Below are 52,371 nucleotides of genomic sequence, written 5' to 3' on the forward strand. Positions count from 1 at the left end.
TAAACCGGACAGATCCTTTGCTACAAACCCGGACAGGTTACGTGTTCCCTACACGCCGCCGAAATCGCCTTGACCACACCGTGCTATTTTCCTATCCTGCAGACCTGTAGCAGGACATCACCATGCTCTCCTGCGCTCGCCCACTCACCCGATCGCACCAATCATTCAGGAATGAAATCATGACCGAAGAGAAGACCACGACGAAGAAGACAGCGGCTGCCAAGAAGTCCGCGACAGCGACGGCAGCGGCTGCGCCGGCGGTACCGGCGGCACCGGCGGCGCCAGCGGAAGTTGCCGCCCCCGCCAAGGCGCCGACGGCGAAGAAGGCAGTAGCCGCCGCAGCCCCCGAAAAGAAGGCCCCAGCCAAGAAAGTCGTCCCGACACCGGCTCTCGAAGCCGATCCGCCGCCGGCACCGACCGAATGCGCGGCGCTACCGGGAGTCTCCGGGAAGCCGAGTCCGGAGGAACGTTACCGCATGGTTCAGTCTGCCGCTTACTTCATCGCCGAGAAAGACGGTTTCCAGGGGCGCGACACGGACTACTGGGTCAGAGCCGAGAGGGAAATCGCGCTACAGCTCGGCGAGGCCGCCGCGTGACCTCGTTGCATCCCGTGCGCCACCTGAATTGCCGCGGGATGAACCCATGCGCAAGCGACTGATTCCGGAAGACCGGCCAGTCAGCGATTCGCCGGACGATGTCTGGCTTCGCCTCGACGAACGGGCGGACGTCGAGATCAGCTCCGAGGACGCCGCCCACCCGATCGAGTCCGCGCTGTCCCCCGGCACCGGCACCGGCACCGGCACCGGCTGGCGAGCTGCCGTTCCGGGGCGGCAAACGATTCGCCTGATCTTCGTCCAGCCGCAGGAACTGCACCGCATCCGCCTGCGGTTCGTCGAAACCGCCGTTCAGCGCACCCAGGAGTATCTGTTGCGCTGGTCCGCGGACGGGCAGACTTTCCACGAAATCGTGCGCCAGCAATGGAATTTCAGCCCGCAAGGATCGACCTCGCAGACCGGGGAGCATCATGTCGATCTCGCCGGCCTCAAGGTGCTCGAGCTGATCATCACTCCCGATATCGGAAATCACGAAGCGCTGGCTTCGCTCGCCGAAATGCGCCTCGCCTGAGGCGCTTCGCGGGTTCGCCGGCCATCCCTGTGGCCGGCGACCGCATCTCACCTTACGCCTTGACAGACGAAAAGCCGGTCGCTCGATCGGTAACAGCTGGCTTGTCCCACTTTCGCCTGGAGTAACCGGGCTGCTGGAGACCATCGACTTCAGCAACCTGCGAACACCTGTGAGCGATGGTCCGGTCAGTGCTTCTTCAGGCATGCCAGTCGATTGGCCCGAAGGAAGGGTCAGCTCGGTTTCCGCATGGCAGCATCCAATGCATGATGCGAAGACTCCCGCTTCACGTGCCGCAAACTGCACAGCTCCGGCCCTGCACTGGTCAGCAGGAGAGACCGGCGCCTGACGATACTTGCCGGCCGTCCGCACTGGGACAACTTGTAATGTAACTGAAATGTACTAGCCTTAATGCAGTGAAGCCATTCCAGGGGATCAGGCAGTTGCGTTTGGCTTCCCTGCGTGGCGGTACGTCTTGCTTGGTTGCTTCGGGGGACGTTTGCCACGCCCACTGGTATCACAAAGTGCTGAGGGGGGGCCGTGAAGCACGCCAGGGGTCGATTCGGACGCGGCATCTTGCCAACTGCGTCCTGTCGGCATGCACCTTCGCCTTCGCGCGAGGGTGACCTTCAGCGACAGATCTCCATTTTCAAGGGCACGAATTGACAGGGCACGGATCCGAGCAATCCGCCGCTGTCAGGCGATGGCTCGGATCCGCCCATCTGAGGAGGATTACGAAAATGAAAGAGGCTTGGGCACACCGGTTTGCATTGGCAGTCGCTATCGCGTCCGGAACATGGTCGCTCGACGTGCAGGCGCTGGTAACCACCAGCGGCTGCGCGCACGTCGATCAATTCTGCACTCTGGACGAGTTGCTTGCTCCGGGGGCGAACATGCGCGTCAACGACAAGCTCTTCAGTAACTGGAGTGCAAGTGACGCATCTACCGTGCAGCTGGATCTATCGCAGATTCAGATCCTGCCGCTGGATGACCAAGAATCGAACCCAGGCCTTCGTTATCTTGCGGCAGGAGGTTTGGCTACGGCTGGATTCGACCAGATTGATCTCGACCTCTCGTTTGCGGTCTCGGAACTTGGTGGTTCTCCGCGGATCAGCGGATCCTCGCTCACGCTCGACGATTTCGCGTTTGGATCGGGCAATATGGGCGGGCTACTCAAGGTTTCAACCGACGTCTGGACGGCGGCGGGTATCACCTTACTCGGTGAAGAGAATGTATTTTCCATCTTGGCGGTGGACGCGATCCTGTCCGACTCGCTGACCTTCGACCCCAAGGCCTCGATTCTCGTCGACACCAACATCCTCGTGACTGGCGAGGATGCCATGGATACGGTTCGACTCGACGCCTTCACGCAGCGCTTCTCACAGGCTCCTGAACCCATGTCGCTTGCGATCTTCGGTCTTGCGCTAACCGCGCTCTGGGGTGTGCGGCGCGGCGCGAGTGAGCAGTTTGCCGATTGAGGCGCTTGGAGATATCTATGGAAGGCAGCCGATCAGGGGTGACCGGGTCTTGAGGAGCACAGCTGCGAACCCTATCCGGATCACCCCTAGCGACGCTACCAGAGCTTGACAACCCGGACATTGCTGCACCCCAGCGGCTCTTTGCGTCATTTTCGAAGGTCGGGGTACCAGACAGCAGGTCACCAGGAAGCAGAGGGACACCATGGCAACGATCAAAGGCAGCAGCGGCAACGACAATATCCTGGGCCAGCAGGGTGACGACATCATCCTTGCCGGGCGCGGCGACGACACCATCGACGGCGGTGACGGCAATGACCGGATTTTCGCCGATTATGGCGATGACTTCGTCAACGGTGGCGCAGGCAACGACAGCCTCTTCGGCGAGGAGGGCAACGACACACTGGATGGGGGCGCGGGAAGCGACCGCGTCTCGGGCGGACGCGGCGACGACGTCGGCATCTACCGCCTGGCGGACAACCAGGGATCTACCGATTACTACGACGGCGGCGAAGGCGGCGATACGCTGCGTCTGATACTCACCCAGGAACAAGCTAACTCGGCCGAAATCAAGGCTGACATCGAAGCCTTCCAGCAATTCCTGGCGCAGAACAACCGGCCCGACCGGGCCGACAACCCCACCTTCCATTTCTCCACCTTCGATCTGACCGCGCGAAACTGGGAGAATGTGGACGTCGTCGTCGAGCCCCGGCCTCCAGTAGTTTCGATCAGCGACGCTGCAACCAGCGAGGGTGGCACGCTCGCCTTCGTCGTGTCGGTGGATAAGGCTGACCCCAACAACCCGATCACCGCCACCTATACCATCAGCTTCGGACCGGCGGGCAGCGGCAACGCCGATGCCAGCGATCTTGCTGCGGGCACCCCATTGACTGGCCAGGTGACCATTGCGGCGGGCGCCACGCAGGCAATAATTCTGGTGCCGACAATCAACGACTTCGTCACCGAGCCCACCGAAACTTTCAACGTCACGCTGAGTAACATCAGCCCCAATGCCTCTGCCGCTGACTCCGTGGCCGTGGGAACCATCCTCGACAAAGGCCTGCCGGAGCTGTCGATTGCTGACGCGACGACCACCGAAGGCGACCCCGAAGGGCCGAAGTCCACGGTCACCTTTACGGTCACTCGCAGCGGCGACAACGGATATGCGTCCTCGGTCGACTACACGGTCAACCCGGGCAGTGCGACGACTCCTGAAGACTACGCTGCCGGGCCCGATCCGCTGAGCGGCACGCTGACCTTCGCTGTCGGCGAAACCAGCAAGACCATCACGCTGGGCGTTACCAACGACCTTGTCCCCGAAGGAACCGAGCAGTTCACAGTCGCCCTCAGCAATGCGACGAACGCCACGATCTTCAATGCGGTGGCCACCGGCACCATCGTCGACAACGATCCAGTCATAGCCGAGCCGACGATCATTTGGAGAAACGGTGGTGAGATTACCATTGGCAGTGCCGAGACGCCAAGTCAGTTCAACATCGGCACTAACGCCGTCCCATCTACCGGGGTTAGCTGGACAGGCGCTGGCACGTCCAGCAACTGGAGTGAATCCGGCAACTGGTCGCCCTCCTCGCCCTTATCAAGCGATGAGGCCATCTTCACGGGAGTCGGCGCCGACCGATCGAATGTCGTCGACCAGGACTTCACCCTCGCTGGTCTGCACTACACCGGAGAAGCCGGGCCAGCCATGGTGGCCGCCCACCACATCACCGACCTGAACAACGGCAGCAATCTTGCCATTACCGGTAACGCCACGGTCGGTGTGGCAAACCCGGATGCACGAATCAGCCTGAGGATTGAGGATCGAACGGCGGTGATCGCACATGTCACCGACTTAAATGTGGGCATCAATACTGCCGGAACCGGTGCGATTGCTGGAAGCCTGAGCATAACCGGCGGCGGTATCCTGGATGCTTCGGACGCAAGTAATCTCTCGATTGGCCGCGAGACCGGCGCGGCGAATTCCGCCAGTACAGCCGCCGACGGTCGTCTGACGCTGGCCAGCAACTCGACGTTGCACCTGGGCACGGCCGATGCACTGGCCACACTCAATATCGGCTGGAGCCAGAATGGCAACTATTACGGCGCCGGCAACGCCACCGGGGTGCTCGATGTCCTCGACAGTGCGGCGGTGCTCGACCTTCACTTGAGTGAATTGAACGTCGGCCGCGGATCCCGTGCGGGCGTGGGGACAGGCACCCTCCAGTGGAATCAGAGCGAAGCCATTGCGGCTACGGATGTCTACTTCGGCCGGGGTTACAGCACCGGCAATCTGGTCGTACCGACGGGCGGCGAATTCTATCTCGGAACCGAAGCGGCACCGACTCGCACCCTGAGCATCGCCTACAACGATGCCAGCAACGGCACCGCGACGGCCGACCTCGACTTCTCCCAGACCAATCCGACGTTCACCGCCTTTATTGCCGATGACCTTTCGATTGGCCGCGAGACCGGCGCGGCGAATTCCGCCAGTACAGCCGCCGACGGTCGTCTGACGCTGGCCAGCAACTCGACGTTGCACCTGGGCACGGCCGATGCACTGGCCACACTCAATATCGGCTGGAGCCAGAATGGCAACTATTACGGCGCCGGCAACGCCACCGGGGTGCTCGATGTCCTCGACAGTGCGGCGGTGCTCGACCTTCACTTGAGTGAATTGAACGTCGGCCGCGGATCCCGTGCGGGCGTGGGGACAGGCACCCTCCAGTGGAATCAGAGCGAAGCCATTGCGGCTACGGATGTCTACTTCGGCCGGGGTTACAGCACCGGCAATCTGGTCGTACCGACGGGCGGCGAATTCTATCTCGGAACCGAAGCGGCACCGACTCGCACCCTGAGCATCGCCTACAACGATGCCAGCAACGGCACCGCGACGGCCGACCTCGACTTCTCCCAGACCAATCCGACGTTCACCGCCTTTATTGCCGATGACCTTTCGATTGGCCGCGAGACCGGCGCGGCGAATTCCGCCAGTACAGCCGCCGACGGTCGTCTGACGCTGGCCAGCAACTCGACGTTGCACCTGGGCACGGCCGATGCACTGGCCACACTCAATATCGGCTGGAGCCAGAATGGCAACTATTACGGCGCCGGCAACGCCACCGGGGTGCTCGATGTCACTGAAGGCACGCTGAGCGCCCAGCTTTCCGAACTGAATGTAGGCGTCACCGCCAACCACGGCATTGCCAGCGGCGAGTTCGTCATCGGCAACGGCGTAATGCTCGATGCCGATACGGCAAACGTCGGCGTCGGATCGGGGGGCACCGGAACCATGCGATTTGTCGATCACTTCGGCGGCTCGTTCGATGCGGGGACGGTGAACCTTGCCGGCGGTCTCTTCACTTTCGGCGCAAATATCCTTGACGTCGGCGATACCGGCTCGATTGTTGCACACACCTTCAACGTAATCGGCGGCCTGCTGGCCGGCGACACCGTGGACCTCGATTCCGACGGTAGCGGAACATTGCAATTCGTGGATCAGTTCACCGGCTCGTTCGATGCGGTGACCGTGAACCTTGCCGGTGGCCTTTTTAACTTCGGCTTGAATACCCTCAACGTTGGTGGTCCCGGCTCGATTGTCGCAGAGACCCTCAATTTGACTGGTGGCCTGTTGGCCGGCGACACGGTAGATCTCGATGCCGGCGGCAACTTCAGCTTCACTGGCGGCAGGCTCGACGTCGACAACTTCAACGGGACGCTCAACGAAAATGGCGGCACGCTTGCGCCAGGTGACACGGCGGTTGGAACGACAGCGGTCAATGGAGACTACAATCTGGCCGCCTCCGGCACCCTGGAAATCAATATTGCGGGTACTGCGCCGGGCACGGGGTACGACCAGCTTGCTGTAAATGGTGGCGTCGATCTCGACAGCGGCGGAACTGGCGGTGGCACGCTGGATCTTGTGCTGGCCTTTGCTCCGCAGCTAAACGACCAGTTCACCGTCATCGAGAATGATCAAAGTGACGCCGTCGCAGGCAGCTTCTTTGGCCTGCCCAACGGTGCTTCGCTGCAGGCGAGCTTTGGTGGATACACCTACACCTTTTCGATCGACTACGCGGGCGGAGACGGGAACGATGTCCAGTTGACGGTGAGCGATGTTACGGCCCAGGCTGCACCATTGTTGGGCGCGCAAACCGCGAGCGACAGCGATTCGGTCAGCACAGCGGTGGCCCCGGTAAAGGGAGATCCCGTAGCATCTACCGTGTTGGCGCCGCCTGAAACGACGGCAGTCGGGTCAGACGCGAGCACCGTCGACGACACTCCACACGGCGACGTCGTTGGAACCAGTACTGGCGATAGCAGCAACGCTCCCGTCATCGTCGACGCGGGTAACGAAAGCCCGTCGGGTGAGGTGGGACCGGAGATCATTCAGTTCGACGATTTGCTGCGCACTGTAGCCAGTGATGACTCGATCAGCGACAACAGCATGCCGAGCGATAGCCTCGAACTGGCGAACCTGATCCTGTCGGCATCGAGCGTGGGCGACCTCTTATCCTCGTCATCCTCTGATGCTGGCATCGACGCTGCTGCGCATGTAGAAGAAGATCAGCCAGGTGATCAGGCTGCCTCCGCAGGATTCGACGATTTCGACGGTAGCGCGGCGGGCAGCGTTGCAACGCCACTGAGCGATCAACTCCTCGTCGGACTGAGCTGGAACAGCGTCGATTTCGCTCTTTCCTGATCGGGATAACTGTCTGCCGGTCTTTTTGCGGAAACCGGCAGACCAGACGCACCGGCAAGAGTGATTGGCGGCAACGGGCCGTCAGGCCCGCACGCGAAGCCCCCGGATGCTTGGGGGCGGAACGCGGGGGCTCAGCAAGACGCAAACGATTGGCTTTGCTACGTGTGCTTGTGCCGAGCATCGCTGGTGTCTCGCCGGCGCCAGGAGTCACCGCATCGACCACCAGATGCACGTGCGTCAGCGTCAAGCCCGTCGCCTTGGTACAATGGCAGATTGACCGTCCCGCACACTTCCCGACCATGAAACGCAACCGCTTCACTTCCCGCAAGCGCATCTCGGCCGACGCCAACGAACTGAGCCGCCTGGCCATCGGTCTTGCCGAGTCCGGCAGCCGGCTCGAGGATCTGTTCTGGCAGAGCCGTCTCGGAGAACTGGTCGACAAGCTGTTCCACGAGGGTGCCGAGGACGATTTCACCGGGTCGCTGGACCGGCTGTTCGATGCCCATGCGATGGCGCATGATGACCTCGCCGATGCCATCGAGTCGCACGCAGAATCGTGCGTGCTGTCGCATCACGGACAGGACTTCGACATCCTGCTTTTTGCCGCACCACTGCTCGCCTGGTCGCGCTTTTCGATCCCCACCGTGACGATCCCCAAGAGCACCCTGCACACGCTGAAGGTGCAGCTCGGCGCGCACGTCTTCGCCGCGGATGCGCACCTGGCACTCGCCGACTATCTGTATAGCCCGGATCAACTGCCGCACAGCTTCGTCGACACCTGGCAACTGATGCGCAAGCTTGGCATGGCGGCGCTCGCCGGTAACGATCTGCTGGTCGACGCGTCGGCCATGCCGGAAACCAACCGTTTCCTGTCCGACACCCGCTATCTCGTCGGTGCGCTGGCCGTTGGGCGCGGCAAACCGCTTTTCCACTGGAACGAGGCCGCCAAGAGCACCCGGGAAACCGCGCTGAAGGAGTGGGTGCGGCAGGGCGGTCCCAGCTTCGAAGCCCTGCTCACCGGCTGCGCCTACGAACCGCTGCTGGCCGACGCGTACCACGCCGCATGCCGGGCGGCCGACAGCGCGTCGCGTCCCTACTCGGTGAACGCTTCGGTGGCATTCCTGCAGGCCGCGCTGGGGCAGCCTGCCGACAGCCTGCGAGCAGTGATCGGCGCCTTCCACGACAAGCGGCTCGAGGAATACCGCATCGGCTTCGGACCGAAGGACAGCGACCTGATCTACCACGGCGTCGTCTGGCCGCTGCTGGGCATCGAGGACGAAACCACCGACATCGCCGGCGAGATCGAGGCCAGCCTGCGCAAGGCCGGGATCAAGGAAGTCGTCGCGCTCGATCAGCAGTTCCCTTATGAGTTCTGTGACGACTGTGGCGCGCCACTCTACCCGAACGTCGAGGGCGATGCAGTGCATGCCGAAATGCCCGAGCAGAACAGCGCATCGTCGCAAACGCTGCACTGAGGGTCGTTGCCGATGATCAGCAACAGCAGCCTGCTGCAACGCAGTCTCGACGCCGTCTGGCACCCCTGCACGCAGATGAAGCAGCACGCGGCGGCGGTCGAGGCCCTGCCGCTGGTTCCCATCGCCAGAGGGGAAGGCGTCTGGCTGTACGACTTCGATGGTCGTCGCTACCTGGACGGCATCAGCTCGTGGTGGGTAAACCTGTTCGGCCATTGCAATCCACGAATCAATGCGGCGCTGCGCGCGCAACTCGACGAACTCGAACACGTCATCCTCGCCGGATTCACGCATCGGCCCGTGGTCGAGCTGTCCGAACGTCTGTCGGCGCTCACCGACGGTGCTCTCGGCCACTGCTTCTATGCTTCCGATGGCGCTTCAGCCACCGAGATCGCGCTCAAGATGTCCTTTCACTCGTGGCAGAACCGCGGTTTTCAGGACAAGCAGGAGTTTCTCTGTCTGGCAGGCAGCTATCACGGCGAAACCGTCGGCGCACTCGCGGTCACCGACGTGGCGCTGTTCAAGGATGCCTATGCGCCCTTGATCCGCCCGGCCGCCACCGTGCCGACTCCTGATGCCCGATTGGCTGCGGCCGGGGAATCGTCGACCGCGGTCGCCCGCCGCGCTGCCGCCGCGCTCGAACGCCACCTCGAGCGGCACCATCGGCGGATTGCCGCACTGATCGTCGAACCACTGATCCAGTGCGCCAGCGGCATGGCGATGTACGACCCGGAGTATCTGCGGCTGGCGCGTGAAGTGTGCGACCGCTTTCAGGTGCATCTGATCTGTGACGAGATCGCGGTCGGCTGCGGTCGCACCGGAACGTTCTTCGCGCACGAGCAGGCGGCGATCCGGCCGGATTTCCTCTGTCTGTCGAAAGGCATCTCGGGGGGCTATCTGCCGCTGTCGATCGTCATGACCACCGCCGCGGTCTATGCCGATTTTTACCACGAGAGCACGAGTCGCGGCTTTCTGCATTCGCACTCGTACACCGGCAACGCGCTCGCCTGCCGAGCCGCGCTGGCGACCCTGGACCTCTTCGCCGACGAGCAGGTGATCGAAAACAATCGCCTCCTCGCCGCACACCTCGGCGACTGCCTGCGGCCGCTGTCGGCGCACCCGCAGGTGCGCCATCTTCGCCAGCGCGGAATGATCGCCGCGTTCGACGTGAGCAGCGACGATCCAGCCTTCCCGCAGCGTTTTTACCGCGCTGCGCTGGCCCGGGAAATCCTGCTGCGGCCAATCGGCAACACGATCTACTTCATGCCGCCCTACGTGATCAGTCGCGAGGAATGCGAATTTCTCGTGGCGCGGGCGGCAGCTGCCCTGGACGCTGCGCTCGGCTGATGATCTGGGAAGAATTGCGAGGCGAGCTGGACGCACTGCAGCTCGCCAGTCTCAAGCGCATTCGCCGTACTCTCGAACTCCCCTGCGGACCGCAGGCGCGGGCGGACGGCCAGTCGCTGATCAGCTTCTGCAGCAACGACTACCTCGGGCTGGCCAATGACCCCGGGCTCGTCGAGGCCGCCTGCGCCGGCGCCAGAGCCTGGGGTGTCGGCAGCGGTGCTTCGCATCTGGTCAGCGGCCATCTGCTGCCGCACGCCCAACTCGAGCAGAAGCTCGCGGAATTCACCGGATTCGCCCGCGCCCTGCTCTTCTCCACCGGCTACATGGCCAATCTCGGCATCGTTCCGGCACTGGTCGGCCGCGGCGATGCAGTATTTGCCGACCGCCTCAATCACGCTTCGCTGATCGACGCCGTGCAACTTTCGCGTTCCGACAGCCAGCGCTATGCGCATGGGGACCTGGCGGCACTCGAACGTCTGCTCGCGGCGAGCACCGCAAGACGCAAGCTCATCCTCACCGACGCCGTCTTCAGCATGGACGGCGACCTCGCGCCGCTCCCCGGCCTGCTGGAGCTGGCCGAGCGTTTCGACGCCTGGCTGGTGGTCGACGACGCCCATGGCTTCGGCGTCCTCGGCCGGCAGGGTCGCGGCAGCCTGGACCATTACCGGCTGCCCTTGGTACCGCGCCTGGTGTACATGGGCACCCTGGGCAAAGCGGCCGGCGCCGCCGGCGCTTTCGGTGCCGGCGACGCGACGGTCATCGAATGGCTGGAGCAGCGGGCGCGCACCTATGTCTTCACCACTGCGGCAAGCCCGGTCATCGCCTGCGCGCTGGCCGCCAGCCTCGATCTGATCGCCGCCGGCGATGCGCGCCGGGATCACCTCCGGCAACTGATCGCGCAATTGCGCGACGGGCTCGCCGGCACACGCTGGCGCCTGCTGCCGTCGTCGACGGCGATCCAGCCGGTGATTGTCGGCGAGAACCACGAAGTCCTGCGCGTCGCCGGGGAACTGTACCGGCGCGGCCTCTGGGTGCCGGCAATCCGGCCGCCAACGGTGCCCAGGGGAAGCGCGCGCCTGCGGGTATCGCTGAGCGCGGCACACAGCGCGGCGCAAGTCGCCGAGCTGGTCGACGCGTTGCGGGAACTGGCGTGACTGCTGGCCAAGCTTCCGACCTCGCGCTGATCCACGGCTGGGGATTCGGCAGCGCCGTCTGGCAGCCGCTGCGCGAAGCGTTGTCGCGCTGCTGCCGCGTGCATCTGGTCGATTTGCCGGGTTACGGCGGAACGGCTGCGGGCGACGCCGATTTCACGCAGACCGCCCGCACCCTGATCGACGACCTGCCAGACCCGGTAACCCTCTGTGGCTGGTCGCTCGGCGCCATGCTCGCCGTACGCGCCGCCTCTCTCGCTACGCAGCGCGTTGCCGGCCTGATCCTGGTCGGCGCCACTGCCAGCTTCACGCAGCGGGCCGACTGGCGCGAAGCGCAACCGTCGGCGCTGCTCGACAGCTTCGCGGCCGGTGTGGAGGAACGCCCGGAACAGACGCTGCAACGGTTTGCCGCGCTGCTCAATCAGCGCGACGAGCGGGCGAGACCGCTTACCCGTACGCTTCTTGCCAGTCTGCGCAGCCAGGCCATCGCACCGACGGCCGTGCTGCGTCGCGGTCTCGACTGGCTGCGCGAGGTCGATCTGCGGCCACTGCTGCCGTCGCTGCCGACTCGCAGTCTGCTGATTCACGGCGAAAAGGACCCGCTCAACCCGCTCGCCGCAGCCCACTGGCTGGCGGCGAGCATCCCGCGGGCGCGCCTGGAAGTTTTCGCCGCTGCCGGGCACGCCCCGTTTCTTTCCGACCCCGATCGTTTCGTTCGCCTCGTGGAAGATTTTTGCCATGCCGACGCCACCCGCTAGGCAGCGCGTTCGCGAGTCGTTCGAGCGCGCCGCCGCGTCTTACGACGACGCGGCCGTACTGCAGCGACAGATCTGCGATTCCCTGCTCGAGCGCCTTGCCACGCGTACCGCTCCCGCCAGCGTCCTCGACGCCGGTTGCGGCACCGGCTATGGCGCCCGCCTGTTGCGCGCTCGCTGGCCTGAGGCGGTGCTGGTCGCCGTGGACTTCGCGCCGGCAATGCTTGCTCTCGCGCGCCTCGATGCGGACCTGTGCCTGGCCGGCGACATCGAGGCGCTGCCCTGCACCGACGCCAGTTTCAACGTCTGGTGGTCGAATCTGACCGTCCAGTGGTGCGACGCGCAACTCGTGTTCCGCGAAGCCTGGCGCGTCCTGCGTCCTGGCGGTCAGATCGCCCTCAGCACACTCGGTCCGGCCACCTTCGCCGAACTGCGCGCCGCCTTCGCCGGCGTCGATCGCCATCGCCATACGCTGAGCTTCAGCGAGCCGGCGGCGGTCGAACAGGCGCTGACCGACGCCGGCTTCTCCCACGTTCGCCTGTACCGCGAGACGATGCGGCTGCACTACCCGGATCTCAAGACCTTGCTGCGAGCGGTCAAGGACATCGGCGCCAATTCGGTCGGCGAAGGTGCGCGCAGCGGCCTGCTCGGGCGTGCTGCCTGGCAGCGGGTGCAGGCGGCTTACGAGGAGTTCCGAACGAATGCGGGCCTGCCGGCAAGTTACGACGTGATTCTTGCCTACGCCAGAAAATGAACGGAAAGCGGATGGAAGGAAACGGCTGGTTCGTCACCGGCACCGATACGGAAATTGGCAAGACCTTCGTCGCCTGCGCCCTGCTGCACGCCCTGCGCCGCGCCGGGCTGCGCGCGCTGGCGATGAAGCCGGTCGCCGCCGGTCTCGATGCACGTGGCCGCAACGATGATGTCGAGCGACTGCTCGCTGCCTCGTCGATCGAGGCGCCGCGGGATTTGGTCAATCCCTACGCATTCCACGCCGCCATCGCACCGCACATCGCGGCCGCGGAGGAAGGTCGGGAAATCGATCTGGCGACGATCGCCACTGCGTTCGCCCAACTGCAGGGCACGGCCGACGCGGTTCTCGTCGAGGGGGTCGGTGGTTTCCTCGTGCCCCTCGGGCCAGCTTGCGACACCAGCGATCTGGCGAGACTGCTCGGGCTGCCGGTGATCCTGGTGGTCGGCATGCGCCTTGGTTGCATCAATCACGCGCTGCTGACGCAGCAGGCGATCGCTGGCTGCGGCCTGCGGCTGGCGGGTTGGGTGGCCAACTGCATCGATCCGGCGATGTCGCGATTTCCCGAAAACCTGGCGGCCTTGCAGGCGCGCCTGGCAGCGCCACTGCTCGGCGTCGTCGCGCACGGCACCACGCCGGAAGACGCCGCGCTCGGCCTGCGCCTGCCGGATTGCCGGGTTCCCTGATCCCTCGGGCGGCGCGCTCGCGGCGCGCGGCAAGCCCGGATGGACGCTGCCGTGGCGCACCGGATCGCTGCCACAAGGCGCAAAAAAACCCGACCGCAGTCGGGTTTTCCCACACTTGCCAAGGGCGTGATCAGGCGCGCTCGAAGACCACGGCGATTCCCTGTCCACCGCCGATGCACATGGTGACCAGAGCGTACCTGCCGGCAATCCGATGCAGCTCGTAGATCGCCTTGGTGGCAATGAAGGCTCCCGAGCAGCCGACCGGGTGACCGAGAGCGATTGCGCCGCCATTCGGGTTGGTCTTGACGGGATCCAGACCAAGCCCCTTGCTAACCGCGATGGCCTGTGCGGCGAAGGCTTCGTTCGATTCGATCACGTCCATCTGGTCGAGCGTCAGCCCGGCCTTCTTGAGCGCTGCCTTGGTCGCCGGGATCGGGCCTTCGCCCATCACGTCGTTCGGCACGCCAGCGACGGCATACGAAACGAGGCGCGCGAGCGGCTTCTGCCCCGCGCTGGCGGCAACATCGGCAGCCGCGAGCACGAGGAAGGCGGCGCCGTCATTGATGCCCGACGCGTTGCCGGCAGTGACGGTGCCGTCCTTGAGGAACGCCGGCTTCATCTTGGCCAGGGTCTCGATCGTCGTTCCCGCCTTGACGTGCTCGTCGGTATCGAAGACCACATCACCTTTGCGGGTCTTCTGGACGATCGGAACGATCTGGGACTTGAAACGACCCTCCGCGATTGCCGCGGCTGCCCGCCGTTGCGATTCGACCGCGAGGGCATCCTGCTCTTCGCGGCTGATCCCCCACTTCTTGGCGAGATTCTCGGCCGTGACTCCCATGTGCCCGACACCGAACGGATCGGTAAGCGTCGAGACCATCATGTCGAGTGCCTTGGTATCGCCCATGCGGGCACCCGAACGCATCGCCGTCAGCATGTAGGAACCACGCGACATCACTTCGACGCCGCCGCCTATCCCGTAGTCGGCGTCGCCCAGCAGGATGTTCTGCGCCGTCGTGACGACACCCTGCAGGCCCGATGCGCACAGGCGGTTGACCGCCATCGCCACCGAATCCATCGACAGGCCGGCCTGGATCGAGGCCACACGGGCGACATAGGCAAACCGTGCATCGGTCGGAATGCAGTTGCCGACCGTGACGTAGGTGATCTGCTGCGGATCGACACCGGAGCGAGCGATCGACTCCTTCATCACGGTGCCGGCGAGTTCGTGCGGCTCGATGTTGGCGAGGGAACCACCGAAGGTGCCAATGGCTGAACGAACCGCGCTTAGTACAACGACTTCTCTGCTCATGAAGAAACTCCTGTAAGTAATCGATCACCGCCTACCAGACTGGCAAGCCCCAACCACAGCATAATCCACGGCGCCAGCGCCCGCCATCCCCGCCGGACGGCTCTCACCGGGAAATCGACCGCACTACCCCGCCGATCTTGACGGTTCGGCAGCCTCTCGCGATGCCGGTACGGATGCGTTCGCCGCGCGTACACCGGCAGTCGGCGGGGCCCCAATTTCGTCAAGGACGGCGCTCCGGGCAGCGGGCCGCAGCCGAAGCCGGCCAATAATAACAAAGGTTCGTTGTGCAGGGCTTCGTAAATCGCGATCTGCACGGTCGCCGCACGGTCGACAGTTTCGCCGGTACGCCCGTCGCGATGTCTTTGCCGGTGCCCGGTACGGACATCGCGTGGAGCGTCTTTCTCAGGATTTTGCCTGCATCTTGGACTTCTCACCGGGACACTGCCCCGGCCGCGCCGGCACCAGCAGCGCGCCTTCCCTGGCGCGACAGGCAATCGGTTCATGGCATGCCTGTGATCCCTCCTATACTTGCCCATGCTGCCCGGCGCGACGCGACGAACTACGCGCCGGACACCTCGATCCAGGGAGGCCGGATGAACCTGACATTGCTGATTCTGTTTGCGCTTCTGGTGCTGGCGTACGGGCTGTTTTCACGGCGGCTGGAGCACACGGTGATCACCGCACCGTTGCTGTTCACTGCCGTGGGTTTCCTGACCTTCGCGGTGATGAAAGCCTGCGATTCGCTGCCGTGGCTGCCCACACGCCACGAAGGCGCGAATTTTTTCCTGCATGTGGCCGAGGTGGGCCTGGTGCTGCTGCTGTTCACGGATGCCAGTCGCACCGATTACCGCCTGCTCAACAGCTTCCGTGTCCTGCCGGCCCGATTGCTGAGCGTGGGTATGTTGCTGACCATGGTTCTCGGCGCCTTGCTGGCGATGGCGGTGTTCGCTCACCTGACCGTCTGGGAGGCGGGCATCCTCGCGGCGATCCTCGCGCCGACCGACGCAGGCCTCGGTCAGGTCATCGTCACGTGCACGCGCGTGCCCTTGCGTATCCGGGAAGCGCTGAACGTCGAGGCCGGCCTGAACGACGGCCTGTCGGTGCCGTTCATGCTGTTCCTGCTGGCGATGGCTGCAAGCGGGATCGAAGGCGGCAAGACGAGCCTGATGCAATATGTCGTGGAACAGCTCGGCTATGGCGCGCTGATCGGTGGCGGGATCGGCCTGCTCGGCGGTTACCTGCTCAACCTGGCACGTCGCCGGGGATGGATGGCGGACTCGCTGCAGCAACTGGCGGTCGTCACGCTGCCGCTGCTTTGCCTGCTCGTTTCGATTCCGACGGGGGCCAGCATGTTCATCGCCGCGTTTGTCGCGGGGCTGGCGGTGCAGATCTGCTTCCGCAGCGCCGGCCAACACAGCGTCGAATTCGCCGACGAGTGGGGCCAGTTGATCAACCTCACGGTGTTTTTCCTCTTTGGCATGTTGTTCGCCCGCAACCTGCCGGATATTGCCGGCAGTCACTGGCTGTACGCGCTGCTGAGCCTGACGGTGGCGCGGATGCTGCCGGTGGCGGTGTCGCTCATCGGTACACGATTGAGCGCGGCCTCGCTGCTGTTCATGGGCTGGTTCGGCCCGCGCGGCCTGGCGTCCATCGTGCTGGGGATGGTCTATCTGGAGATGGAGGCGCGTCTGCCAGGGGAAGAGACCATCCGTCTCACCGTGATGGCGACCGTGTTTCTGAGCATTTTCGCGCATGGCCTGAGCGCGCTGCCGGGAATGAATCTCTATGCGCGCCGTATTGCCGCGCTTCCGGCGAATGCTCCGGAGAACCAGGATGCGGAGAAGCACACGAGTTGACGCCAACGTGCGCCGTGGGGTTCCCGCATCCGCTGCTTTTGGCCTACTCCAACATCGTTCGGGTATCGGTTAGCCTGGCGCCGTTCCAGTGCTTTTCGAGGATTCCCCGGCAACGCCCGACCGGATTGTATTTGCTGTAGTACGGCGGATAGCAGAGGAGGCGGATGGACTTGCCGATGTGATCGGCGAACTCGACCATGCGTTTGAGGAATTGCGTGCGCCGGCCATTGCTCTCGGGACCGTTATCGGCCTTGAGCTGGAGGTGGGTGACGCGAGCACACACCTCGGGTGCTTGACGCTCCCACCACGCGTAGAGACTGTCGACGATGAAATCGCTGGTCTTCGCCGAGCTTCCGAAGGACAGACAGAGGGAGTCAATGGCTTCATGGACGACACCAAACGGGGTATGTTTTTCCTCGCATCCCATGTCGTGGTCGGCCGCGCGGTGGTCTCCCCGCGTCTTGCCCCCGCGTGAGCAGTCGCCGATATTCACCGTCGCCTTGCCGTCCATGCTCAGGCGCAGGACGGTTTCGTCTTGGCCATCGCGGTCACGTTCCCGGATATTGGCGAAAATGGCGTCGGTTTCCGGGACTTTTTTTGGGGTTTGGCCTGGAGCACCGGACGCAACCGGTACCCACTTCGGTTCAATACTTCCGACATGCCGCTTCGGGAGGGCAGCATGTCGTCCGCAACTCCCTGTGCCCGTAGCTGCTTGATGGCTGCCTCGGCCGTCAGGCGGGTGAACGACAAGGCCGTGCGAAACGTCGGATCTTGTTGGGCATGACTTTCCGCCAGTGCCCACAGGGCCTGCGCCACCTCCGGGGGTTTCTTCTCCCACAACTTCGCACCGCAACAGAACGTGTGAAGCCCCAGGCAAACGATGCCGGTACGTTTCTCATGCAGACCGAGTTGCACGGCCTGCCGACTCCAGCCGAAAACGTCCTCGGCACGCCGAGTACTGCCACGACAATACTTCCATGCCCTCTCCGCCAGATACGCCCTGCGCCTCGCCCCAGTCATCTTGCTCGCAGCAAGCCGGACATCTTCCAGGTGGCCGGCTTCCAGAGATACCTTCCTTTCAACTACCGTGGCCACTCCCATCACCAATACCTCCAATCTCAGAATCAACTAAAAGTATTGGACACAACGGTATGAAAAATCGGAGAGATGACCTATGACTGGAACCTGTTGCCGATCGGTCAGTTGCTGTGGCTGAGGGAGCTGGAGACATTCCGGCAATTCCCGCCGCTGCAGGCTCCGGCCAGCTACAACCTCGACCAGATCATGACTGCGATGCGGGAGGCGAAGAACACGAGCCACGCGGGCGAGTAGGCGACCGAAACACCGGATCGGATCGGTTCACCGCGAGGGGCTACCCGTGCCTGCAAGGATCGGGACGCGCGGTGCGACAAGCTGAGGGACAAGTGGCACTTAGACCAGGAGTGCCACGTGTTGCTTGATGCACCAGGCGCGGATCGCCAAGAGGACCTCTGCGAAATCGTGAGATCCATGGCGGGTTCCGCACGGCGACATGGCACATTGCTCTGGTTCTGACGCTCTTCACCCGCATCGCTGCTGCGCTCGGTCAGCAGGTCGGGCCGCTGCCCTACTGAACTAATCGTCGCCGACTGCCAGTGCGCGGTAGAGAGACATGATGATCCCTGCGGTGGCTCCCCAGATGAAGTAGCGGCCGTAAGGCATCGCGTAGTAGTGCCGCAGTTTGCCGCGATAATGGAGCGAGTGTCGCTGGTGGTTGGCCGGATCGAGCAGAAAGGCGAGCGGCACTTCGAAGACCTCGGCGACCTCGAAACTGTCGAGCTGCAGGTCGAAGGGCGGGGTGACCAGGGCGACCACCGGCGTGACGCGAAAGCCCGTCGCGGTACGGTATTCGGGGAGATAACCGACGATATCGACCTGCTCCTCGGACAGACCGATTTCCTCGGCCGCCTCGCGCAGTGCCGTGTGCGCCGGCGAGGGGTCGGCCGACTCGCGCCGGCCGCCCGGAAAACTGATCTGGCCCGGATGATCCTTCAGATGCGTGGTCCGCTGTGTGAGCAGCACGGTTGGCGCTTCGCTCCGCTGGACGATCGGGAAGAGCACGGCGGCCGGCGTCAATTCCTCGTCGCCGACACCATCTTCGAGGACGAAGGCAGCTGGCGAAGGTTCGCGGTGCAGGACCAGCCGGACACGATCGAGGTCCACGCTGTCGCCTGGCAGCCGGGATTCGGCATCAGCCACTGACAAACGGCGCCTCCTCGTCGATCTCCGCCCGCACTGCGGCGAGCGCGTCGCGCAGCGTTTCATCGGGCAGCGCGTTGAGCGTGCTCGAAACCAGATCGGCGGGCCTTACCGCAGTCATCGGCAGCAGGCGACCGTCGAGGGATGCGATCAGGGCTGCCGTCGCACCGACGATCTGCAACAGGGTTTGTCTCTCGCCCATCAACAACTCGAGTTCGCGGCCCAGCAAGGCTATTCTTTCATGGCGGCGACGCATGTGCTCCAATTCTCCTAGTAGCGCTTCCTGAGGGTCATGGTCTGACCGTCACGCTGCATTTCCATACGGTTCAGAAAACTCATCCCGAGCAGTGTCAGCGGCATGTCCTGCTGATGCACGAGGGCGTCGACGTTGTTCAGGACGATTTCGCCCACGCGTACCGTATCCAGCTTGACGCGGATCGCCGACGCCTGGCCATTGGCAGTATTGACGACCGCCGGCTGGCCCTTGCTGGCGTCGAGGCCGATGCGCTGTGCTTCGCCGGCGCCGAGCGAGACCATCGTTGCCCCGGTATCGACGAGAAAGCGAACACTGGTTCCGTTGATGCTTCCCGTGGTGACGAAATGGCCGCTACCGTCGGCGGTCAAGGTCGCCTTGGCAGCGGCGCTACCGGTTTCCTGCGCAGCGACATTCTGCCCTACGCGCAAGACGCGCTTCTTTCCGTCGGCCTCGATGGTTGCGGTGTCGCTATCCACCGCCAGCACGCGGACGCCTTCGCCGGTCCTGACGCCGACGGCAACGGTGCGCGGTGCGCCACCGTCAATGGTCAGCAGAGCCTTTCCGGGAAAAACGCCGGCCAGCCCGACATCCACTGCGTATGCCGACCAGCAGGCCAGGCACAGGCAGACGACAGGCCATTTCCCTGTCGTTCGTCTGCACCGGCCATCCCGATCAAAGCACCGCACGAACATTCTGCGTCCTCCTGAAGGCAGGCGTATTGGGCCACGAGAAATGGAAGGAGAAAAGGCATTTTGCCACATTCCGGCGGCCGTGCCGGAGGCGATCGAAACGACGCCGTTGGCGGCAATGAGCGCCGTCGGCACCTTCCCGTTATCGGGACATACGGCCGCGGCGGCAGGAGGGATCGTACAGGACGGGCTACCGACAGGCGCCGCCGCGGTAGCCGGTGGCCTGCGGATCAGGCGGCGCTGACGCCCGGCGCGATGCGTTGCCCACAGCCCGCGCGAGCGCCGGGCGAAGGACTCAGCGATAAACGAGAACGGGAATCTTCGAGTGGGTCAGCACCTTGTTGGTCTCGCTGCCGAGCAGGAGGGCAGAGAAGCCGCGACGGCCATGCGAAGCCATGAAGATCAGGTCGCAGCCGGCGCGGGTTGCCGCGTCGATGATCGCCTGATAGGGAATGTCGCTGGTCAGCGACAGCGTGCTCACGGCAACGCCCTCCTCCGCGCCAAGATCGGCGACGAAGGCAAGGGTCTGTTGCGCCTGCTGCTCGGCAAGCTCGGCAAATTTCTCGGGCGTCGTCGGGTCGATCAGGGCACCTTCTCCATAGTAGCTGACCGGGTATTCCGGCTTGGCGAAAAACGCGGTGATGCGGGCCCCTGCGTCCTTGGCGAAGGAAACCGCCCGCCGGGCGGTCTCCTTCGACAGCTCCGAGCCATCGGTGGGAACGAGGATGTGCTTGAACATGGCGTTTCCTCCATTGTGGGATGGATCCACTATAGGCAGGATTGGCGCACTGAATCTTGATCGAAATCAAACTATCGATCGGGCATCCGGGCAGTGCGGGCGGATACCGGAGTCGGTGAAATGTCCTCGCGGAAAATATTTGATGCCGATCAACGTTGGCGGCGCCGGCGCGCCCGACAATGGCTCCTCTGATTCCGGGAGGCTCGGCATGGACGCGATTACCGATTTCATGGCGGAAGACCATCGCAGCTGCGACGCATTGTTCGTCGCGGTCGAGCAGGCCGTTGCCAGGGGCGCATGGCAGGCGGCCGGCAACGAGTTTCGCCGCTTCCACGATGCCATGCTGCATCATTTCGCGGCCGAAGAATCGGTTCTCTTCCCGCTCTTTGAACAACGCACCGGGATGTACCGGGGACCGACCCAGGTGATGCGCGGAGAGCACTCACAGATCCGGCAGCTGCTTTCCGCTGCCGAATCCGCACTGGCAGAATCGAACGCTGACGACTATGCCGGCACTGCCGAAACCCTGTTGATCATGCTGCAGCAGCATAACGTCAAGGAAGAAAACGTGCTTTATCCGATGTGCGACCAGTACCTCGCCGATCAGCTCGAAACGCTGTTGCCGGAGTTGCAGAAGCAGATCGCGGGAGAAGAAAGGTTATCGAGGTGACGCCAATGGATGCCGACATCGTCATCGATGCGCGGGGTATGGAACCTCCCGAGCCGATGGTGCGCAGCATGGAAGCACTCGACCAGCTCGGTGCGGACGAAAGACTCCTGGTGCTCCTGCCACGGGAACCCTTTCCGCTCTACCGGGCGCTCGAAATCAACGGTTTTTCCTGGCAGACGCAGCGTCGGCCAGACGGCACGGTGGAAGTTCTGATTCAGCGCAGACAGCAGTAATGCAGGCGTTGCTGTCCTTCGAACAGGCGCCCCCGTTCGCTGCACCGCTCCGCTTCTTTTTGACCGCACCGCTGTTTGCCATGCTTGCCGGGATGCTCCTGTTGTGGACCGGCCCCGGTCTGCTCGCCTCGCGCTGGACGCCCGCCGCGCTGGCACTGACCCATCTGATCACGGTCGGATTCCTGCTGCAGGTGATGCTCGGCGCAATGATCCAGATCCTGCCGGTGGTCGCCGGCGCGAACATGCTACGTCCGGGCCTGTTGGCATCGCTGGTCCATGCCGCGATCGTGCCGGGTGCCCTGCTGCTGACGGCTGGCTTCCTGACTTTCCAGCCGCTCGCCTATTGGCTCGCAGCGATCCTGCTTGGCGGCGGCGCCCTGCTTTTCGTCGGCGTCGCCGGCCATGCACTGTTCGTCGTGCCGTCGACCAATCCGACCATTCGCGGCCTCAAGCTGTCGCTGCCGAGCCTGACCGTGACCGTCGGACTGGGAGGCTCGCTGGCAGCCGGACTTGCCGGATCGCTGCAGCTGCCGCTGCAGCAACTCGCCTCGATCCATCTTACCTGGGGACTCGTCGGCTGGGGAGTGATTCTTCTTGCCACCGTCGCTTTCGTCGTCGTGCCGATGTTTCAGATCACTCCGCCCTATCCGGCGTGGTTCGCACGCTCGTTTGCCTGGTCCTTACTCACCCTGCTCTGCTGCTGGAGTCTGGTCGCCGGTTGGCAATGGCCTGGCGGGGCGCTACTGGCCGGCGCCGTGGTGCTGCACGTGGTCGCCTTTGCCGCGCTGACGCTGCATGTCCAGAGCCGCAGCAAGCGCGCTTCTTTCGACGCCACGCAGCGCCTCTGGCAAGTGGCGATGCTGTGCGCTCTCGCGGCCTGCAGCGTGTGGTATGCCGGAACCACGGTGCCGGAGTTGGACGATCGGCTGGAGTGGCTGTGCGGCGTCCTCGCCCTGCTCGGCGGCTTCATGTCGGTGACCATCGGCATGCTCTACAAGATCGTCCCTTTTCTCGTCTGGTTGCATCTGCAGAACCAGGGTGCTGGAAGAGTGCTCGCTCCGAGCATGCACAAGGTGATAGCGGCACGACAGATCGAGCGGCAGGCGCAGAGCCATTTCCTCTCGCTGGCGCTGCTCCTGGCAGCCGTTGTCTGGCCCGAATGGCTTGCCTATCCGGCAGGCCTGGCGATCGTCCTGGCCAACGGCTGGTTGCTGCGCAACCTGCTCGCGGCGGTTGCCTTCTATCGCCGGCATCGTCTGCGGATTGCCGCTGTCGCGAGCGCCGACGGCACCCGCAGATGAGCTACCTGCTTCTCAAGCACCTGCATGTCGGCTGTGTCGTACTCAGCGGCAGCGGCTTCTTCCTGCGTGGGCTGTGGATGCTGCGCGAGTCGCCGTGGCTGCAGCGAGCGGCGGTCAAGCTTGTGCCGCACATCGTGGATACGGTTCTGCTCGGCAGCGCGATCGCCATGGCGGTGCTCAGCGCCCAGTATCCCTTTTTCGCTTCGTGGCTGACCGCCAAACTGGTCGGCTTGCTGGTCTACATCGGCTGCGGCACGATGGCTCTCAAGCGCGCCCGCAGTCGGCAGCAACGCGCTGCGTATTTCGCGGCCGCGCTGACCGCCTTTGCCTACATCGTCTCGGTCGCCGTAACGCGCAATGCGCTCGGTTTCCTTGTCTGCCTGGCGTGAACGGGTGGCGGCCACACGCTGCGCCTGGCGCTAGCCGTTGCGCTGGTGGCTCATCAGTTTGCGCAGGCCAGCCGTATTGAGAATCCGGACCTTCCTCTGATGCACGGCCAGCAACCCCTCCTCCTGGAAACGCGAGAAGGCGCGACTGACCGTTTCCAGCTTGAGTCCGAGGTAGCTGCCGATTTCGTCACGCGACATGCGCAGATTGAATTCGGCAGGGGAGTAGCCACGTGCCTTGAAGCGCTGCGACAGGTTGAGCAGAAAGGCGGCGAGCCGCTCTTCGGCGCGCATCGTGCCGAGCAGCATCATCACGCCGTGGTCGCGGACGATCTCGCGGCTCATCACCTTGTGGAAGTGGTGCTGCAGGGTATGGATCTGGCGTGACAGTCCTTCGAGATGCGAGAAAGGAATTGCGCACACTTCGCTGTCTTCGAGGGCGATGGCATTGCAACTGTGGATTTCGCCGCTGATCCCGTCGAGACCGAGCAACTCGCCGGCCATCTGAAAACCGGTGACCTGATCGCGGCCGTCCTCGACCAGCACGTCGGTCTTGAAAAAACCGCTGCGAATTGCGTAAATCGATTCGAAAGCTTGCCCTGCGCGATAGAGATGATCGCCGCGCTTCACCCGTCGGCGCGTCGACACCAACTCGTCGAGCTTCTTCAGTTCCGCCGCATCGAGCCCGATCGGCAGGCAAAGTTCGCGCAGGTTGCAGTTCGAGCAGGCGGTCTTCACCACCTCAAACGCCAGCCTCGCAGTCGCCACATTTGCAGACATCCACGGTTCTTTTTCGTCAAACCCTGTCTTTGATCCACGTCAACCCGGCCCAGTCAGCGCAGCCCGATAATGCACGCAATAAACAATGTAACGGGAACATGAATTCGGTTGCCGGCAATCTCGTTTTTGATCCGCAGATCATCCGCCGTTTCGACATCAACGGCCCCCGCTACACGTCGTATCCGACGGCAGATCGTTTCGTCGAAGCCTTCGGTTCAGACGCAGCCAAGCTCTGGCTCGGCAAGCGCAATATTGGCGCCATCAGCCGCCAACTGTCATTGTACTTCCACATTCCCTTCTGCAACACCATCTGCTACTACTGCGCGTGCAACAAGATCATCACCAAGGACCATGGTCGCTCGGCCAAGTATCTGAAATACCTGGCGCGTGAACTGGCCCTGCAGAGCAGTTATCTCGATGGCGCCGATCAGGAAGTGGCGCAGTTGCATTGGGGTGGCGGCACGCCAACCTTTCTTTCGCATGAGGAGATGCGCCAACTGATGGCGGTGACGCGCAAACACTTCCGCCTGGTCGCAGGCGGCGAGTACTCGATCGAGGTCGATCCACGCAAGGTCGATCGCACGACCGTGGAACTGCTGGGCGAGCTGGGTTTCAATCGCATGAGTATCGGCGTACAGGATTTCGATGCGAACGTCCAGCAGGCGGTGAATCGCGTCCAGAGCGAGGAAGAGACTCTTGCCGTGATCGACGCCGCACGTGCCACCGGCTTCAAGTCGATCAGCATCGATCTGATCTACGGCTTGCCCAGACAGACGGTGCTCGGATTTGGCCACACCCTTGAGCGCGTCATCGCTGCCAGTCCGGATCGTGTCTCGATCTACAACTACGCGCATCTGCCCAGCCTGTTCAAACCGCAGCGCCGGATTCTCGAAGCCGACATGCCTTCGGCCGACGCGCGCCTGCAGATTCTCGCGCTGGCGATTCGCCGGATGACCGAAGCCGGTTACCTCTACATCGGCATGGACCACTTCGCCAAACCAGACGACGAACTGGCGATTGCGCAGCGCCAGGGGCGTCTGCACCGCAATTTCCAGGGCTATTCGACGCACTCGGACTGTGACCTGCTGGCCTTCGGCATCTCGGCGATCAGCAAGGTCGGCCCCACCTACAGTCAGAACGTGAAGACACTCGACGAATACTACGATCTGCTCGACAGCAACACGCTGCCGGTGTATCGGGGGATCGAACTCAATGCCGACGACCTGCTGCGGCGTTCGATCATTCAATCGCTGATGTGCCACTTCGAGCTGTCGATCGAATCGATCGAAATCGCGCACCTGATCGACTTCGCCAGCTACTTTGCGACCGAACTCGATGATCTCCGCGAAATGGTCGATGCTGGCCTGGTGCGTGTGGACGACAAGTGGATCAGCGTCCTGCCGCGCGGACGCATGCTCGTGCGCGCCATCTCGATGGTTTTCGACCGCTATCTGCGCGCCGATCGGCAACGGACGCGTTACTCCCGGGTGATCTGACGGCGAACTGCGGACGTTCGGCACGGGGTAGAATCCTTGCCTGTCTGATCGTCGTCCCTTGCCATGCCCGAACCCGCCTATTTCGCCCTGCTGCTGATCGGCCTGCTGGGCGGCCCCCACTGCGTCGCGATGTGCGGCGGGATCGTCGGTGCCCTGGCGATGGGCACGGCGGCGCGCCTCTCGCTGCACCTCGCGTACAACTGCGGCCGCATCGCCAGCTATGCGCTTGCCGGCGCCGTCGCCGGCGGCATCGGCCAGGCCGGCATGGCGCTGGCCGGTCCGTTGCCGCTGCGCACTTTCCTCTATCTGCTCGCCAATCTGATGCTGGTCGCACTCGGCCTTTACCTCATCGGCGTGACGCGTGCCCTCGCCTTCAGCGAGCGCTGCGGTCAGAAATTGTGGCGTCATCTGCAACCGCTGACCCGTCGCTATCTTCCCGCACGTAGAGTGGCACAGGCCTTTCCGCTCGGTCTGCTGTGGGGCTGGCTGCCCTGCGGTCTGGTCTATAGCGCGTTGGCGACCGCCCTGACCAGCGGTTCCGCCTGGCGCGGCGCCGGCATGATGCTGGCCTTCGGCGCCGGCACCCTGCCCAACCTCTTGCTCGCCGGCCTGCTCGCGGCCCGCCTGCAGGCGTATGCACGCATGCCGGCGGTACGCGTGGCAGCCGGCCTGCTCATTCTCGCTTTCGGCGCCTGGGGACTGTTCGTCGGTTCCGGACTGGCGCCTCGGCTCCTGCACGGCGGGCAATGAGTCAGGCGATGTCGGGCGACTCCGCCAGCGAGCTTCGGCGCCTCGATCTGCCGATCGCCGGCATAAGTTGCGCAGCGTGTGCGATACGCATCGAGCGAGTGCTCGGACGGTTGCCGGGCGTCACCGCCAGCGTCAATCTGGCAAGCGAGCGCGCACTGGTCGAGATCTCTTCTCCGCAGACGAGTGCGCAGCAGATCGTCACGGCGATCGAACAGGCGGGTTTCAGTGTCCCCTCGACCACGCTCGAAGTGGCCATCGAAGGCATGAGCTGCGCCGCCTGCTCGACTCGCGTCGAAAAGCTGCTCAACCGGCTGCCGGGAGTTGCAGCGACGGTGAACCTGGCGAACGAACGCGCGAGCATCCGCTACCGTCCCGGTGTCGTCTCGCCTGCCCTGCTGCTCGCCACGATCGAGCGTGCCGGTTTCCGCGGGCGACTGGCCGACGACCCGACGCGTGCCGACGAGCAGGCGAGAAAGGCCGCGAAACGACGGAGCGAGCTGCGTCGTTTCTGGCTCTCGACGGCGCTGACGCTGCCACTCGCCGCGCAGATGCTGGCCATGTTCGAGCCCGGCGGACAGCACCACGACCTGCTGCCGCGCTGGTGGCAACTGCTGCTGGCGACGCCGGTGCAGTTCTGGATCGGCTGGCGTTTTTACGACGGTGCCTGGAAGGCATTGCGTGGTGGCGGTGCAAACATGGACGTGCTGGTGGCACTCGGCACGAGCATGGCCTACGGCTTCAGCCTGGTGGTCACCGTGTTCGGTGCCAACAGCCTGCACGTCTATTTCGAAGCGTCTGCGGCAGTGATCACTCTGGTCCTGCTCGGCAAGCTGCTCGAAGCGAATGCCAAGGCGAAGACCACCGAAGCGATCGCCGCGCTGATCCGGCTGCAACCGAGAACCGCGCGTGTCGAGCGTGACGGGCGACTGATCGAGATCGATGCGGCCCTGCTCGTTCCGGGTGACGTCTTCCTCGTCCGTCCCGGCGATGGCGTGCCGGTCGATGGCGAGGTCATCGACGGTTCGTCGAGCGTCAACGAGGCGATGCTTACCGGCGAGAGCATGCCGGTTGCCAAGCACCGCGGCGACCGTGTGTTTGCTGCCACGGCCAACGGCGAGGGTGTGCTGCGCTGCCGGGCTACCGGCGTCGGCGAGCACACGCTGCTGGCGGGGATCGTGCGCATGGTGGCCGAGGCGCAAGGATCGAAGGCGCCCGTGCAGAAACTCGCCGATCGCATATCCGCAATCTTCGTGCCGATCGTCTGCGCCGTCGCCCTGCTCACCCTGATCGGCTGGTGGGCCTTCGCTGGTGTTTTCAGTACGGCGCTGATCAATGCCGTCGCCGTGCTGGTGATCGCCTGTCCTTGCGCACTCGGACTGGCGACACCTACCGCGATCATGGTCGCCAGCGGCCGCGGCGCCGCCGCCGGCATCCTGGTGAAGAACGCCGAGGCGCTCGAACGTGCGGAGAAGGTCAAGGTACTGGCCGTCGACAAGACGGGCACGCTGACGCGCGGAGAGCCCACGGTGACCGATCTTGTTGCCCTGGGTACGTCGGCGGACGAAGCGCTGGCCCTGGCCGCGGGTCTCGAGCAGGCTTCGGAGCACCCGCTCGCGCGTGCCATCCTGCAGCAGGCGCAGGCGCGTGGGGTGACGCTGCCGGCAGTCGGAGAATTCCGGGCGATTCCGGGACGCGGCGTCGAAGGAGTGGTCGCCGGCCGGCGGCTGCGGCTGGCCGCAGCGGACGGCGCTACCCGCGTTGTCGCAGAGGGCCTGGTCGAAGAGTTGCAGCGTTCGGGCAAGACCGTCGTCGTGTTGACCGAAATGGCTGCCCGGAGCACTGCCGGCGAGGTCGATTCCGGACCCGACGAGATCGCCCTGGCGTTGCTGGGGATTGCCGATCCTCTTCGCGACAGCTCAAGGATCGCCGTTGCGCGCCTGCGGGCGATGGGCATCCGCGTCGTGATGCTGACTGGCGACCACGCCGCCACCGCCGCCGTGATCGCCGACGAGCTTGGCATCGACGATTTCCACGCCGGCGTCCTCCCCGGCGACAAGACCGCGGCGGTCGAAGCGCTGAAAGCCGATGGGGCGCCGGTGGCGATGGTCGGCGACGGCATCAACGACGCTCCGGCGCTGGCGGCGGCCGACGTCAGCTTCGCCATCGGCGCCGGCTCCGACGCTGCGATCCAGGCTGCCGACATTACGCTGGTACGCAGCGATCTGGGCGGCATCGTCGATGCCATCCTGCTTTCCCGTGCGACCCTGCGGAAAATCAGGCAGAATCTGTTCTGCGCTTTCCTCTACAATGTGCTCGGCATCCCGCTGGCGGCCCTGGGCATGCTCAGCCCGGTGATTGCCGGAGCCGCGATGGCAATGAGTTCGGTCTCGGTAGTTTCCAATTCGTTGCTGCTCAGGCGCTGGCGCCCGGGCGGCCGTCCGGGCCCGCAACCGGACGTGGCGGGAAGCCGGGCGTGATGCCGCCGCCGATACAAGAAGAAGAGAGGTTCCGTCTGATGGAAAGAATCGTGGTCTCGGTCGTGGGGATGAATTGCCAGCGCTGCGTGCAGAGTGTGACCAGCGCCCTCGAGGCGTTGCCCGGAGTCGAGGAGGTGATAGTGTCCCTGGCGACCGGAGTCGCCAGCGTCGCCTGCGACTCCACTCAGGTGAGTGCCGCCGACCTGCGCCGAGCAATCGAGGACGCGGGATTCGACGCTCCGGGCGGCACCTAGGCTGCCGCTTGCCGCATCCTGCAACTGTCCTGACGAAGAAAAATGTCGAGAAGAAAGACGAAGTCCGAGCAGCCTGCTGTGCCGGGAGTGGCACCGGGTGAAGTGATCCGGCTGACGCAGTTCTCCCACGGTGGCGGCTGCGGCTGCAAGATCGCTCCGCGCGTACTTGAACAGATCCTCGCCAAGACGACGTCGGCGATCGTCCCACCGCAACTGCTGGTGGGCATCGAAACCAGCGATGACGCGGCGGTCTACCAGGTCAACGCGGAACAGGCGCTGATTGCCACGACCGACTTCTTCATGCCGATCGTCGACGATCCGTTCGACTTTGGCCGCATTGCGGCGACCAACGCCCTGTCGGACGTCTATGCCATGGGTGGCGTACCGCTTCTGGCGCTGGCCGTGGTCGGCATGCCGGTCGAGCGATTGCCGCTGGAAACGATCCAGCGGATTCTCGAGGGCGGCGAGTCGATCTGTACCCAGGCTCGCATCCCGATTGCCGGAGGACACACCATCGACTCGGTCGAGCCGATTTACGGCCTCGTCGCCATCGGTCTGGTCCATCCCGAAAATATCAAGCGAAACGCAGGCGCCCGCCCCGGTGACAAGCTGATTCTCGGCAAGGCGCTGGGAGTCGGCTTCTTCAGCGCTGCACAGAAAAAAGGACTGTTGTCCGCAGCCGGCTACGCGGCCCTGGTCGACTCGACGACGCAGCTCAACACGCCGGGACGCTCGCTCGCCTGCCTCGCCGGTGTACACGCGATGACCGACGTGACCGGGTTCGGTCTGCTCGGACACCTGGTCGAAATCTGCAAGGCGTCCACCGTCGCCGCGGTGATCGACTACTCGGCACTACCGCTGCTGCCCAACGCCCTGGATTACGCGGCCAAGGGTTGCGTCACCGGCGCTTCTGCGCGCAACTGGGCGAGCTATGGCGAGCACGTCTCGCTCCAGAAGAGGCAGTTCGGCGACCTCGAGCAGGCGCTGCTGACCGACCCGCAGACCAGCGGCGGGCTGCTCGTCGCTTGCGCGCCGGAAGTGGTCACCGAAGTCCTCGCGATCTTTCTGCAGGAGGGTTTCGACCACGCGACCGTCATCGGCGAGATCGTCGTCGGCAAGCCACAGGTATCCGTGGTCAGGAGTACGGCCGCCTGAGCCCGTGCTGGCCGCCGCTCCGTAGAACTACGGGTGGCGCTTGCGTGCCACGCCGAAAGCGAACAGCGAAATGGCGAACAGCGCGTAGGTGGCCGGCTCGGGGACCGTCGTCGCCAGGCCGTCGCTCGCACTGAAGGTGGTGAAGCCGGGTGCACCCGGCGCACGGAACTGCGCCTGCTGGTCGCCATCGCAGCAATGTTCGAGACCATAGATCTGGAGCACGTGATTGCCGGCCGCCAGACTCGCCGTGTAGTCGAAATACTGGCTGGGATCGTTATAGGACCCGGCCCACCACATGTCATTGGACTTGAAACCGAGGGCGACACCGTCGAGGAAGACCGCGCCGCCGTTGCCGAAGTCGGTTCCCGCACGGAATTCCCAGATCCCGGCCTGCCCGGCAGTTACGCCGAAGGTGACCGTGAAGTCGAAAGCGATATCCGTGGACGAGCCGCCGGCGAACAGGCCGTGGTTCGTAATATGATCAAAGACCGACGGAGAGGCATGGCCATAGCCCGCCGTTGCGGTAGCAACCGCCGCCTCGACGACGCTCTGGTAACTGGCCGCACTGCCCTGCGCTCCCGCCGTCGACTTGCCGGTCGTAACCTCAATCGTGCTCGCCTGGGCACTACCTGCCGACACTGCCAGCGCAGACACGACGATACCGGTGATCATCTTTCCGTTGATCCGTTGCATCATGGTTTTCACTATTGCTCCTTGGTTCAGTTTCGCGGAATGTTTGCGGAGGTACAGCAAGACGCGTGTGCTGCTGGCTGCAACCCAAAGTTTCGTGAACACGGACGCATTGGAACATCGGAGCGACGCAGGCCTTGTGCGATTCCTCACGTTGCTCATCACATGCTCATGGAAAACCCCACGCTCTTCCCGAAACTCCTTTTCTCCCCCGGGGTAAGCGGGCCTAGCCAATTACCGCAACGGCCTTGATTTGCGCCCATACCGCCTTGCCGGCCACCAGTCCGAGTGCGGCCGCGGAGCGTCTGGTCACGCGTGCGACGATGGTGGTCTCTCCAACCTGCAGGCGGACGAGGGCGAGGGCGGGATGCCACTCCCCGGCCAGTTCCAGAACTCTGGCCGGCAAGCAGTTCATGATGCTCATGCCTTCGCATCGTTCGAGCGCAATGCTGACGTCCCGCGCCAGGATGCGGACCCTGACGCGTTTTCCGGAAAGATGTCCGCAACTCCGGACCCAGAGACTGCCGCCTCCGAATTCGACGCGATCTAGGCTCCAGCACTCATCGATTTCTGCGACCGTGGCCTCGAGTACGACGCCAGCGTCCTCGCCGAGACGGATCGGCAGGTCGACACGCGAAAGCGTTTCCGCCAGAGGCCCGGCCGCGACGATCCGGCCAGCGTCGAGGACGACGAGATGATCGGCGAGACGGGCGACCTCGTCCGGCGCGTGACTGACGTAGATCACCGGGATCTCGAGTTCGTCACGCAGCCGTTCGAGATAGGGAAGGAACTCCTGTTTGCGCGCCACGTCGAGCGCAGCCAGTGGCTCATCGAGCAGGAGCAGGCGGGGGCTGGTGAGAAGTGCACGCGCGATCGCCACGCGTTGCCGTTCGCCGCCGGACAACGTCCCTGGTTCGCGCTGCAGCAACCGCGCGATGCCGAGCAATTCCACCACGCGCTCAACGGACTGCGCGCGTGCCGTTTCCGGGACCCGCGATCGGCCATACTCCAGATTGCGGCGCACGGACAAATGGGGAAAGAGATTCGCGTCCTGGAAGACGTAGCCCAAAGGTCGCCGATGCGTTGGCAGAAAATGATCATCGTCCTGCCACGGCTCGCCGTCGACGAACAGGCGACCACGCGCGGCCCTCGTCAAGCCGGCAATGCAACGCAGAAGCGTCGTCTTTCCGCAACCTGAAGGTCCGAAGAGAGCCGTCACGCCTCGACTGGGCAAGCAGACATCGACGGCCAGAGAAAATCCCGGGTACGACAGCTCGAAATGCGCGTCGATCGTCATTGCGTGCGATTTCCGCCCCGCGCGTACAGCACGAGCAGCACCAGGAACGAGAAGGCGAGCATGCCGCCCGCGAGCCAGTGGGCATTCGCGTATTCCATCGCTTCCACATGGTTGTAGATCGCCATCGACAGGACCTGCGTCCTGCCCGGGATGTTGCCGCCGATCATCAGGACGACGCCGAATTCGCCGACCGTGTGCGCGAAGCCGAGCACCGCTGCCGTGGCGATCCCTGGTCTGGCGAGCGGAAGCGCGACTGTGAAAAACGCATCGAGCGGCGATGCTCGCAAGGTGGCCGCCGCTTCGAGCGGTCGTTCGCCAAGCGCGGAAAATGCCTGCTGGATTGGCTGCACGACGAAGGGTGTCGAATAGATCATCGACGCCACCACCAGGCCTGGAAAACTGAACGGGAGCAGACCCAGACCGAGGAATTCCGTAAGGCGCCCGACCAGCCCCTGCGGGCCGAGCAGCACCAGCAGATAAAAGCCGAGGACTGCCGGCGGCAGGACCAGCGGCAGGGTCGTGGCGGCGCCCACGATGCTCTTCAACGGCGAACGGGTTTGCGCCAGCCACCAGGCCAGCGGCGTCCCCAGAATCAGCAGCAGCACCGTGGTGAGGCCAGCGAGCTTGATCGTCAGGGCGATCGCGGCGACGTCGGTTGAACTCAGCATCGCGAATCCGTCTTCTGCAGTACAGCAGTGTCATCATGCGGGGGCGCCCGGCACGACGGCGCAAGCGCCACGGGGTCGGAAAAGCATCGAGGCAAACGTATTCGGGAGGTTCGCATCGCGCCGTCAACAATCGTAGCCGTAGGACTTGATGATTGCCCTGACCTTCTCGCTTTTCAGGTATTTCATCAGTGATTCGGCGGCGGGTTTCCCCCTGCCCTTTTCCAGAATCACCGCGTCCTGGCGAATCGGCCGGTACAGATTAGCAGGAACCATCCAGGCGGAGCCTTCGATCCTGCCGTCTTTCAATACCTGGGAAAGCGAGACAAAGCCGAGCTGAGCGTTGCCGCTGGCGACGAACTGCTGTGCCTGCGAAATGTTTTCGGCGGTGACGAACCTGGGCTGCAGTGCGTCGTGGACGGCGAGCGCCTGCAGGGCTTGCACGGCGGCGGCTCCGTAGGGCGCCAGCTTCGGGTTTGCCAGCGACAGGTTTTCGATTCGGCCTTGCCTGAGAACGTCGCCGGCGCCATCGACGAAAGCGGCTCGTGGCGACCACAGCACGAGCTTGCCGATCGCATAGGTGAACCGGTTTCCCGCGCCCGCCTCCCTGATCAGTTTCCTCGGCGTCTCCTCGTCCGCCGAGAGGAGAATCTCGAACGGCGCGCCGTTCCTGATCTGCGCAGAGAACTTTCCGGTCGCGCCGTAGGAAGCGACGACCCGGTGTCCACTCTCCTTCTCGAACTCCGCGGCGATCTTCTGCATTGGGGCCGTGAAGTTTGCGGCAATCGCGACCGTGACCTCGTCGGCCCGCGCAGCGGACCACCACAGCAGACTGGCGAGCAGCGCGAGGACAAGGAACCGGGTAGTCATCTCCACTTCCTTTGGGCGACCCTGGTGTGATCAATGTATCGAGACGAGAAAAAACGCGCGATACCTTGCATGGCAACCGGTGACACCGATGACAATCGCTGGGCGGGTTCGTAGCTCTTCCCGGGTCGTCAAGGCATAGGCGAGATCGTTGATCGCCCTGCCGTTCGCCCCATTCCCTGCCCTTTTCCTGCCAGCGGGAGGTCCGGCCAGCACGGGTTGCGCCCAAGAGATTTCCCGTTGGCTGGCCTAGCCCAGCAACCCACGCTGCTCGACAAAGGCGATGATCTCCGGCAAGCCCTGCCCCGTCTTCATGTTGCTGAAGACGAACGGCCGCTCGCCGCGCATGCGCCGGGCGTCGTGCTCCATCACCTGCAGCGACGCACCGACGAAAGGCGCCAGATCGGTCTTGTTGATCACCAGGAGGTCCGACTTGGTGATCCCGGGCCCGCCCTTGCGCGGGATCTTGTCGCCTGCGGCGACGTCGATCACGTAGATCGTCAGGTCGGAGAGTTCCGGGCTGAAGGTGGCGGCGAGGTTGTCGCCACCGGATTCGACGAACACGATTTCGATGTCCGGGAAAGCAGCCGTCAGGCGGCTGACTGCTTCCAGGTTGATCGATGCGTCCTCGCGAATCGCGGTATGCGGGCAGCCGCCGGTTTCGACACCGAGGATGCGCTCCTGCGGCAGCGCTGCATGCTGAACCAGGAACTTCGCGTCTTCCGCGGTGTAGATGTCGTTGGTCACGACGCCGAGGCTGTAGCGATCACGCAGCGCCAGGCAGAGGGCCAGGGTGAGTGCGGTCTTGCCGGAGCCGACCGGACCTCCGATGCCGATGCGCAATGCGGGACGACGGTTCATGTGAGTTTGCTTTCTGTCAGGATCGGAAAAGTCTCGCATACTGCGTTTCGTGACGGCTGGACGCCAGCGCGAAACCGGGAGCGAGGTTGCTCCAGCGCTCCTCCGGCAGATCGAGAGCCGCAAGGGCGAGCGCCGGAAGGCGAGCGCCAAGCGTCAGCATCAGACGCTGCCCGGCGGTCTGACCCAGGGGTACCGCCTTGAGTGCGGCCATCACCTGGTTTTCGCACCAGGACCAGAGATAAGCGGTCAGCGAATGCTCGGGGTCGATTGCCCAGACGGCAGCCGCCAGCGCCCAGCCGGCAGGAAAAGTAATTTCCTGCGGCACAGCGCAGGCCGGCGGCAGCGCAGAAGCGCCGAGATCGTGCAACAGGCAGCGCAGCGAGTAGCCCATCTGCAGCGTTTCGGCACGCAGTTCGGACGACTCGCGACTGGCCAGGAAGTCGGCGTTCAGGCGTTCGACTTCGCCCGCGTCGGCGGCCATCCACGCTCGCTGCAGACTGGCCGTCAGCGGGGCTTCGAAACGGCCGACGGCATTCGCCAACAGTCCGCCGATCCAATCCAGCGCAGTCGCCTCATCGCCTACCCGGCCCGCTTCGACCGCCCATTCGAGCCCTTGGGAGTAGGTGTAGGCGCCCACCGGCAGCGCCGGACTGGCGAGTTGCAGCAGGCGCGCCAAGGCCAGGCTCACTTGAACTCGTGAATCCTCGCCGGCGAACTCTGCGCGCCATCAGCCGGATGGCGTGTACTACCCGCCGTCGCTGCTCGTGCCGGGCGGTAGTCGTGGGCGCCAGTGTGCGCGTGCGCAGCGTAGGCGCCGCCTTCGGGATCGAACGGCGCCTCGACTTCGGTGACCGTACAGCCGAGTCCGAGCAGCATCTCGGCGAGAACGTGATCCGGCTGCAGGCGCAGGCAGCCCTCGGCAAGCTGCACCGGCACATGCCGGTTGCCCAGATGGTAGGCGGCACGAATGAGCTGCAAGGTGTCGTCGGTGCGCACTTCGAGCAGCGCTTCGGCTGCCGCCTCGATGGCGACGACGCGACCGCTGCCGGTCCGCAAGCGGTCTCCGTGACGAAGCACGGTGCCTGCCGGAAAGACGTAGCCCAATTCCTCGCCGCCGACCAGGACGACGCGCTGCCGGCTTCTGCAGCGGGCGTCGTAAGCAAGCACCAGGCGGTCGCTGGCAGGAGTATCCCGGTCGGCGAAGGTCTCGGCAATCAGCATCGTCAGAACAGGAAGTAGCGCTGCGCCATCGGCAGGACGCTGGCCGGCTCGCAGACCAACAGTTCGCCGTCGGCGCGCACGGCGTAGGTTTCGGCATCGACCTCGATCGTCGGCGTCGCCGAATTGTGGATCATGTCCGTCTTGCCCAGCCCGCGCGTCCGGCGCACGGCGTGCAGTGGTCTCGCGAGCCGCAGCGCGGCGACCTCCGGATTGTCGAGCGCGGCCTGCGAAACGAAAGTTACCGAGGTCTTGCGCGCGCCCGCGAAAGCGCCGAACATCGGCCGATAGTGTACCGGCTGCGGCGTCGGGATCGAGGCGTTGGCGTCGCCCATCGCGGCGGCGGCGATCATCCCGCCCTTTAGGATCAGCGACGGCTTGACGCCGAAGAAGGCCGGTTTCCAGAGCACCAGATCGGCGAGCTTGCCGACTTCGATCGACCCGACCAGATCGGCGATGCCGTGCGTGATCGCTGGGTTGATCGTGTACTTGGCTAGGTAGCGCTTGACGCGGAAGTTGTCGTTCGCATACTCGGCACCCCCCGCCGCAGGCGATGGCAGAGGACCACGCTGCACTTTCATCTTGTGTGCGGTTTGCCAGGTGCGCAGAATCACTTCGCCGACGCGGCCCATTGCCTGCGAATCGGAGGACATCATCGACAACGCTCCGAGATCGTGCAGGATATCCTCCGCGGCGATGGTCTCGCGCCGGATGCGGCTTTCCGCGAAAGCAACGTCTTCGGCGATCGCCGGGTCGAGGTGATGGCAAACCATCAGCATGTCGAGGTGCTCATCGACCGTATTCACCGTGTAAGGCCGCGTCGGGTTGGTCGAAGACGGCAGGACGTTGCCTTCGCCGACGGCGCGCAGGATGTCCGGCGCATGCCCGCCGCCCGCACCTTCGGTGTGGAAGGTGTGGATGGTGCGTCCCTGGAAGGCGGCCAGCGTCGTTTCGACGAAACCGGATTCGTTGAGCGTGTCGGTATGAATCGCCACCTGCACGTCCATCTCTTCGGCCACTGTCAGGCAGTTGTCGATCGCAGCCGGAGTGGTTCCCCAGTCCTCGTGCAGCTTGAGGCCGATGGCGCCGGCGCGCACCTGCTCGCGCAAGGGTTCCGGCAGCGAGACGTTGCCCTTGCCGAGGAAACCGAGGTTCATCGGGAAGGCGTCGGCTGCTTCGAGCATGCGGTGAATGTGCCAGGGGCCCGGCGTGCAGGTGGTGGCGTAAGTGCCTGTGGCTGGTCCGGTGCCGCCGCCGAGCATGGTCGTCACGCCCGACATCAGCGCTTCCTCGATCTGCTGCGGGCAGATGAAATGAATGTGGCTGTCGATGCCGCCGGCGGTGACGATCATTCCTTCGCCGGCGATGATCTCGGTACTGCCGCCGATGGCGATCGTCACTCCTGGCTGGATGTCCGGATTGCCCGCCTTGCCGATGCCGGCGATGCGCCCGCCCTTGATCGCAATGTCGGCCTTGACGATCCCCCAGTGGTCGACGATCAGCGCGTTGGTGATCACCGTATCGGCGACTTCACCGGCAGGCTTCTGCCCCTGCCCCATCCCGTCGCGAATCACCTTGCCGCCGCCAAACTTGACTTCCTCGCCGTAGATCGTGAAATCACTTTCGACGACGATCCACAGTTCGGTATCGGCAAGGCGCACGCGATCGCCGACGGTTGGCCCGAACATTTCGGCGTAGGCTTGCCGCGAGATGCGGACACTCATGACAGTTCCCCCATGACTGAGCCAGTGAAACCGTAAACCCTACGGTCCCCGCCCAGCGCAACCAGCTGCACGCTGCGCGTCTGCCCGGGCTCGAAGCGTACGGCGGTGCCGGCGGCGATGTCGAGCCGGTAACCGCGTGCCGCCGCCCGGTCAAAGGCCAGCGCCAGGTTCGTTTCGGCAAAGTGATAGTGCGAACCGATCTGGATCGGCCGGTCGCCGGTATTGGCGACCGTCAGCCGGATCGTCTCGCGACCGGCGTTGAGTTCGATCTCGCCGTCCTCTATCTGCATTTCTCCGGGAATCATGACCGGCTCCTCAGACGATCGGGTGATGGACGGTAACCAGCTTGGTCCCGTCCGGGAAGGTTGCCTCCACCTGGATGTCGTGGATCATTTCGGGGACGCCTTCCATCACGTCGTCCCGGGTCAGCAGCGTCGTGCCGTAGCTCATCAGTTCGGCCACGCTGCGCCCATCGCGCGCGCCTTCGACGATGGCGGCGCTGATCAGGGCGACTGCTTCCGGGTAGTTGAGTTTCAGACCACGCGCCCGGCGCCGCTCGGCGACCAGCGCAGCGGTGAAGATCAACAGCTTGTCCTTCTCTCTCGGTGTCAGTTCCATGCATCTCCCACAATGTTCAGGTGCTCCAGATCCGCGGCGGCACCGCCGTCCTGCCGAGTGCGGCCGGTCGCAAGACCTGCCATACCGCGCTCAACCAGGCGCGCGCCACCTCCGTCCCGGGGGCAAGGCAGCGCGCCACGAGCACTTCGGGCAAAGCCGTGACGCCGGTGAGCACGCCTCCGTCGGCGGGAAGCGTGCGACAGGCATCCAGCCAATCGCGAGCCACCGCCTTGCCGGCGAGAAGCAGTGTCGCGCTGACCGGCTGGCCGGCCAGACCGGCGGCCGCGTCGAGCCACGCCGCGCCACCCGCGAGCCGCCCGCGCTCGATCCACAGCGGCCGTCCGGCCCTTTCGATCCGCGTCGACAGGTCGAGCCAGCCATTTCGGAAGCGTTCGCCGCTGGCAGTGCGGCCCAGGCATAGAATTTCCCAGCCGCAGAATGTTCCCCCTTCCGCCAGCTCGACGCGCGTCTGCATGGTCGCTTCGGCGCCATCATAAACGATTGTTTCCTGCGGCAGCCATTCGATGATCGCAGAAGGGGCGACACGGACCGACAGCGACTGCTGCGCCGGCCGCCCACCCGCACGATACCACTTGCCGGCGCCAGGTGTGGTCAACAAGGCACACGCGCCGGGAGCGGCGGCAAGCTCGACCTCGAGGCGGTCGCCGCCGGCAATTCCGCCCGGCGGATGGAGAACGATCGCGTGGCAGGTGGCGGGGCCTTCCGGGTAAAACGCTCGCTGTACGCGCAGCGGTCCGCAATGCTCACGCCGCACCAGCCGCGTCGCCGCCGAGTGCCGCTCGAAGCCGAGAGCCAGGCGCGCGTGCCAGCCGGGACGCGCCGCTTCCTCGTCTGCCCGCCGCTTCAGGTCCTCGCAGCGCATACTTCGCCAGCCTGCCGCGGGCGCCACTTGTCGACCACTGTCGCAAGCTCGTCGAGGCGAAACGGCTTGCTGACAAAATCGTCCATGCCCGCAGCCAGACAGGTTTCGCGATCGCCAACCATGGCATTCGCAGTCAGCGCGATGATCGGAATGCGCGTGGCGCCGGCGGCTTCGCTGGCGCGAATTCGTTGTGTCGCCTCGATCCCATCCAGTTCGGGCATCTGGCAATCCATCAGGACCATGTCGAAGGAATGCGGCGCGGCGAGCACTTCCAGTGCGCTCAGACCGTTGCTGGCGACCGTACAGGCACAGCCGATCGCCTCCAGAAAACCGCAGGCAACCAACTGATTGACCGGGTTGTCTTCGACGACCAGCACCTTGAGCTGCCGCGCCTCTGCCGTCCGCCTAACCTGTGGCACCGGGCTCGTCGGCAGAACCACTTGCCGCGCCGGCTGGCGTTGCCGATCACGTTCGAACGTCAAGGAAAACCAGAAACACGAGCCGACACCCTGCCGGCTGCTTACGCCACAGCGTCCGCCCATGAGTTCGCAAAGCCGCCGCACGATCGCGAGCCCCAGACCGGTACCACCAAACCGCCGGGTGATCGAACTGTCCGCCTGCGTGAACGACTCGAAGAGGTGGGGCACGATGTCTTCGCTGATGCCGAGACCGGTGTCTTCCACTTCGAAGCGATAAACCAGCGCGCTGCCTTCGTCGGAGATCAGCCGGGCACGAATGCAGATCTGCCCCTGTTGCGTGAACTTCAGTGCATTGCCCACGAGGTTGGTAAGGATCTGCGCATAGCGTGTCGGATCGCCAATCACCGCATTCGGCAGATCAGCCGGCCAGTCGATCAGCGATGCCAGACCCTTGCCCTCGATCTGTGCTTGCAGCAGCAGCAGAGTCTGTTCGGTCGTCGCGCGCAAGTCGAAAGGCGTCGATTCTATGTCCAGGCGACCGGCCTCGATCTTCGAAAAGTCGAGAATGTCGTTGAGGATCTTGAGCAGCGAGAGGGCCGACTGCTGAATGGTGTCGGCCATCTTCCGCTGCTTGCCGTCCAGCGGGCTGGTGAGCAGCAGTTCGGTCATTCCCAACACGCCGTTCATCGGCGTCCGCAGCTCATGGCTCATCGCCGCTAGAAATGCCGACTTGGCGCGACTGGCCGCGTGCGCCGCCTCGTTCGACGCCTGCAACTCCCGATTGCTTTGCTCGAGCGCCTGCAAGGCCTGAGTCAGCGCGGCAGTACGCTCCTTCACCTTGCCTTCGAGAGCGATGGCGCCCTGAAACAGGGAAAACGAGTTGCCCTTCCGGTCCACTTCGCGTTCGACACGATTCATCAGGACCTCGTTGATGTATCGAAGCTGTGCGTTTTCCTCCTCGAGTTCGAGGCAGCGGGACTGCAAACGGGCCAGTTCGCTCATCTTCGTAGCGGTCGATCGTCTGCGAACTTCAGGAGGCCTGTCCGATCGCAATGCCAGTGAAAGTCTGATTGACGTGCATCGAGTTGAACTGTTCGCCATAGGTGGCGAAGCCGATCACGTTGTTCTCGGCGAGAAGCTTTCCGATTCGTTCCTGGAGTCCATCGCGTTCGCCTTCCAGGCGGCGCAGAATACAGTCGCAGCCGAGTACCAGTTGCGGCGGCCCGACGGTGGCGCGGACCTTGGCGAATGCCTCCTGCAGGTTTTCCAGCATGTCCATACCTCTGGCGATCGTCAGCACGATGCCGTCGTCGATGGCACAGAAGAACGACAGGCTTTCGTCCTCGTTCACCTTCGCGATCGAGCGCACGAAGTATTGGCCGCCGACGCGCACGACCAGGGGATGCGTGGCAAAGATCAACGGCGTCAGTTCATCGATCGCCAGGCCCAGCAGCCGCGCAAATTCCCGGGCAGCCGGCTTGCCGTTGATCTCGAAGACGATCCGGCGCAGCGGATCCGAGCGGGTGATGACGAGGCGCTTGTCCGAATGCACGAAGTGCTGCGTGCGGAACGCCAGAAACGGCAACCCGGTACGCAGCACGCTGAGCAGCGCGACCTTCTGCCGGAATTTTCCTTGGTAGTAGAGGTGTGTTGCCCCGAAGCGAGTGCCATCGGCTGCCGAGCCGCCGATCAGGTCGATTCCCTGCAGGTGGTGGTGCATGCAACTGACGGCGAGTTCTTCCTGCATCGCGAGGCCGTCGATCAACAGGAATGCGAAGGTATCGCCGGCGCTGGGCGGTTGCCCGTCGCGCGGACCGAGGCCGTCCAGCAGTGCGCTGACTTCGCCCGCGGTGGCAACACTGTCGAAGGGATCGAGGGGGATCAGCCGGGTGGCGACATCCAGGTCGCGCCCGGCCAGACTGAAGCCGGTCACCGTGCCGGAAAGGTAGCCCTGCGGAGTGATTTCGCCTGCGGTGGTGCAACCGATCAGATTGACGTCGCCGAAGAGCCGGTGCAAGCCCTCCGCCAGTACCGGCAGATCCATGTCGGCTGCACAGTAAAAGACTGCGAGCTTGATTTCCGGCTGGTCCAGTGCAGCGTGTACCTCCCGGGCAGCCTGCGCCGCATCACGGGACTGCACGGTGCACCTGCGAATCGAGAGCGAACATGGTGAAGAAGACGGCATCGATGGCTCCTGATCCTTTCTGGCAGGCGAAGCGCCGCCGGCCTGTCGGGCTGATGGAGGCGAACTGGCAGCAGAAAGTGCGACCTGCCGAAGGAGAGGACTGGCCAGAGGAGGTGCACCCGACGACACGCTTCCGATTATAGGTTTCCCCATCGACAGGGGTCAATCGCGCCACTGCAGCAGATAGCCACATCGAATAGCGGCGCCGTTCCTCCGGTCGCGAGCGATCGCTCGTGGCGCAACGTCCCTCACGCGCACCATGCCGCATCGTCAAGAAGAGGACCTGTGGCGACCTGTCGAAATTCTTGACACGCGCACCTTCCGTGACCGTTGACCGGATCTCCATTGCATTGAAAGAACATCAATTTTTCTTATTCTTGAAGAGGTGGCGCGGCTTGTGCTTTCGGCGAATTGCTCGGGTCGCGCAGAATGACCGGACAAATTCGTCAATTTTCCTCTGACCAATACAGGAGTTCCTTCAATGAAAAACTTATTCGCCATTACAGCAACTTGCGCTGGAATCATGGGGCTCGTTGGCGGCGCCCAGGCGGACACCGTATACACTTCCCGGGCGGCGTTCGACGCCGCAACCGCTGGGCAGACCATCATCGATTTTAATGGTATCGCAGGAGCAAACAGCTACGTCGCTTACAACGCTGGCCCGCTGATCCTGTCGGGCGTCACCTTCACCGGCAACGGCAGCATGTTCGTCATTGGCGAAAACTGGTATGGCACCGCTTATCCCGATGGCGGCTATCTCAACTCGGACTATGCGGCGACGAACACCATCGTCGCGACGCTGCCGGGGGCGACCGCCGTCGGCTTCGACTTCGGCGGCCTGCTCGGCGCGCCGGTGACCTTTACCGTCACCTTGTCGGACGGCTTCACCTGGTCCGCGACCAGCAACGGATCCATTTCGCCGCTGGCGCCGCTGGAATTCATCGGCATCACCTCGTCGACGCCGCTGAGCAGCATCAAGATCGACATGCCTAACGCCGCCAGCTACAACGCAATCGACAACTTCACGCTGGCCGCCGCGGTCCCCGAGCCAGCCAGTTGCGCACTGTTGTTGACTGGACTCGGCATGCTCGGCGCGACGATGCGTCGCCGCCAGACTGCATCCGCCTGAGGCAGCAGGCAGGGCCACCGGCACAACGATTCGAGCGAACCGGCAAAGGCCGCTGCCGGTTCGCTCGCCGCCCCGCTCCTCGCCGACCGGGGCTAGAAATCTCCGTGGTCGCGAGCGAAAACGAGGATGCTGTTCGCCGGCAAGGTAATCGCGGCCGACGCCGGCAGCCCGTCCCACGAGGGACCGTCGGCAGTAACGCCACCCGCATTCCCTTGCGCGTTGGGATTGACCCACTGGTCGTAGACGTCGCTGTTGAAGACCTCGTACCAGTACCCGCCGGCCGGAAAGCCGATGCGGTAACCGTGGTTGTAGAAGGTTCCCTCGTTGAAGCTGGCGACGATCACCACGTCGCGACCAATTCCCGGTATCCAGCGCTGCCAGGCGATGACCCGATTCTGATTGTGCACGTGGAAAACGTTCAGGCCGTCGCCGCGCAGTCCGGGATGCCTGCGACGCAGCCACATCAGATCACGCGTGCAGCGATGCTGATCCGACATCGCCTTGTCACCGCCTTCCAGACCATCCCACCAGATCAGCAACTCGGGACGACCCGTCCAGTCCGTCCAGTACTTGTCCTCGAGAAACTCCTGACCCATGAAAATCATCGGTACCCCGGGTGCCGTCAGCAGCATCCCGGCCGCCACCTTCGCCCGGCTGCGTGCGTACCACGAGCGCGAGTTGCTCGGATCGGCAAGAGCTGCGATACGCGGCTGCCGGTCGCCATGATTGACATCGAGCAGATCGTGGTTTTCCAGGCACTGAAACACGCTCCAGCGTCCCTGATCGCGATACGTCAGGTAAAGGGCGTCACGCACGCGATCGAGATTCACCGCCGCCTGCCGGCCGCCGGTAGTTTCGCCGATCGCCTTGCGCACGTTGTCGCGCAAGGTATCGCTATAGCCCAGGTCGAAACCCATTCCATAAGGCGGCGAGGCAATTGCCCGCCAGCGCTCGTCCCCCCAATACTCCGCGATCTGCACGGCGCCGGGTTTGATGAAGCGCAGCGTGCTGGTCAGATCCTGGGCAAAGAACCAGCCGCCGTTTTCTGCGATTACCGTGACCTGATCGTAGCGCAGGCCGTCCACATGGTATTCCTGCAACAGCGCCTTGCCATTGTCGATCAGGAACTCGCGCACCTCCTGCTTCCAGTAGGCGAATATCAGGCCGCCGGCGTGACCCTGATCGGTGAAGTAAAGACTGTTGTTGTTGGTCGTGGCGGCCTGGCGATCGAAAAAGTAGATGCTCTGATCGTCAAATCCGCCGCCCGCGTGGTTATACACGACATCAGTGATCACAGCGACCCCGTACAGGTGGCAAAGGTCGATGAACGCCTTGAACTGGTTGACCTGTCCCGTGATCTGCGCCGCCGTCAGAGGAGGAAATCCCTTCGCCGTCAGCAGCCGGTTCACCCGTTCGAGATACGGTGGCAAGTCGGCTGCCCGCACCGCGTAGTCCATCTCCGGCGAGAAAAGGTCGGTGCCGTTGTAGCCGAGGCTGTTCTCGCCCTGGAACTCCTGGAATGGCAGTGGCATCACCGCGTTGATCCCGAGATCGGCGAAATACTCGATGCGATCGACCACGTCGAGAATCTTGCACACCCGGTGCGGCCGAATGTCCCGGCCGCTGGCGTCTCTCGCATAGAACACGCCGATGTGGAACTGATAGACGATCAGCTCGCTGAACGCTGGCGTACGGTAGCCGGCGTCGTGCCAGGCATAGTCCGCCGGGCTACGCACGATGCAATTGCAGTCGGGATAGCCGTCCATCTCCAGCTCGCGCGCATAAGGGTCGCGCTTGAAGCCTTCGCTTCCTTCGCCGACGACGTAGAAGCGGTAGAGATCGCCATCCTCGACACCCGGGAAAAAGCCTCCCCAATAGCCATTGCCGTCCTTGACCAGCAAGGCGTCGGGACTCTTCGGAAAGTCCGGCGGGCTGCCCGTCGGCTGCGGCAACGCGAGATACACCGCCAGCGCGTTCGGCGCCCAGGTGCGAAAAGTGGCTCCTCCCGGCACCAGGCTGGCGCCGAGCGGAGTGTGCGAATCGATGTATTGTTGCGATGCGGTCATGGCGGCACCTATCGGCAGATCGGTCGAAGGACTGGCGGGCTGCCCGCACGGGCGCCGACTGCACGTCCTTCGACAGGGCCGGGCGTCGAATCGCTGGACGGGCAGCGCGAGCCAGATGGGAATCGCAGCGTGGCGCTCGCCGCTTTTCGCGGACGATGTGGCCGGCGCCCTCGTCGCGAGGGTAGCGTTCCCGGTAATCCGCGGTCAATCGGGAATTTGAGCGCGAGCCCGGCGACCGTCAAACCGCCAGCGCCGCGAGCACCCCGTCTTTCTCCATGTCTTCGCCACGACCGCGCAGGATGATCTCGCCACGTTCCATCACCAGGTATTGATCGGCCAGCGAGCGGGCGAAATCGTAATACTGCTCGACCAGCAGAATTGCCATTTCGCCACCCGCCGCCAGCGAGCGCACGGCGCGTTCGATGTCCTTGATGATCGACGGCTGGATGCCTTCGGTCGGCTCGTCGAGGATCAGGAGCTGTGGACTCATCGCCAGCGCACGGCCAATGGCGAGCTGCTGCTGCTGCCCACCCGACAGGTCGCCGCCACGCCGGCGCAGCATCTGCCGCAAAACGGGAAACATCTCGAAGATGCGCTCGGGTATCGGCGCGCTGCGCGGACAGGCAGCGAGCCCCATCAGCAGATTCTCGTGCACCGTCAGGCGTGGAAAGATTTCTCGCCCCTGCGGCACGTAGCCGATGCCGGCGCGCACGCGCTGATGCGAAGCGGCGCGCGTCAGATCGCGGCCGGCGAACTCGATGCTGCCGCTTCGCGTCGGCAGCAATCCCATCAGCGACTTGAGCAGCGTCGACTTGCCGACGCCATTGCGACCCAGGATCGCCGTCACCTTGCCCGCCTCGGCGGTGAAACTGAGGTTGCGCAGGATATGGCTGCCACCGTAGTACTGATTGAGCTGGTTTACCTTCAGCATCGCAGTCAACGTCCCAGATAGACTTCGATCACGCGGGCATCGGCCTGCACCTCTTCCAGCGTTCCTTCGGCGAGGACGCTGCCTTCGTGCAGGACCGTGACCTTGCTGCCGAGCTGCTTGACGAAAGCCATGTCGTGCTCGACGACGACCAGCGAATGCCTGCCGGCCAACGACAGAAAGAGTTCGCCGGTACGCTCGGTCTCCTCGTCGGTCATGCCGGCGACCGGTTCGTCGAGCAGCAGCAGCTTCGGCTCCTGCATCAACAGCATGCCGATCTCCAGCCACTGTTTCTGGCCATGCGAGAGCAATCCGGCCAGGCGCTTGCCGTGCGTATCGAGACGAATCAGGCGCAGGGTTTCGGCAATCCGGTCGCTGGCGGCGGCATCGAGTTGTGCGAAGAGACTGTGGCGGACGCGCTTGTCGGTCTTCATCGCCAGTTCGAGATTCTCGAAAACGGTATGGTTCTCGAAGATCGTCGGTTTCTGAAACTTGCGGCCGACGCCGATGTGCGCGATTTCGGGTTCCGAGAGTCGCGTCAGGTCGATCGTCTGACCGAAGAAGACGGTGCCTTCGTCGGGTCGGGTCTTGCCGGTGATGACATCCATCATCGTCGTTTTGCCGGCGCCGTTGGGCCCGATGATGCAGCGCAATTCGCCGGCATCGATCGTCAGCGACAGCTTGTTGAGGGCGCGAAAGCCGTCGAAGGTGACGGTGATGTCTTCGAGATAGAGGATGACCTTGTGCGACAGGTCGAGTTTGCCCGGCTTGAGCACGTGCCCGAGTTCGGCGGTGCCGCTGTCCCAGTCGGGATTGTCTCTGGCGTCAAGCAGTGAATCGACGGCGTTCATGCTCCCGCTCCCTTCGCTGCCGCAATCGCTTTCTTGCCGCCCTGCTTCACTCCACTGCGCAGCCTGGACCACAGGCCGACGACGCCCTGCGGCAGGTACAAGGTGGCGACGACGAACAGGGTGCCGAGAAAGAACAGCCAGTATTCGGGAAAGCTCACGGTGAACCAGCTCTTGGCGAGATTGACGAGGAAAGCTCCGATGACCGGCCCGATCAGCGTGCCGCGCCCGCCGACGGCTACCCAGATGGCGATTTCGATCGAGTTTGCGACCGACATCTCGGACGGATTGATGATTCCCACCTGCGGTACGTACAGCGCACCGGCGATGGCGCACAGCATCGCCGACAGGGTCCAGGCGAAGAGCTTGAACCACAGCGGGTTGTAACCGATGAACATCACCCGCGACTCGGCATCGCGGATCGCCGTCAGAATGCGGCCATATTTCGATGTCACCAGATAACGCGCGAGCAGCAGCGTGCCGATCAGCGCCAATGCCGAAAGGGCAAAGAGGACGACCCGTGTTTCCGCTGCCGTGATCGAATGGTCGAGGATGCGCTTGAAATCCGTGAAACCGTTGTTGCCGCCGAAACCGGTTTCGTTGCGGAAGAAGAGCAACATCGCCGCGTAGGTCAGGGCCTGCGTGATGATCGAAAAATAGACTCCCTTGATGCGTGAGCGGAAAGCGAAGTAGCCGAAGACGAAGGCGATCAGTGCCGGGACGACGAGCACCAGCAGGGCGACCCAGAGAAAGCTGTCGCTGCCGGCCCAGAACCACGGCATTTCCTTCCAGTCGAGGAAGACCATGAAATCCGGCAGGTCGCTCTGGTAGCTGCCGTCACGACCGATCTGCCGCATCAGGTACATTCCAAACGCGTAGCCGCCGAGTGCGAAAAACAGGCCGTGGCCGAGCGAGAGAATGCCGCCATACCCCCAGATCAGGTCCATTGCCACCGCGACGATCGCATAGCAGAGAATCTTGCCGATCAGCGTGATGAACCAGGTGGACAGATGCAGCGGGTTTTCGGGCGGCAGCAGCAGGTGCATGATCGGCACGGCGATCAGCGCGAAGGCGGCGACCAGGCCGCTCAGCAGCCAGCCCCGGGAGTCGAAGCTGCGCCCGAGACGGACGATCAGCGGAGTTCTCATGGAAGTTCTCTCCGGGCTCACGATTCGACGAAGCGGCCCTTGACGGCGAACAGCCCTTGCGGACGCTTCTGGATGAAGATGATGATGAACACGAGCACAACGATCTTGGCGACCACCGCCCCCGTCCAACCCTCCAGGAACTTGGTGAACACGCCGAGACCGAGGGCCGCCCAGACCGCACCGGCAAGCTGCCCGACGCCGCCGAGCACGACGACCATGAACGAGTCGACGATGTAGCCCTGCCCCATGTCGGGACCGACGTTGGCGATCTGCGACAGCGCCACGCCACCGAGGCCCGCGATGCCGGCGCCGAGGCCGAAGGCGAGCGTGTCGATGCGCCCGGTCGGCACCCCGACGCAGCCGGCCATCGGCCGGTTCTGCGTCACTGCCCGAACGAACATGCCCAGCCGCGAAAGGTTGAGGATCGCCCACATCGCGCTCAGCACCGCGATCGAGAAGGCGACGATAATGATCCGGTTCCATGGCAACAGAAGGTTCGGCAGCACCTCGATGCCGCCCGCCAGCCACGCCGGGTTGGCAACTTCGACGTTCTGCGCGCCGAACAGCGTCCGCGCCACCTGCATCAGGAACAGCGAGATTCCCCAGGTGGCGAGCAGAGTTTCGAGCGGGCGACCGTAGAGATGGCGGATGACGATGCGTTCCATCAGCACGCCGACCAGCGCGGCGGCGAGAAAGCCGACCGGGACGGCGGCGAGCAGATACCAGTCGATCGCCTCGGGAAAATACGCGCGAAACACGCTCTGCATCACCCAGGCGGAGTAGGCGCCGACCATCAGCAGTTCCCCGTGCGCCATGTTGATCACGCCCATGACGCCGTAGGTGATCGCCAGGCCGAGTGCTGCGAGCAGCAGGATCGAGCCAAGCGAGAGGCCGGTGAAAGCGCGACCGAGGTTCTCGGCCCACGCCAAACGCTGCTCGATGGCGCGGATCGAGGTTCCGGCCGCGGCGCGCACTGCGCCGTCGGGCTCGACCCAGCCATCACCGCGCTTTTCCGTCAGTGGCAGCAGCAGTTGCTTGACTCTCGGATCACTGCTCTCCCCGAGCACGCGCACCGCGGCGAGACGCACCTCGGCGTCGGTCGAGCCCAGGCTCGCCTGGGCATGGGCCATTTGCAGTCGGCTCCTGATCTCGCCGTCGGTTTCACTGGCCAGCGCCCGGTCGAGCAGCGGCAGCATCTTCGCGTCGGCGCTCGCCGTCACTTCCTGCGCGGCCTGCCAGCGCACCGCGCGCTCGGCGGAAAACAGGCGCAATGCCGCCATTGCCGCCGACAATTCGCGCCGTACCCGATTGTTGATGCCAATCGTCTCGATCGTCCCCGGCGCCGGCTTGATTTCGGCATTGCTGGCGGCGTCGAGCACTCGCCGGCCGTCCACGATCACCATCCGCTCGCCAGCAATCGCCAGCGAACCTTCGGAGAGTGCCTGCAATATCGGCAGAGCCTCCTCGGGTGCCGCCTCGGCGAGCGCTGCGATCGCCGCGATTCTGGTGTCGGAGTCTTCCGCGGCGAGCGGCTTGAGCAGTACCGGGTCGATGGCCGCCAGGCATGACGCACTCAGCAGCCAGCCGCAAAACAGTAATCCTATGGTGCGCATGCTTCCTCCGGGAGCGGGCAGCGGCGACAGGGCTCCGCTGCCCGGACGGTCCTGCTTACTTGCCCTTGCCTTCCGGCTCGTCCTTCTTCTTGTCGTTACCCGGGATGTAGGGGCTCCATGGCTGCGCCTTGATCGGTCCTGGCGTTTTCCAGACGACATTGAACTGTCCGTCGGCCTTGATTTCGCCAATGAACACCGGCTTGTGCAGGTGATGGTTCTTCTCGTCCATCTTGATCGTGAATCCCGACGGCGCCTTGAAGGTCTGACCGGCCATCGCCGCGATTACCTTGTCGACGTCGGTGGACTTGGCTTTCTCGACCGCCTGCTTCCACATATAGACGCCAATGTACGTCGCTTCCATCGGGTCGTTGGTGACCGCCTTGTCGGCGTTCGGTAGTTTCTGCTTGACCGCCCAGGCGCGATACATTTTGGTGAACTTGTCGTTTTCGACGTTCTTCAGCGACATGAAGTAGTTCCAGGACGCCAGATGTCCGACCAGCGGCTTGGTATCGACGCCGCGCAGTTCCTCCTCGCCGACCGAGAAGGCGACCACCGGCACTTCTGTCGCCTTGATCCCGGCGTTGCCCAGTTCCTTGTAGAACGGGACGTTCGAGTCGCCGTTGATGGTCGAGATCACCGCCGTCTTCTTGCCTTCGCTCGAGAACTTCTTGATCTTGGCGATGATCGTCTGGTAATCGCTGTGGCCGAACGGGGTGTATTCCTCCATGATGTCGGCGTCGGCAACTCCCTTGGACTTCAGGAAGGCGCGCAGGATCTTGTTGGTCGTCCGCGGATAGACGTAGTCGGTACCGAGCAGGACGAAGCGCTTGGCTTCACCGCCGTCCTTGCTCATCAGGTACTCGACCGCCGGAATCGCCTGCTGGTTTGGCGCGGCGCCGGTGTAGAAAACGTTGTATTCGAGTTCCTCGCCTTCGTACTGCACCGGATAGAAGAGCAGACCGTTGAGTTCCTTGTACACCGGCAGGACCGACTTGCGCGAGACCGAAGTCCAGCAGCCGAAGGTCACCGCGACCTTGTCCTTGCTCAACAACTGCCTCGCCTTCTCGGCGAACAGAGGCCAGTTCGAAGCCGGGTCGACCACCACCGGCTCGAGTTTCTTTCCGAGCACGCCACCCTTGCTGTTGATCTCGTCGATCGCCATGAGAACGGTCTCCTTGAGCGCCGTCTCGGAAATCGCCATGGTGCCCGAAAGCGAATGCAGAACACCGACCTTGATCGTCTCGGCAGCCAGCGCGCTCAGCGAATTGAGCCCGAACGCGGCAGTGACGGCAACGGCCGACATGGTCTTCATGAAATTGCGACGTAGCATCAGTTTGCTCCTCCAGGGTTAAGGACAGGAATGAATTGTTCCCGCGAACCTGAAAAGCAAATGGCGTGCCAACCGCAGCAAGAACATGCAAAGCCCATTAAATGCTTGAGTAAGGCACCTTTTCCGCGTCCCCTCGCCGACCGGCCGGTCGCCCAGGCACCAGAGTGGTGCGTACGTCGTGCCCGGGCACCAGCATAAAGCCCCTTGCCGCACCGGCACGGGGCAGCCGACGGCCCTCGCAGCAATGAGCCCCGGCAGGCGTCGACGAGCCCGCTGCCGAACCGATTTTCCTCGCAGACGGTGACATCTGTTCGGCCGATCGCTAGCATGCACGCTCCAGGGTCGCACTCTTGATCGCGAGGCAGGCATGTTCCGTATCGTCGTGGCACCGGATTCGTACAAGGGCAGTCTGTCCGCGCTGGGCGTGGCGCAGGCCATGGAACGAGGAATCTTGCGCGTGTTCCCGAGCGCCGAAGTGCGGAAGGTTCCCATTGCCGACGGTGGGGAGGGCACCGTCGACGCGCTGCTCAGTGCAACCGGCGGACAGTTGCGTCAGACCACTGTCCGCGGCCCGCTTGGCGAGCGCGTGCAAGCATCCTGGGGAGTGCTCGGCGATGGCCGAACGGCGGTGATCGAAATGGCGGCTGCCTCGGGGCTGCCGCTGGTCCCCCGTGATCAGCGAAACCCGCGCCTGACCACCAGCTACGGCACCGGTGAGCTGTTGCGCTCGGCGCTCGATGCCGGGCTGCGCCGGATCATCGTCGGCATCGGCGGCAGCGCGACCAACGACGGCGGTGCCGGCATGGCGCAAGCGCTCGGCGTCCGCTTCATCGGCCAGGACGGCAGCGAACTGCCGGCCGGCGGCGCGGCGCTAGCCGGACTGACGCAGATCGACCTGCGCGATCTCGATCCGCGCGTGGCGGAGGCGGACATCACCATCGCCTGTGACGTCGACAACCCGCTCTGCGGCCCGCGCGGCGCCAGCGCCGTGTTTGGTCCGCAAAAAGGGGCAACTCCGGAAATGGTTGCCGAACTCGACGCCGCGCTCGCCCGCTTTGCCGTCTGCGCTGAACGGGCGACCGGGAGAAAAGTGGCCGAACAGCCGGGGGCTGGCGCCGCCGGCGGTCTCGGCGCCGGTCTCCTGTTCTTCACTCCGGCCAAGCTCAAACCGGGCGTCGATCTCGTGCTCGACGCCGCCAACTTTGCCGAGATCGTGCAGGATGCGCGCTTCGTCGTCACCGGCGAAGGTCGCACCGATTCTCAGACGGCCTTCGGCAAGGCACCGATCGGCGTCGCGAAGCACGCCAAGCGTTTCGCCGTTCCGGTATTCTGCCTGTCCGGCGGAATCGGTCCGGGAGCGGACGACGTGCTGGCGCACGGAATCGACGCAGTGATCAGCATCTGCGAGCGCCCGATGTCGCTCGACGAATGCATGCGCGACGCGAGTTCGCTGATCGAATCGGCAGCGGCACGCTTGTGCCGGATCATCCGGGCGGCACGGTAGAATCGGGGCAATCGGGTGCAAATTGGGAAGGAAACAAATTGGCGGGCTGTCCATGAACTACGCCATACTGCCCTTACCCGACTTGCTCCTTGAACCAATCCCGCAGGCATGCAAAGGATCTCGTCGCGCCGCCCCCGGTGACGCATTTGTCGGCGATTCTCGTTTACCTGTCCATGTCAAAGGCCGTTGATTCAAAGAGAATTCCGGCGTTTGCTGTACATACGCACAGCATGGTGACGCAAAGCATTGCGTCACGTAGGATGTCGACTTGGAGTTGAACTGAAGCGCTGCGCGCTGGGGTAGGCACCCCGGCGCCTCGGTCTCCTCG

Annotated in this window: 51 protein-coding genes; 24 read left to right on the forward strand and 27 right to left on the reverse strand. The window is 63.9% G+C overall.

Annotated elements, in window-relative coordinates; translation table 11 throughout:
- The first annotated feature begins 179 nt into the window (after nucleotides 1-179).
- The 10 genes from NFV80_RS00240 to bioD all read left to right on the forward strand — a co-directional run bounded on the left by NFV80_RS00240 (nucleotide 180) and on the right by bioD (nucleotide 13,458).
- Nucleotides 180-596, forward strand: coding sequence for a DUF2934 domain-containing protein (locus tag NFV80_RS00240; protein WP_296757442.1), 417 nt, complete (start codon nucleotides 180-182; stop codon nucleotides 594-596).
- A gap of 46 nt (nucleotides 597-642) precedes the next feature.
- Nucleotides 643-1,125, forward strand: coding sequence for a carbohydrate-binding protein (locus tag NFV80_RS00245; protein ID WP_296757444.1), 483 nt, complete (start codon nucleotides 643-645; stop codon nucleotides 1,123-1,125).
- Nucleotides 1,126-1,862: 737 nt separating this feature from the next.
- Nucleotides 1,863-2,600 (forward strand): hypothetical protein, encoded by a 738-nt coding sequence (locus NFV80_RS00250; protein WP_295324773.1) that lies wholly within the window; start codon nucleotides 1,863-1,865, stop codon nucleotides 2,598-2,600.
- Between the two features lie 202 nt (nucleotides 2,601-2,802).
- Nucleotides 2,803-7,296, forward strand: coding sequence for a Calx-beta domain-containing protein (locus NFV80_RS00255; RefSeq protein ID WP_295324770.1), 4,494 nt, complete (start codon nucleotides 2,803-2,805; stop codon nucleotides 7,294-7,296).
- Nucleotides 7,297-7,595: 299 nt separating this feature from the next.
- A complete protein-coding gene (locus NFV80_RS00260; RefSeq protein WP_295324767.1) occupies nucleotides 7,596-8,771 on the forward strand; it encodes a DUF2863 family protein in 1,176 nt (391 codons plus the stop codon).
- 15 nt (nucleotides 8,772-8,786) lie between these two features.
- Nucleotides 8,787-10,115 (forward strand): adenosylmethionine--8-amino-7-oxononanoate transaminase, encoded by a 1,329-nt coding sequence (locus tag NFV80_RS00265; protein ID WP_296757454.1) that lies wholly within the window; start codon nucleotides 8,787-8,789, stop codon nucleotides 10,113-10,115.
- Nucleotides 10,115-11,269 carry an 8-amino-7-oxononanoate synthase gene (gene bioF, locus NFV80_RS00270; RefSeq protein ID WP_295324764.1) on the forward strand — a complete coding sequence of 385 codons (1,155 nt, stop codon included), beginning with the start codon at nucleotides 10,115-10,117 and terminating at the stop codon, nucleotides 11,267-11,269. Before NFV80_RS00265 ends, bioF begins: the two co-directional genes overlap by 1 nt.
- Nucleotides 11,266-12,024 carry an alpha/beta fold hydrolase gene (locus NFV80_RS00275; protein WP_295324762.1) on the forward strand — a complete coding sequence of 253 codons (759 nt, stop codon included), beginning with the start codon at nucleotides 11,266-11,268 and terminating at the stop codon, nucleotides 12,022-12,024. The genes bioF and NFV80_RS00275 overlap by 4 nt, the downstream gene beginning before the upstream one ends.
- The gene (gene bioC, locus NFV80_RS00280) at nucleotides 12,005-12,775 is read left to right on the forward strand and encodes a malonyl-ACP O-methyltransferase BioC (protein WP_295324760.1); all 771 of its coding nucleotides are present in this window, start codon (nucleotides 12,005-12,007) and stop codon (nucleotides 12,773-12,775) included. Before NFV80_RS00275 ends, bioC begins: the two co-directional genes overlap by 20 nt.
- An 11-nt stretch (nucleotides 12,776-12,786) precedes the next feature.
- Entirely contained in the window at nucleotides 12,787-13,458 is a 672-nt protein-coding gene (gene bioD / locus NFV80_RS00285) for a dethiobiotin synthase (RefSeq protein WP_295324757.1), read from the forward strand.
- Nucleotides 13,459-13,588: 130 nt separating this feature from the next.
- On the opposite strand, the gene NFV80_RS00290 is transcribed toward bioD, so the two are convergent.
- Nucleotides 13,589-14,770: an acetyl-CoA C-acyltransferase family protein gene (locus tag NFV80_RS00290; protein ID WP_295324754.1), complete on the reverse strand. Its 1,182-nt coding sequence runs from the start codon at nucleotides 14,768-14,770 to the stop codon at nucleotides 13,589-13,591.
- A 593-nt stretch (nucleotides 14,771-15,363) separates the two neighbouring features.
- On the opposite strand from NFV80_RS00290, the gene NFV80_RS00295 reads away from it, so the two are divergent.
- Entirely contained in the window at nucleotides 15,364-16,626 is a 1,263-nt protein-coding gene (locus NFV80_RS00295) for a cation:proton antiporter (protein ID WP_296757449.1), read from the forward strand.
- A gap of 43 nt (nucleotides 16,627-16,669) precedes the next feature.
- Here NFV80_RS00295 and NFV80_RS00300 read toward each other — a convergent pair whose 3' ends face one another.
- Both NFV80_RS00300 and NFV80_RS00305 read right to left on the reverse strand, forming a co-directional pair.
- Nucleotides 16,670-17,137 carry a hypothetical protein gene (locus tag NFV80_RS00300; protein WP_366143378.1) on the reverse strand — a complete coding sequence of 156 codons (468 nt, stop codon included), beginning with the start codon at nucleotides 17,135-17,137 and terminating at the stop codon, nucleotides 16,670-16,672.
- Nucleotides 17,138-17,139: 2 nt separating this feature from the next.
- Complete coding sequence (locus NFV80_RS00305) at nucleotides 17,140-17,646, reverse strand: transposase (RefSeq protein WP_295324783.1); 507 nt, start codon at nucleotides 17,644-17,646, stop codon at nucleotides 17,140-17,142.
- A gap of 147 nt (nucleotides 17,647-17,793) precedes the next feature.
- Here NFV80_RS00305 and NFV80_RS00310 point away from each other — a divergent pair, with 147 nt between their 5' ends.
- Nucleotides 17,794-17,958, forward strand: a complete 165-nt coding sequence (locus NFV80_RS00310; RefSeq protein WP_295324792.1) for a hypothetical protein — start codon at nucleotides 17,794-17,796, stop codon at nucleotides 17,956-17,958.
- A 282-nt stretch (nucleotides 17,959-18,240) separates the two neighbouring features.
- Here the strand turns inward: NFV80_RS00310 and NFV80_RS00315 are convergent, their stop codons facing one another.
- From NFV80_RS00315 to NFV80_RS00325, 3 genes are all read right to left on the reverse strand, one after another.
- Nucleotides 18,241-18,741 (reverse strand): CoA pyrophosphatase, encoded by a 501-nt coding sequence (locus NFV80_RS00315; RefSeq protein WP_295324780.1) that lies wholly within the window; start codon nucleotides 18,739-18,741, stop codon nucleotides 18,241-18,243.
- A 115-nt stretch (nucleotides 18,742-18,856) separates the two neighbouring features.
- Nucleotides 18,857-19,120 carry a hypothetical protein gene (locus tag NFV80_RS00320; protein ID WP_295324746.1) on the reverse strand — a complete coding sequence of 88 codons (264 nt, stop codon included), beginning with the start codon at nucleotides 19,118-19,120 and terminating at the stop codon, nucleotides 18,857-18,859.
- A 14-nt stretch (nucleotides 19,121-19,134) separates the two neighbouring features.
- Nucleotides 19,135-19,713: a TIGR02281 family clan AA aspartic protease gene (locus NFV80_RS00325; protein ID WP_295324744.1), complete on the reverse strand. Its 579-nt coding sequence runs from the start codon at nucleotides 19,711-19,713 to the stop codon at nucleotides 19,135-19,137.
- A 139-nt stretch (nucleotides 19,714-19,852) separates the two neighbouring features.
- Between NFV80_RS00325 and NFV80_RS00330 the strand changes: the two genes are divergently transcribed.
- The gene (locus tag NFV80_RS00330) at nucleotides 19,853-20,053 is read left to right on the forward strand and encodes a hypothetical protein (protein WP_295324742.1); all 201 of its coding nucleotides are present in this window, start codon (nucleotides 19,853-19,855) and stop codon (nucleotides 20,051-20,053) included.
- 51 nt (nucleotides 20,054-20,104) lie between these two features.
- On the opposite strand, the gene NFV80_RS00335 is transcribed toward NFV80_RS00330, so the two are convergent.
- Nucleotides 20,105-20,548, reverse strand: coding sequence for a universal stress protein (locus NFV80_RS00335; RefSeq protein WP_295324739.1), 444 nt, complete (start codon nucleotides 20,546-20,548; stop codon nucleotides 20,105-20,107).
- Here NFV80_RS00335 and NFV80_RS00340 point away from each other — a divergent pair.
- The 4 genes from NFV80_RS00340 to NFV80_RS00355 are packed head-to-tail and all read left to right on the forward strand — an operon-like array spanning nucleotide 20,547 to nucleotide 23,141.
- Nucleotides 20,547-21,218, forward strand: a complete 672-nt coding sequence (locus tag NFV80_RS00340; RefSeq protein WP_295324778.1) for a hemerythrin domain-containing protein — start codon at nucleotides 20,547-20,549, stop codon at nucleotides 21,216-21,218. The two genes, NFV80_RS00335 and NFV80_RS00340, sit on opposite strands and share 2 nt — an antisense overlap.
- Before the next feature lie 5 nt (nucleotides 21,219-21,223).
- Complete coding sequence (locus NFV80_RS00345) at nucleotides 21,224-21,451, forward strand: DUF2249 domain-containing protein (protein ID WP_295324736.1); 228 nt, start codon at nucleotides 21,224-21,226, stop codon at nucleotides 21,449-21,451.
- The gene (locus NFV80_RS00350; protein ID WP_295324735.1) at nucleotides 21,451-22,752 is read left to right on the forward strand and encodes a hypothetical protein; all 1,302 of its coding nucleotides are present in this window, start codon (nucleotides 21,451-21,453) and stop codon (nucleotides 22,750-22,752) included. Before NFV80_RS00345 ends, NFV80_RS00350 begins: the two co-directional genes overlap by 1 nt.
- Nucleotides 22,749-23,141: a SirB2 family protein gene (locus tag NFV80_RS00355; protein ID WP_295324732.1), complete on the forward strand. Its 393-nt coding sequence runs from the start codon at nucleotides 22,749-22,751 to the stop codon at nucleotides 23,139-23,141. Before NFV80_RS00350 ends, NFV80_RS00355 begins: the two co-directional genes overlap by 4 nt.
- Nucleotides 23,142-23,171: 30 nt before the next feature.
- Here NFV80_RS00355 and fnr read toward each other — a convergent pair whose 3' ends face one another.
- Nucleotides 23,172-23,918, reverse strand: coding sequence for a fumarate/nitrate reduction transcriptional regulator Fnr (gene fnr / locus NFV80_RS00360; protein ID WP_295324730.1), 747 nt, complete (start codon nucleotides 23,916-23,918; stop codon nucleotides 23,172-23,174).
- Between the two features lie 98 nt (nucleotides 23,919-24,016).
- Between fnr and hemN the strand changes: the two genes are divergently transcribed.
- From hemN to selD, 5 genes are all read left to right on the forward strand, one after another.
- A complete protein-coding gene (hemN, locus tag NFV80_RS00365; protein WP_295324728.1) occupies nucleotides 24,017-25,414 on the forward strand; it encodes an oxygen-independent coproporphyrinogen III oxidase in 1,398 nt (465 codons plus the stop codon).
- 63 nt (nucleotides 25,415-25,477) lie between these two features.
- Nucleotides 25,478-26,164: a sulfite exporter TauE/SafE family protein gene (locus NFV80_RS00370; protein ID WP_295324725.1), complete on the forward strand. Its 687-nt coding sequence runs from the start codon at nucleotides 25,478-25,480 to the stop codon at nucleotides 26,162-26,164.
- Between the two features lie 8 nt (nucleotides 26,165-26,172).
- A complete protein-coding gene (locus NFV80_RS00375; RefSeq protein WP_295324722.1) occupies nucleotides 26,173-28,641 on the forward strand; it encodes a heavy metal translocating P-type ATPase in 2,469 nt (822 codons plus the stop codon).
- A 38-nt stretch (nucleotides 28,642-28,679) separates the two neighbouring features.
- Nucleotides 28,680-28,895: a heavy-metal-associated domain-containing protein gene (locus NFV80_RS00380; protein WP_295324720.1), complete on the forward strand. Its 216-nt coding sequence runs from the start codon at nucleotides 28,680-28,682 to the stop codon at nucleotides 28,893-28,895.
- Between the two features lie 42 nt (nucleotides 28,896-28,937).
- Complete coding sequence (selD, locus tag NFV80_RS00385; RefSeq protein ID WP_295324717.1) at nucleotides 28,938-30,050, forward strand: selenide, water dikinase SelD; 1,113 nt, start codon at nucleotides 28,938-28,940, stop codon at nucleotides 30,048-30,050.
- Nucleotides 30,051-30,077: 27 nt separating this feature from the next.
- On the opposite strand, the gene NFV80_RS00390 is transcribed toward selD, so the two are convergent.
- The 13 genes from NFV80_RS00390 to NFV80_RS00450 form a co-directional block, all read right to left on the reverse strand.
- Nucleotides 30,078-30,746 (reverse strand): CCXG family PEP-CTERM protein, encoded by a 669-nt coding sequence (locus NFV80_RS00390; protein ID WP_295324775.1) that lies wholly within the window; start codon nucleotides 30,744-30,746, stop codon nucleotides 30,078-30,080.
- Between the two features lie 220 nt (nucleotides 30,747-30,966).
- Nucleotides 30,967-32,037, reverse strand: coding sequence for a molybdenum ABC transporter ATP-binding protein (gene modC, locus NFV80_RS00395; RefSeq protein WP_295324715.1), 1,071 nt, complete (start codon nucleotides 32,035-32,037; stop codon nucleotides 30,967-30,969).
- Nucleotides 32,034-32,705, reverse strand: a complete 672-nt coding sequence (gene modB / locus NFV80_RS00400; protein ID WP_295324712.1) for a molybdate ABC transporter permease subunit — start codon at nucleotides 32,703-32,705, stop codon at nucleotides 32,034-32,036. The genes modC and modB overlap by 4 nt, the downstream gene beginning before the upstream one ends.
- Before the next feature lie 123 nt (nucleotides 32,706-32,828).
- The gene (modA, locus tag NFV80_RS00405; RefSeq protein ID WP_295324709.1) at nucleotides 32,829-33,572 is read right to left on the reverse strand and encodes a molybdate ABC transporter substrate-binding protein; all 744 of its coding nucleotides are present in this window, start codon (nucleotides 33,570-33,572) and stop codon (nucleotides 32,829-32,831) included.
- A 246-nt stretch (nucleotides 33,573-33,818) separates the two neighbouring features.
- On the reverse strand, nucleotides 33,819-34,430 hold the full coding sequence (ureG, locus tag NFV80_RS00410) for an urease accessory protein UreG (protein WP_295324706.1): 612 nt from the start codon (nucleotides 34,428-34,430) through the stop codon (nucleotides 33,819-33,821).
- Between the two features lie 16 nt (nucleotides 34,431-34,446).
- Complete coding sequence (locus tag NFV80_RS00415) at nucleotides 34,447-35,118, reverse strand: urease accessory UreF family protein (RefSeq protein ID WP_295324704.1); 672 nt, start codon at nucleotides 35,116-35,118, stop codon at nucleotides 34,447-34,449.
- Nucleotides 35,115-35,651, reverse strand: coding sequence for an urease accessory protein UreE (gene ureE, locus NFV80_RS00420; protein WP_295324701.1), 537 nt, complete (start codon nucleotides 35,649-35,651; stop codon nucleotides 35,115-35,117). The genes NFV80_RS00415 and ureE overlap by 4 nt, the downstream gene beginning before the upstream one ends.
- Nucleotides 35,652-35,653: 2 nt before the next feature.
- On the reverse strand, nucleotides 35,654-37,372 hold the full coding sequence (ureC, locus tag NFV80_RS00425; RefSeq protein ID WP_295324698.1) for an urease subunit alpha: 1,719 nt from the start codon (nucleotides 37,370-37,372) through the stop codon (nucleotides 35,654-35,656).
- Nucleotides 37,369-37,677 (reverse strand): urease subunit beta, encoded by a 309-nt coding sequence (locus NFV80_RS00430; RefSeq protein WP_295324696.1) that lies wholly within the window; start codon nucleotides 37,675-37,677, stop codon nucleotides 37,369-37,371. Before NFV80_RS00430 ends, ureC begins: the two co-directional genes overlap by 4 nt.
- Nucleotides 37,678-37,687: 10 nt before the next feature.
- On the reverse strand, nucleotides 37,688-37,990 hold the full coding sequence (locus NFV80_RS00435; protein WP_295324694.1) for an urease subunit gamma: 303 nt from the start codon (nucleotides 37,988-37,990) through the stop codon (nucleotides 37,688-37,690).
- 16 nt (nucleotides 37,991-38,006) lie between these two features.
- On the reverse strand, nucleotides 38,007-38,873 hold the full coding sequence (locus tag NFV80_RS00440) for an urease accessory protein UreD (RefSeq protein ID WP_295324693.1): 867 nt from the start codon (nucleotides 38,871-38,873) through the stop codon (nucleotides 38,007-38,009).
- Nucleotides 38,855-40,294 (reverse strand): ATP-binding protein, encoded by a 1,440-nt coding sequence (locus tag NFV80_RS00445; protein ID WP_295324691.1) that lies wholly within the window; start codon nucleotides 40,292-40,294, stop codon nucleotides 38,855-38,857. Before NFV80_RS00445 ends, NFV80_RS00440 begins: the two co-directional genes overlap by 19 nt.
- Before the next feature lie 28 nt (nucleotides 40,295-40,322).
- Nucleotides 40,323-41,432: an FIST N-terminal domain-containing protein gene (locus NFV80_RS00450; protein ID WP_295324690.1), complete on the reverse strand. Its 1,110-nt coding sequence runs from the start codon at nucleotides 41,430-41,432 to the stop codon at nucleotides 40,323-40,325.
- Nucleotides 41,433-41,958: 526 nt separating this feature from the next.
- Between NFV80_RS00450 and NFV80_RS00455 the strand changes: the two genes are divergently transcribed.
- Entirely contained in the window at nucleotides 41,959-42,606 is a 648-nt protein-coding gene (locus NFV80_RS00455; protein WP_295324686.1) for a PEP-CTERM sorting domain-containing protein, read from the forward strand.
- Nucleotides 42,607-42,698: 92 nt separating this feature from the next.
- On the opposite strand, the gene NFV80_RS00460 is transcribed toward NFV80_RS00455, so the two are convergent.
- From NFV80_RS00460 to urtA, 6 genes are all read right to left on the reverse strand, one after another.
- Nucleotides 42,699-44,672, reverse strand: coding sequence for an alpha-amylase family glycosyl hydrolase (locus NFV80_RS00460; protein ID WP_295324684.1), 1,974 nt, complete (start codon nucleotides 44,670-44,672; stop codon nucleotides 42,699-42,701).
- 238 nt (nucleotides 44,673-44,910) lie between these two features.
- Complete coding sequence (gene urtE / locus NFV80_RS00465; RefSeq protein ID WP_295324681.1) at nucleotides 44,911-45,603, reverse strand: urea ABC transporter ATP-binding subunit UrtE; 693 nt, start codon at nucleotides 45,601-45,603, stop codon at nucleotides 44,911-44,913.
- Nucleotides 45,604-45,608: 5 nt separating this feature from the next.
- Entirely contained in the window at nucleotides 45,609-46,451 is an 843-nt protein-coding gene (gene urtD / locus NFV80_RS00470) for an urea ABC transporter ATP-binding protein UrtD (RefSeq protein WP_295324680.1), read from the reverse strand.
- On the reverse strand, nucleotides 46,448-47,596 hold the full coding sequence (urtC, locus tag NFV80_RS00475) for an urea ABC transporter permease subunit UrtC (RefSeq protein ID WP_295324677.1): 1,149 nt from the start codon (nucleotides 47,594-47,596) through the stop codon (nucleotides 46,448-46,450). Before urtC ends, urtD begins: the two co-directional genes overlap by 4 nt.
- Nucleotides 47,597-47,613: 17 nt before the next feature.
- Nucleotides 47,614-49,209 carry an urea ABC transporter permease subunit UrtB gene (gene urtB / locus NFV80_RS00480; protein WP_295324675.1) on the reverse strand — a complete coding sequence of 532 codons (1,596 nt, stop codon included), beginning with the start codon at nucleotides 49,207-49,209 and terminating at the stop codon, nucleotides 47,614-47,616.
- A gap of 55 nt (nucleotides 49,210-49,264) precedes the next feature.
- The gene (gene urtA, locus NFV80_RS00485; RefSeq protein WP_296757451.1) at nucleotides 49,265-50,539 is read right to left on the reverse strand and encodes an urea ABC transporter substrate-binding protein; all 1,275 of its coding nucleotides are present in this window, start codon (nucleotides 50,537-50,539) and stop codon (nucleotides 49,265-49,267) included.
- Nucleotides 50,540-50,906: 367 nt separating this feature from the next.
- Here urtA and NFV80_RS00490 point away from each other — a divergent pair, with 367 nt between their 5' ends.
- A complete protein-coding gene (locus NFV80_RS00490) occupies nucleotides 50,907-52,043 on the forward strand; it encodes a glycerate kinase (RefSeq protein ID WP_296757453.1) in 1,137 nt (378 codons plus the stop codon).
- Nucleotides 52,044-52,371 lie beyond the last annotated feature (328 nt).

Source organism: Accumulibacter sp. (genome assembly GCF_023806565.1).
Taxonomy (GTDB): Bacteria; Pseudomonadota; Gammaproteobacteria; order Burkholderiales; family Rhodocyclaceae; genus Accumulibacter.

Coding starts and splice junctions, on each gene's coding strand:
- NFV80_RS00240 (WP_296757442.1), top strand. CDS start 180: ATGACCGAAGAGAAGACCACGACGAAGAAGACAGCGGCTGCCAAGAAG.
- NFV80_RS00245 (WP_296757444.1), top strand. CDS start 643: ATGCGCAAGCGACTGATTCCGGAAGACCGGCCAGTCAGCGATTCGCCG.
- NFV80_RS00250 (WP_295324773.1), top strand. CDS start 1,863: ATGAAAGAGGCTTGGGCACACCGGTTTGCATTGGCAGTCGCTATCGCG.
- NFV80_RS00255 (WP_295324770.1), top strand. CDS start 2,803: ATGGCAACGATCAAAGGCAGCAGCGGCAACGACAATATCCTGGGCCAG.
- NFV80_RS00260 (WP_295324767.1), top strand. CDS start 7,596: ATGAAACGCAACCGCTTCACTTCCCGCAAGCGCATCTCGGCCGACGCC.
- bioF (WP_295324764.1), top strand. CDS start 10,115: ATGATCTGGGAAGAATTGCGAGGCGAGCTGGACGCACTGCAGCTCGCC.
- bioC (WP_295324760.1), top strand. CDS start 12,005: ATGCCGACGCCACCCGCTAGGCAGCGCGTTCGCGAGTCGTTCGAGCGC.
- bioD (WP_295324757.1), top strand. CDS start 12,787: ATGGAAGGAAACGGCTGGTTCGTCACCGGCACCGATACGGAAATTGGC.
- NFV80_RS00290 (WP_295324754.1), bottom strand. CDS start 14,770: ATGAGCAGAGAAGTCGTTGTACTAAGCGCGGTTCGTTCAGCCATTGGC.
- NFV80_RS00295 (WP_296757449.1), top strand. CDS start 15,364: ATGAACCTGACATTGCTGATTCTGTTTGCGCTTCTGGTGCTGGCGTAC.
- NFV80_RS00300 (WP_366143378.1), bottom strand. CDS start 17,137: ATGGACGGCAAGGCGACGGTGAATATCGGCGACTGCTCACGCGGGGGC.
- NFV80_RS00305 (WP_295324783.1), bottom strand. CDS start 17,646: ATGACTGGGGCGAGGCGCAGGGCGTATCTGGCGGAGAGGGCATGGAAG.
- NFV80_RS00310 (WP_295324792.1), top strand. CDS start 17,794: ATGACCTATGACTGGAACCTGTTGCCGATCGGTCAGTTGCTGTGGCTG.
- NFV80_RS00320 (WP_295324746.1), bottom strand. CDS start 19,120: ATGCGTCGCCGCCATGAAAGAATAGCCTTGCTGGGCCGCGAACTCGAG.
- NFV80_RS00330 (WP_295324742.1), top strand. CDS start 19,853: ATGGAAGGAGAAAAGGCATTTTGCCACATTCCGGCGGCCGTGCCGGAG.
- NFV80_RS00340 (WP_295324778.1), top strand. CDS start 20,547: ATGGCGTTTCCTCCATTGTGGGATGGATCCACTATAGGCAGGATTGGC.
- NFV80_RS00335 (WP_295324739.1), bottom strand. CDS start 20,548: ATGTTCAAGCACATCCTCGTTCCCACCGATGGCTCGGAGCTGTCGAAG.
- NFV80_RS00345 (WP_295324736.1), top strand. CDS start 21,224: ATGGATGCCGACATCGTCATCGATGCGCGGGGTATGGAACCTCCCGAG.
- NFV80_RS00350 (WP_295324735.1), top strand. CDS start 21,451: ATGCAGGCGTTGCTGTCCTTCGAACAGGCGCCCCCGTTCGCTGCACCG.
- NFV80_RS00355 (WP_295324732.1), top strand. CDS start 22,749: ATGAGCTACCTGCTTCTCAAGCACCTGCATGTCGGCTGTGTCGTACTC.
- fnr (WP_295324730.1), bottom strand. CDS start 23,918: ATGTCTGCAAATGTGGCGACTGCGAGGCTGGCGTTTGAGGTGGTGAAG.
- hemN (WP_295324728.1), top strand. CDS start 24,017: ATGAATTCGGTTGCCGGCAATCTCGTTTTTGATCCGCAGATCATCCGC.
- NFV80_RS00370 (WP_295324725.1), top strand. CDS start 25,478: ATGCCCGAACCCGCCTATTTCGCCCTGCTGCTGATCGGCCTGCTGGGC.
- NFV80_RS00375 (WP_295324722.1), top strand. CDS start 26,173: ATGTCGGGCGACTCCGCCAGCGAGCTTCGGCGCCTCGATCTGCCGATC.
- NFV80_RS00380 (WP_295324720.1), top strand. CDS start 28,680: ATGGAAAGAATCGTGGTCTCGGTCGTGGGGATGAATTGCCAGCGCTGC.
- selD (WP_295324717.1), top strand. CDS start 28,938: ATGTCGAGAAGAAAGACGAAGTCCGAGCAGCCTGCTGTGCCGGGAGTG.
- NFV80_RS00390 (WP_295324775.1), bottom strand. CDS start 30,746: ATGATGCAACGGATCAACGGAAAGATGATCACCGGTATCGTCGTGTCT.
- modC (WP_295324715.1), bottom strand. CDS start 32,037: ATGACGATCGACGCGCATTTCGAGCTGTCGTACCCGGGATTTTCTCTG.
- modB (WP_295324712.1), bottom strand. CDS start 32,705: ATGCTGAGTTCAACCGACGTCGCCGCGATCGCCCTGACGATCAAGCTC.
- modA (WP_295324709.1), bottom strand. CDS start 33,572: ATGACTACCCGGTTCCTTGTCCTCGCGCTGCTCGCCAGTCTGCTGTGG.
- ureG (WP_295324706.1), bottom strand. CDS start 34,430: ATGAACCGTCGTCCCGCATTGCGCATCGGCATCGGAGGTCCGGTCGGC.
- ureE (WP_295324701.1), bottom strand. CDS start 35,651: ATGCTGATTGCCGAGACCTTCGCCGACCGGGATACTCCTGCCAGCGAC.
- ureC (WP_295324698.1), bottom strand. CDS start 37,372: ATGAGTGTCCGCATCTCGCGGCAAGCCTACGCCGAAATGTTCGGGCCA.
- NFV80_RS00430 (WP_295324696.1), bottom strand. CDS start 37,677: ATGATTCCCGGAGAAATGCAGATAGAGGACGGCGAGATCGAACTCAAC.
- NFV80_RS00435 (WP_295324694.1), bottom strand. CDS start 37,990: ATGGAACTGACACCGAGAGAGAAGGACAAGCTGTTGATCTTCACCGCT.
- NFV80_RS00440 (WP_295324693.1), bottom strand. CDS start 38,873: ATGCGCTGCGAGGACCTGAAGCGGCGGGCAGACGAGGAAGCGGCGCGT.
- NFV80_RS00445 (WP_295324691.1), bottom strand. CDS start 40,294: ATGAGCGAACTGGCCCGTTTGCAGTCCCGCTGCCTCGAACTCGAGGAG.
- NFV80_RS00455 (WP_295324686.1), top strand. CDS start 41,959: ATGAAAAACTTATTCGCCATTACAGCAACTTGCGCTGGAATCATGGGG.
- NFV80_RS00460 (WP_295324684.1), bottom strand. CDS start 44,672: ATGACCGCATCGCAACAATACATCGATTCGCACACTCCGCTCGGCGCC.
- urtE (WP_295324681.1), bottom strand. CDS start 45,603: ATGCTGAAGGTAAACCAGCTCAATCAGTACTACGGTGGCAGCCATATC.
- urtD (WP_295324680.1), bottom strand. CDS start 46,451: ATGAACGCCGTCGATTCACTGCTTGACGCCAGAGACAATCCCGACTGG.
- urtC (WP_295324677.1), bottom strand. CDS start 47,596: ATGAGAACTCCGCTGATCGTCCGTCTCGGGCGCAGCTTCGACTCCCGG.
- urtB (WP_295324675.1), bottom strand. CDS start 49,209: ATGCGCACCATAGGATTACTGTTTTGCGGCTGGCTGCTGAGTGCGTCA.
- urtA (WP_296757451.1), bottom strand. CDS start 50,539: ATGCTACGTCGCAATTTCATGAAGACCATGTCGGCCGTTGCCGTCACT.
- NFV80_RS00490 (WP_296757453.1), top strand. CDS start 50,907: ATGTTCCGTATCGTCGTGGCACCGGATTCGTACAAGGGCAGTCTGTCC.